This is a genomic window from Sinorhizobium chiapasense (genome assembly GCF_045277575.1).
GTDB lineage: Bacteria > Pseudomonadota > Alphaproteobacteria > Rhizobiales > Rhizobiaceae > Ensifer > Ensifer chiapasense_A.
The window spans coordinates 2,659,344-2,715,857 of sequence record NZ_CP144205.1 but is presented as its reverse complement, the minus strand read 5'-3'; the positions used below and the strand labels follow the sequence as shown (position 1 = coordinate 2,715,857).

The following is a 56,514-nucleotide window of genomic DNA, read 5'->3' as shown; positions in this document are numbered from 1 at the left end:
AGACCAGGGGGTAGCGACTGTTTATCAAAAACACAGGGCTCTGCGAAGTCGCAAGACGACGTATAGGGTCTGACGCCTGCCCGGTGCTGGAAGGTTAAGAGGAGGGGTGCAAGCTCTGAATCGAAGCCCCAGTAAACGGCGGCCGTAACTATAACGGTCCTAAGGTAGCGAAATTCCTTGTCGGGTAAGTTCCGACCTGCACGAATGGCGTAACGACTTCCCCGCTGTCTCCAGCATAGACTCAGTGAAATTGAATTCCCCGTGAAGATGCGGGGTTCCTGCGGTCAGACGGAAAGACCCCGTGCACCTTTACTATAGCTTTACACTGGCATTCGTGTCGGCATGTGTAGGATAGGTGGTAGGCTTTGAAGCAGGGACGCCAGTTCTTGTGGAGCCATCCTTGAAATACCACCCTTATCGTCATGGATGTCTAACCGCGGTCCGTCATCCGGATCCGGGACAGTGTATGGTGGGTAGTTTGACTGGGGCGGTCGCCTCCGAAAGAGTAACGGAGGCGCGCGATGGTGGGCTCAGAGCGGTCGGAAATCGCTCGTCGAGTGCAATGGCATAAGCCCGCCTGACTGCGAGACTGACAAGTCGAGCAGAGACGAAAGTCGGTCATAGTGATCCGGTGGTCCCGCGTGGAAGGGCCATCGCTCAACGGATAAAAGGTACGCCGGGGATAACAGGCTGATGACCCCCAAGAGTCCATATCGACGGGGTTGTTTGGCACCTCGATGTCGGCTCATCGCATCCTGGGGCTGGAGCAGGTCCCAAGGGTTTGGCTGTTCGCCAATTAAAGCGGTACGTGAGCTGGGTTCAGAACGTCGTGAGACAGTTCGGTCCCTATCTGCCGTGGGTGTAGGAATATTGACAGGATCTGTCCCTAGTACGAGAGGACCGGGATGGACATATCTCTGGTGGACCTGTTGTCCTGCCAAGGGCATAGCAGGGTAGCTATATATGGAATGGATAACCGCTGAAGGCATCTAAGCGGGAAACCAACCTGAAAACGAGTATTCCCTTGAGAACCGTGGAAGACGACCACGTTGATAGGCTGGGTGTGGAAGTGCGGCAACGCATGAAGCTTACCAGTACTAATCGTTCGATCGGCTTGATCGTTCCCATTGCTCATGCTCATCAAACGAAGTTTGATGATGCTATATACGTCCTCACGCGCCAAAGGCGCTGCGGACGGCGCGCCGGACTTCCGGCGGCTCGGCTCTGCCGGCTGCTGGAATTATCCGGATAAGACGCAAGACGTGTTCAAATCAAAGAGATGGCCTCCCATCTCACCAGCTTCTCATTCGGTTTGCGCCCTTCGGGCGCAAATCTTGCGCTTTGCCGACCTGGTGGTTCTGGCGGGGTGGCTGCACCCGTTCCCATTCCGAACACGGCCGTGAAACGCCCCAGCGCCGATGGTACTTCGTCTTAAGACGCGGGAGAGTAGGTCGCTGCCAGGTCTGCAAAACGCAAGAAATACCGGAAATCTTCTCGACACAAACCACTTCGGCCCTGCCGAACACGGGCCGCCCTCAAGCGGCCCTTTTGTTTTGCTAGACTGAAAATAACAAGTGCGTCCCTTACACGAGACAAATCGCTTCGCAATTTGCTCGGCAGAGACCATAAATCCCTTCGGGATTTACGTTACCGCGATAAATCCCATAGGGATTTACGCTGACCGGATAAACCGCTAAGCGGTTTACCTAGAGGACGCGGGGTGGAGCAGCCCGGTAGCTCGTCAGGCTCATAACCTGAAGGCCGCAGGTTCAAATCCTGCCCCCGCAACCAAACCACAACAAAAGCCCGCAGGACAGAAATGTCCGCGGGCTTTTTGCGTTTGGGCGCCGATCTGACAACATCAGCACGGCGCCGCGATGGGCGAGAGGACAACCCCGTTTAAATGTAGACGTCGGCGGCCCCCGCCGTTTGGCGACCCTACGCCGAAAGCCAGGTGCTGGTCTCCTCGAGGATTTCGTTCGACAGATCCGGATCGTCGGTCACTCGGGCCAGGATCAGGGCGCCAACCATGGCAGACCAGGTACCGATCGCGGCGCGGCGTCTATGCTCTTCATCCGGTCCGGGCGCGACTTTGCTGAGGCGCTCGAATTGCCGCCTGAGACCCGCTGTCATTTCGGCGCGCGCTTCCGCTGGTTGACGGATGACTTCCGATGCCAGAGCGGCGACCGGACAGCCATGGCCGAAATCGTCTCGATGTTCCGGCGAAAGATAACGGCTCGCGACAGTCGCCAGGTCCACGGACAGAGGTTCGCTTCCACCCTGCAGTTCGGCCAGCGTCTGGGCAATCAGATCGTCCTTGGATTTGAAATAGCCGTAGAAGCCGCCATGGGTGAGACCGGCCGACTTCATCACATCCGTCACTGTGACGGAATCGAAACCACGCTCCCGGAATAGCCGGCCGGCGGCCTCCAGAATGGTTCGCTTATTCTCTTCAACCTGCTGTCGGCTCACGCGCATCACCGTCTCCCAAATTTCCATTGACTTTATACATGATACCTATCATATATCAAAATACATGATGGTGATCATGTATAAATCAAAGGAGCACACCCGATGAGCAAGAAGCCTGCAGTCCTCGTAACCGGTGCTTCCACTGGCATCGGCGCCGTCTATGCGGAGCGATTTGCGCGCCGCGGTCACGATCTCATTCTCGTCGCCCGCAATGCCGTGCGCATGGCAGCGCTTGCCGAGCGCCTGCGGAGCGAAACCGGTGTCAATGTGGACGTCGTCCCCGCCGACCTGACGGACGAGCAGGATCTCGCCAAGGTCGAGCAGCGCCTCCACGAGGATGAGCGTATCGGTGTTCTGGTCAACAATGCCGGCACATCGATCCCGCGCGGCTTCCTTCAGCAAAAGAGTGAAGACATTTCGAAGCTGATCGCGCTCAACGTCACGGCCGTCACCAGGCTCGCGCATGCTGTGGCGCCTCGTTTTGCCGAGAAGGGGGACGGGGCGATCATCAACATCGCCTCGGTCGTTGGCCTTGCTCCGGAGATGGGCGCCACAGTCTATGGCGCGACGAAGGCCTTTGTGCTGTTCCTGTCGCAGGGCCTGAACGTCGAGCTGGCAGCCAAGGGCGTCTATGTGCAGGCGGTGCTGCCGGCTGCGACGCGCACCGAGATCTGGGATCATGCGGGCGTCGATGTCGAGACGCTTGCCGGTGTGATGGAGGTCGACGATCTCGTCGATGCCGCCCTGGTCGGTTTCGACCGGCGCGAGTTGGTCACGATCCCGCCGTTGCCGGACGCCGGCCAGTGGAACACGTTTGATGCGGCGCGCCAGGCAATGCTTCCGAATTTCGCACAGTCCGAACCGGCTGAGCGTTATCGCTCTGCTGCGTGATCAGGCGGCGGGGCTGGAAGCCGACGACCCTGGCTCCATCGACGATAGGAGAGCAAAGCACTGGCCAGGCGGCCCAGCGCTTTGCCTGCCTTGCCACCCGCCGCACCACCGTCGACCGTGACCGGGCGTTTGCCAAGCGCCCTCGGGCTGGTAGAGATTGAGGATCAAAGAATCGCTGCCCCAGCCACTTGCGTCTGCGGGCGGAAAATCCTCCTTAGAAACGACATTGACGGTGAGAGCGTAAACCGATGAAAAAATTCAACCTGGGAACATCCGATCTCTCCGTTTCATCCGCAGTTCTCGGCCTGATGCGGATCGCCGATCTCAGCGACGACGCCATTCGCCGTCTCTATGGCAAGGCGCGCGACGTCGGCATCAACGTCTTCGATCATGCCGATATCTATGGCGGTGAGCTGCATGCCTGCGAGCGTCGCTTCGGCGACGCACTCCAGCTGAAGCCGGCCGAGCGCGAACAGATCGTCGTCCAGAGCAAATGCGGAATCCGGCGCGGCTACTTCGATTTCTCCCGCGATCATATCCTCCAGTCGGTCGACCGGTCGCTCGCAGCACTGAAGACCGATTATCTCGATCTTCTGCTGCTGCATCGCCCGGATGCTCTGGTCGAGCCGGAGGAGGTGGCGGACGCCTTCGACAAGCTGCAGGCGGCCGGCAAGGTCAGGCATTTCGGCGTGTCCAACCATACGCCACGGCAGATCGATCTTTTGAAGACGGCCGTGCGCCAGCCGCTCGTTGCCAACCAGATCCAGCTCAGCATCGCGCATGCTCCGTCTGTTGCCTTCGGCATCGCTGCGAACATGGCGGGCCTGGAGCAGTCGATCGATCGCGACGGCGAGGTCGTGGTCTATTCGCGGATCAACCGCATGACGCTGCAGGCCTGGTCGCCGTTCCAGCAAGGCTTTTTCGGCGGGGTCTTCGTCGGCGACGAGACCAATTTCCCGCACCTCAACCGTGTGCTGGACGAACTCTCCGCCAAATACGCCGTTTCTTCTTCGGCCATCGCCTATGCCTGGATTGCCCGGCATCCGGCCAACATCCAGGTGGTCCTGGGAACGACGAGCCCTGAGCGTCTGGCAGACATCGCGCCCGGCGCCGACATCACCCTGTCACGCGAGGACTGGTATCGCCTTTTCACCGCCGCAGGGCACGTGCTCCCCTGACATCGATCTGCTGCCCAGGACATACGAAAAGGCCCGCTCGGATGTGAGCGGGCCTTTGGCTTTTTGGCGCAGCACACTACAGCGCCGCGCGTCTTATGAGACGCGCAAAGGGCGCTGTAGCACTTTGATTTGCTGCATGTCTTTGTCCCTAAATCGAGGTCGATTTAAGGAGACATGCAGTAGTGGATCAGGTGCGCGGCTTCAGGTTCTCGGGATCGTAGAGCGGCTTGTAGCCGATACCGACGACTTCGACCGGATAGGTCTCGGCGAAATACTCGACATTCAGCTTGCGGCCGACCTGGCAATGGGACCAGGGCAGATAGGCAAGCGCAATGTTCTTGCCGATCGTAGGCCCGAAAGCGATGGAGGTGGTGTAGGAACGGCGGCCGAGTTCGTCGATCAGAACCTTGCCGGTTTCCGGATCCATCACCGGCAGGTTGCCGACCGGGTAGCGCTTCACGCCGTTCCTGTCGGTGTTGTCAGTCATGACCAGCGTGCAGAGCATGGCGGGCTGGTGCTCGCGTGCCTTGTACTCCAGATGCTTTGCCTTGCCGCGGAAGTCCACGTCCTTGACCTTCGGACGGGCAAGGTCGGCCTCGATGAGGTTGTACTGGGTGAGAAGATCGGCGTTCTGCAGACGTAGGCTCTTTTCCATGCGGCGCGAGTTCGCATAGGTTTCGACGCCGAAGGCCATGACGCCGGTTGTGCGCAGCGCGTCCCAGACGGCGAGACCATCTTCGTACTTCATGTGCAGTTCCCAGCCCTGCTCGCCGACATAGGAAATGCGGAAGGCGGTGACCTTTTTGCCGGCGATCTCGATCGGCTTGATCGCGGCGAAGGGGAAGTTCTCGATGTCGAGGCCGGCCGGATCGGCAACCACCTTCTTCAGCGTTTCGCGGGCGTTGGGGCCCCAGATGCCGATGGTGATGAACTTCTCCGAAACGTCGGTAATCGTGACGTCGAGGCCGCGATCTTCGGCGACGCGGCGCATGTAATGGAAGTCGCGCGGCCCGGCGTCGGCGCCGTTCACGAGGCGGCAGCGGTCGGCCATGCGGAAGACGGTGAAGTCAGCCCGCACCATGCCCTCGTCATCGAGGAAGTGGGTGTAGATGCCCTTGCCGATATTGCCTTCGCCGCCGATCTTGGCGGCGCAAAGCCACTCGAGCAGTTCGACATGATCTGGGCCTTCGATATCGACCATATGGAAGTGCGAGAGGTTGACGATGCCGCAATCCTCGCTCATCGCCAGATGTTCGGCGTTGGAAACGCGCCAGAAGTGGCGGCTGTCCCACTCGTTCTCGCGCACCGGAACGCGGTCACCGTATTTTTCGAGCAGGTGCTCGTTGGCGGCGTAGCCGTGGGCGCGTTCCCAGCCGCCGAGCTCCATGAAGTAGCCGCCGAGCTCCTTCTCGCGCTCGTAGAAGGGCGAGCGCTTGACGTTGCGGCCGGTGGCATAGGGCTCGCGCGTGTGCACGGCCGGGAAGTAGATCTTCTGCGCCGCCTCGAAGCAGCGGCCCTCGATGAACTTCTCCTCGAGCTGGTGCGGATAGAAGCGGGAATAGTCGATCGAGGCATGATCGATCTCGGTGCGGCCGTCGGTCATCCAGTCAGCGATCAGCTTGCCGTAGCCGGGACCGTCCTTCACCCAGATGGCGACGCAGTACCAGAGGCCGCGCACCTTCTGGCTTTCGCCGCAGGAGGGGCCGCCGGCGGCCGATACCTGCAGCAGGCCGTTGAAGGAGTGGCTTTCGTTATAGCCGAGTTCGCCGAGGATCGGCGTCAGTTCCATGGCGCGCTCGAGCGGCTCGATGATCTGCTCCATCTCGAGGTCGCGCTGCGAGGGCGACAGGCGTGCCTCGTGCTTTTCGAGGATTTCGCGCGGATGGCAGAGGCGGGGATTGGTGGTCTCGTAATAGCCCCACTCGATCTGGCCGCCTTCGGTGGTCTTCGGGTCGCCGGTGTCGCGCATATAGGCCGAGTTGCCCTGGTCGCGCAGCAGCGGGAAGCCGATTTCCTTGCCGGTGCCTTCGAATTCGTTGTACGGGCCGAAGAAGGTGAGCGGATGGTCGACCGGCATGACCGGAAGGTCTTCGCCGACCATTTCGGCAATGAGGCGGCCCCAGATGCCGGCGCAGACGACGACGTGGTCGGCCATGATCGTGCCGCGATGGGTGACGACACCCTTGATGCGGCCGTTCTCGACGATGAGCGACTTTGCAGGCGTGTTGCCGAAGACCTGCAGTTTGCCGGACTTTTCTGCCGCATCGACCAGCTTGCCTGCAACCGTCTGCGAGCGCGGGATGACGAGGCCGGCATCCGGGTCGAACATGCCGCCCATGACCTGATCTTCCTCGATCAGCGGGAACATCTTCTTGATCTCGGCCGGCGAGACATAGTGCGCGCGGGTGCCGAAGGCCTTGGCGGAGGAAAGCTTGCGCTTGATCTCTTCCATCCAGACGTCGTCGCCGGTGCGGGCGACTTCCAGGCCGCCGATGCGGGCGTAGTGGCCCATCTTCTCGAAGAAGTCGATCGAATACTGCGTCGTCCAGACCGAGAGATAATCGTGGCTGGTCGTGTAGCAGAAGTCGGAGGCGTGTGCCGTCGAACCGATATCGGTGGGCACGCCGGATTTGTCGATACCGACGATATCATCCCAGCCGCGCTCGATCAGGTGATGCGCGATCGAGGCACCCACGATGCCACCCAGCCCGATGATTACGACCTTCGCCTTTTGCGGAAACTCTGCCATTGATTGCGACCCTAGTTGGATTGGATGCCGGATTTTAGGGCTTGATCCGCCATGACTAGAGCCTGTCTACGACATTATCATCAAACTGCACGACCAGAGCCGGGCAATCTGTGGATGGCGAAACGAGAGCTGTTGAGACGGTCATGCCACTGATTTCATGAGAAAAAGCGCCCGATAGCATCGAAGCGATTTTCCTTAGCATACCGAAGAAGCGGCCGCACTCGAATGCGTCATTGCGCAGGGCAGGAAATGTCGCCTTTACGGTTTCGCTATCCAGGCGATCCGCGAAAGTAGGTGCGCGGCATTCAAGGCGCTGCGCCGAAGAAGGCGAGGCGGGTGAAGAGCACGTAGTGCGATTCCGAAACCATGAGCGCCACGAGCACGAGCACCAGCAGGGGCGGCAGCAGGATCGCATAGATCAGCGCCAGCCGCTCCCAGGCCATGTGCATGAAGATCGCGACAATGAGCCCGGCCTTCAGCACCATGAAGATCAGGATCAGGGACCATCTGAGATAGCCCTGCAGCCCGAGATAGTCGACGAGATAGGAGAAGGTGCTGAGCACGAAGAGCAGCAGCCAGACGACCAGGTAGAGCCCGATCGGGTGTTGCTGGTGTTCATGCGCTGGCGCCTGCACCTGCGTCTGCGCTTGCGGTACCGTGCCGGTGTGTGCCGTCGTTTCTGCCATGGCCATGCCTCACCACAGATAGAAGAACGCGAAGATGAAGACCCAGACGAGGTCGACGAAGTGCCAGTAGAGGCCGGTGATCTCGACGATCTCGTATTGTCCCTTGCGGCTCGTGAAGAAGCCGCGCCTGCCGGTGTCGAAGTCGCCGCGCCAGACCTTGCGGGCGATGATCAGCAGGAAGATGACGCCGATGGTGACGTGCGTGCCGTGGAACCCGGTGATCATGAAGAAGGTCGAGCCGAACTGGGCCGCACCCCAGGGGTTGCCCCAGGGCCGCACACCCTCGGTGATCAGCTTTGTCCATTCGAAGGCCTGCATGCCGACGAAGGTGGCGCCGAAGAGGGCGGTCAGCAGCATGAGAAGCGCGGTCTTCCTGCGGTCCCGGCGATAGCCGAAGTTGACGGCCATCGCCATGGTTCCGCTGGAGGAGATCAGGACGAAGGTCATGATGGCGATGAGGATCAGCGGCACGTCGGTACCGCCGATGTGCAGCGCGAACACCTCGCTCGGATTGGGCCAGGGAACGGCGGTCGACATGCGCGCCGACATGTAGGCGATGAGGAAGCAGCCGAAGATGAAGGTGTCGCTGAGGAGAAAGATCCACATCATGGCCTTGCCCCAGGAGACGTTCTTGAACGCCCGCTGATCGGAGGCCCAGTCCGCGGCGAAGCCGGCAAGGCCCGTCGGGCGATGGAGTGGTTGTCTCACAGGCGAATGTGTCTCGGCGGACATGCCACGGCTCCTCAGGTCAAGAGTTGCCGGCAGAGCTCGACGAAATCATTGGCCCAGCCGGAAAAGAGCGCGAAAAGCACCAGCCAAACGGCCAGCATGAAATGCCAGTAGGTGGCGCAAAGCGTGATCGACAGCACGGCCTTTTCGCCCATCGGGCCGGTACGTGCCCTAACGATCACCCGGGTAAGCGCGAACAGGCCACCGAGGATGTGGAGGCCATGCATGCCAGATATCATGTAGAAAAAGCTGTTGGCCGGATTGTCGGCGAGCAGATAGCCGGCATCGCTGAGTTCGCGCCACGCGAAGACCTGGCCGGCGAGGAAGGCCAGCCCCGCGGCAAGGGCGGCGATCAGTGCCGTACGGCTCGTGTCGTCCTGGTGACGCTCGGCCGTCACCCGTGCCGCGTGGAGCAGCAGGCTGCCGAGCCCGAGGATGGCGGTGTTGAGCCAGAGGATTCGGGGCATCGGGGTCGACCACCAGTCGGTGGACGCCATGCGCATGAAATAGGCGCTCATGAAGAGGGAGAAGAGGGCTGCGACGACCGCGAGGAAGACGCCAAGGCCGATCTTCGCGGGCGGGATCGAAGGCCGATCGTGCGGGCGGGGGTCGTGGGCGTGGCCGACCTCCAGCCACGGTTTGGAGAAGAGCCGCTGCCGGCTGAGCCACCAGCCGGCGATCGTGAGGATCACCGCCAGGAAGATGAAGGCAATGTTCATGAGGCCCCCTCCGGCGCAAGGCCGATCGAGCCTGGCTGGTTCTGCGGAATGAAGTCTTCAGGCGCCCCGGGCACGCTGTAATCATAGGCCCAGCGATAGACGACCGGCAGTTCCTTGCCCCAATTGCCGTGACGCGGCGGCGTTTCCGGCGTCTGCCATTCGAGCGTCGTTGCCCGCCAGGGATTGCCGCCGGCCTCGCGGCCATGGCGGATGCTCCAGACGAGATTGAACAGGAAGACGATCTGCGCGGCGCCGACCACCAATGCCATGATGGTGATGAATTCGTTGAGCGTATGGGCCGAGGCCGGGACGAAGGCGGTGTCGCCCATTTCATAGTAGCGGCGGGGCACGCCGATCAGGCCGAGATAGTGCATCGGAAAGAAGATCAGATAGGCGCCGATGAAGGTGATCCAGAAATGCAGGTGCCCCATTGGGCCGTTGAGCATGCGGCCGGTGATTTTCGGGTACCAGTGATAGATCGCGCCGAAGATGACGAGGATCGGCGCCACGCCCATGACCATGTGGAAATGGGCGACGACAAACATCGTGTCGGAGAGCGGGACGTCGACGACGACATTGCCAAGGAACAGACCCGTCAATCCGCCATTGACGAAGGTGACGATGAAGGCGAGTGCAAAGAGCATCGGCAGCGTCAGGTGGATGTCACCGCGCCAAAGCGTCAGCACCCAGTTGTAGACCTTGATCGCCGTCGGCACGGCGATGATCAGGGTGGTCGTCGCGAAGAAGAAGCCGAAATAGGGGTTCATGCCGCTGACATACATGTGGTGCGCCCAGACGATGAAGGAGAGCGCGCCGATGATGACGATCGCCCAGACCATCATCCGGTAACCGAAGATGTTCTTGCGGGCATGTGTGCTGATGAGATCGGAGACGATGCCGAAGGCGGGGAGCGCGACGATGTAGACCTCCGGATGGCCGAAGAACCAGAAGAGGTGCTGGAACAGGATTGGGCTGCCGCCCCCGTGTTGCAGTTGCTCGCCCATCTCGACGATCGCCGGCATGAAGAAGCTGGTGCCGAGCACGCGGTCGAAGAGCATCATCACGCAGGCGACGAAGAGCGCGGGGAAGGCAAGCAGGGCCATGACCGTCGCGGTAAAGATGCCCCAGACGGTGAGCGGCATCCGCATCAACGTCATGCCGCGCGCGCGGCCCTGGAGCACGGTCACGACATAGTTGAGGCCACCCATGGTGAAGCCGATGATGAAGAGAATGAGGGACGAGAGCATCAGGATGATGCCCCAGTCCTTGCCGCCGGGCGTGCCCGCAAGTACCGCCTGTGGCGGATAGAGCGTCCAGCCGGCGCCGGTCGGTCCGCCGGGCGCGAAGAAGCTCGCGACGAGCACGAGCACGGCGAGCAGATAGAGCCAGTAGCTCAGCATGTTGGCATAGGGAAAGACCATGTCGCGCGCGCCGAGCATCAGCGGGATCAGATAGTTACCGAAGCCGCCGAGGAACAGCGCGGTCAGAAGGTAGATCACCATGATCATGCCGTGCATGGTGATGAACTGATAGTAGCGATCCGCGTCGATGAAGGCGAAGGCGCCGGGAAAGCCGAGCTGCAGCCGCATCAGCCACGACAGGACCAGCGCGACCATGCCGATGGCGATCGCGGTCGAGGCATATTGCACGGCGATGATCTTGGCATCCTGGCTGAAGACGTAGCGCGTCCACCAGCTATGGGGATGGTAGAGCTCGACATCCTCCACTTCCGCTGGGCCTATCGGCTCGCCCGTACCTGACCGGATGTCGACCATCTGCGAAACCTCCTGACACCGGATCATTTCGGTGAATGATCCAACGCTTTGAAACTACGCAATTCCGAAACGCCGAACGTCGGAATCGCTTTCGCTCACGTGCGGGATGCGGGCGGAAAACCGCAAACACTTTTCCTCATCCCGCTTTGGCCGCCAGTGCGCCTCCTATTGCGCCGGGGCGGCATTTGCTGCCTGTACCGTCTGTTTCGGCTCCGTTGCTGCCATCAATTGCGAAAAGGTCTGTTGCTGCGAAAGCCACGCCTGGTAGTCGGCGGCGGTATCGACGACGACGGTGCCGCGCATCTGTGGGTGTCCGACGCCGCAGAGCTCGGCGCAGAGAACCTCGAAGCTGCCGGTGCGCGTCGGCGTCAGCCAGAAATAGGTGACCATGCCCGGCACCATGTCCATCTTGGCGCGGAACTCCGGCACGTAGAAATCGTGGACCACATCGACCGAGCGCAGGAGGATCTTCACCGGCTTTCCGACTTCCAGATGCAGTTCGCCGCCTTCGATGACGACGTCATCAAGTGCGGCCGCATCGTTGCGGTTGAGGCCGAGCGAATTCTCGGGGGTGACGTCGCGCGTTTCCGAGGTTCCGAGCTTGCCGTCGGCGCCTGGCAGGCGGAAGCTCCATAGCCATTGCTGGCCAACGACCTCGACCTCTGCAGCACCGTTTGGTACGGTGACGAACTGATGCCAGACGAAAAGGCCGGGTGTCAGCATGGCGGCGACGCCAAGCGTCGTGCCGCCGGCGAGCCATCCTTCGAGCCTTCGGTTTTCCGGTTCATAGGCCGCCCGGTTCCCCGGGCGATGACGAAAACGGAGAATGCAATAGGCCATGAAAAGCACCACGGCGACGAAAACGACGCCGGTGATCCAGAAGGTGATGATCAGCGTATTGTCGATGTAATTCCAGTTGGACGCGATCGGCGTCCACCACCACGGGCTCAACAGATGGAACAACACCGATCCGACAGCCAGCAATACCAGAATAACTACCACGGCCATTTCTTGTCCCTCCCCGCCGCGAGCGGCTGTGGGCATGAATACGCAATCCGTAGAGCTCCAACTGCAATTATTGCACGAACGTCAAATAGTCGCAATTCGCCGTCTCGTCTTTGACGGCGCCTACTTCTAATCTTTCTCGGCTACTGCGAATACTGCTTGAGGTAGGCGAGGAGGTTGGAGATGTCCGTGTCGTCTTTCAAGCCGGGAAAGGCCATCTTCGTGCCCTTCACCTTGGCCTTGGGATTGTGCAGATAGTCGCGCAGCGTCGTCTCGTCCCAGACCAGGCCACCCTTGCCGGCATCGACCATTGCCGAGGAGTAGCTGAAATTGGGATGGGTGCCGGCAGTTCGCCCCAACACGTGGTTGAGCGAGGGGCCAACCTTGTTGGTATCGCTCTCGGCGACATGACAAGTGGCGCATTTCTTGAAGACCGTGGCGCCGGCGGCGGCATCGCCCTCTTGCGCTAAGGCTGCGAATGGACAGAGCAGGGTTGTCGAAAAGGCAAGGGCAACAACAAAATTTCGCATGACACTTCCTCATAATCGCCGGGCGCAGGCAAGGAAGGCTATCGTCAGTTCGTCGTCTTGGCGGTGCTTGCTTCTCTTAATTGGCGCCACGGGCGTTGATACTTGCGACATTGAAACGGTACGCCTCGCCTTGTGGAAGTCAACCGGCGCGGCCGACCGTTCGCCGGCTGCGCCTAAATTTTCACCAGAGGGACCGGCAATCAGACGCGATTGCCGGCGGCGTTGAAGAAATGCAATCGTTCGACCGGCAGCCGTACGGGAAGCGAACCCGAGGCGTTCAGGAACCGGCGATCGTTGGTGAACGCCTTGAAGCCGGAGCGGCCGAAGGAGAGATGCAGGATGATGCCGAAGCCGGTCGGCTCGACCAGGTCGACGGTGGCCTTGAGCGCATCCGGTCCTTCTGCGCCGATTTCCACATGCTCCGGGCGGATGCCGAGGGTCGCCTGGGCGCCGTCGGTCAAGGCGGGATGCGGCTGTGCCGGGATGACAATGCCGCCTTCCGTTTCGAAGCGCGGGGCGGTGCCGTTTCGGTAGATACCCTCGAAGAAATTCATTCCGGGCGAACCGATGAAGCCGGCGACGAAGAGGTTGGCCGGCCGGTCATAAAGATCGAGCGGGCTGCCGACCTGCTGCACGAAGCCGCCATTCATGGCAACGATCCGGTCGGCAAGCGTCATCGCCTCGATCTGGTCATGGGTGACGTAGATCGAGGTCGCGCCGAGATCCTTGTGCAGCTTCTTGATCTCGGCGCGCATCTGCTCGCGCAGGCGGGCATCGAGATTCGAGAGCGGTTCGTCGAACAGGAACGCCTTCGGCTCGCGCACGATGGCGCGCCCCATGGCGACGCGTTGGCGCTGGCCGCCGGAAAGCGCGCGGGGCCGGCGTTCGAGCAGCGGATCGAGCCCGAGCTTGGCGGCCGCACTGGAGACGACGCTCGCGATCTTCTCCTTGGCGGTCTTCCGGAGCCTCAGGCTGTAGCTCATGTTCTTGGCGACCGACATGTGCGGATAGAGCGCATAGGACTGGAACACCATGGCGATGTCGCGGTCCTTCGGTGCCAGCTCGTTGACCCGTTTGCCCGCGATGCGGATTTCGCCCGAGGTCACGCTTTCAAGCCCGGCGATCATGCGCAGCAGCGTGGACTTGCCGCAGCCGGACGGGCCGACCAACACGACGAATTCGCCGTCGCCGATCTTCAGGTCGACATCGTGCAAGACCGGGTGGATGCCGTAGGATTTCTGGATGTTGGCGATATCGATGGAAGCCATGGGTAATCCTCAGCCTTTGACCGCGCCGGCCGTGAGGCCCTGGACGAGATAACGTTGAATGAGCAGGAAGAAGAGGCAGGCGGGAATGAGCGCGAGCACGCCGGCGGCCATCATCTGCCCGAAGTCGACGGAGAACTTCGACACGAACGACAATAGTCCGACGGGGAAGGTCGCCTGGTCGTTGCCGGAGATCAGCATCAGCGAGAACAGGAGTTCGCTCCAGGCGGCGGTGAAGACGAAGCCGAGGGTCGCGGCGATGCCGGGCAGCGTCAGCGGCAGGATGATCTGGCGGAAGGCGACGAACTGGGTCGCGCCGTCGATCATCGCCGCCTCTTCCAGATCCTTCGGGATGCCGTCGAAGAAGGACTGCATCAGGAAGGTGGCGAAAGGCACGTTGAAGGCGGTGTAGACGATGACGAGGCCGGTCAGACTGTTGGTAAGGCCGAGCGGCGACAGGATCTTGAAGATCGGCGCCACCAGCATCACCAGCGGGAACATCTGCGTCAAAAGCATCAGCGCCACCAGCCAGTATTTGCCGCGGAAGTTGAAGCGCGACAGGGCATAGCCGGAGAGCGAGGCGAGGATGGTGACGATCACGGCCGTCGAGCCGGAGACGATCAGGCTGTTCCTGAAGAACACCGGAAAGGCGCTGTGGCGCAGCACGAAATCGAAATGCTCGAGGCTGGCGTGCGACGGCCACAGCCTGATGCCTTCGGAATAGAGCAGGTCGTTCGGCGTGACTGCGACCTTCAGCAGCCAATAGAGCGGGAAGAGCGCGAAGGCGATATAGGCGAGGATGGCCAGCCGGTGCGCGATCGTGAGGAACAGAGGTTTGGCGCGCATCGGTCTCAATCCTTGCTCAAGAGCCATTGCCGGAGGATGACGATCAGCATCGAATAGGCGAGCAGCAGCGCCAGAAGCACCAGCGCGATCGCCGAGGCGTAACCGAAATCCAGCCGCTTGAAGGCCTGGGTGAAGATGTAGCTGGCGACGATCTGTGTGCGATCAGCCGGGCCGCCATTGGTCATGACGATGATCAAGTCGGCGAAATTGGAGATCCACACCGTGCGCAGCAGAATGGTGATGGCGATCGTCGGCGCAAGGAAGGGAAGCGTGATCGACAGGAAGCGCTGCACCGGGCCGGCGCCGTCGATGCTCGCGGCCTCATAGAGATCGCGCGGGATCGCCTGGAGGGCGGCAAGAAGCGTGATCGCGAAGAAGGGAATGCCCCACCAGACATTGGCGACGATCGGGCCCCACATGGCAAGCTGCGGATCGGAGAGGATGTTGCTCGGCTCGCTCATGATGCCGAGGTTGAAGAGCCAGTGCGGCAGTGGACCGACAACCGGATTGAACAGCCAGGCCCAGTTGAGGCCGGCGAGGAAGCTCGGAACCGCCCAGGGCAGGAAGACGAGGGCCTGTGCCAGGCCGCGGCCATAGAAGGGCTTGTCGAGCAGCAGCGCCAGAATCAGGCCGAAGACGAACTGGAGGAGAACCGAGGCGCCAGTCCACCAGAGCGTGTTGCGCAGTGCCCGGTAGAAAGCCTGGTCCTCGGAGAGGGCCCGGAAATGATCGAGGCCGACATAGGCACCGGAGAACGGGTTTAGAAGCTGGATGTCGCGAAAGGCGTAGGAGACGCCGAGCACCAGCGGCACCAGCATGACCGTGATGATCAGGATCAGCGCCGGTGCGCTATAGAGATAGGGCGCGGCGCCATCGGCGATGCGCTTCATCAACGGCGTCCTGCTTTTAGGCAGGCCGCTTTGGCGGGCGACATGGTCCATCGATCGAATATTCCCCTGTGCGGCCGCCGGTTGTTCGGGCGTGCCTATTTTCACGAATGAAAGGCCGGCGGCGGCAGGCCGCCGCCGGCAGAAGGCTTACTTCTTGCTGGCCAGGAACTTCTGCTGTGCCTTGGTCAGGTAGTCCGCCCACTGGTTGGCAAGTTCCTCCGGCGTGATGTCGCCGAGCAGGGCTTCCTGAGTGGTCTTGATGGCGAGCGAATCCTTGAAGAAGGCGAATTCTTCGAGGTAGGTCGGCATGACCGTCAGCACGACGTCCTTGTCGGCGAGTTCGTCGAACCAGCCCTTGAACTGCGGGCTTGCATAGAAAGGATCCTTCTCGGCCGACTTGTGCACCGGCAGCGCGCCGGTGCGCTTGTTCCACTCGATGTTGCCTTCAGGTCCTTCGAGCGTCTCGATCAGCTTCCAGGAAAGGTCCTTGTTCTGGCTGGCGGAGAGCATCGACCAGCCGGCGAAGCCGATGGTGGTGAAAGCCTTGCCGCTCGGGCCCTTCGGCATGGTGGTGACGCCGAAATCGTCGGACTTCATGCGTTCGGCAATGGCGATCAACGCATCCGGATCCTGGTCGAGGAAGGCGCAGGTGCCGCTGTAGAAGCCAGCGACGATTTCGTTGAAGCCCCAGTTGACGCTGTCTTTCGGCGCCAGCCCCTTCTTGTAGAGGTCGATCACCCAGGTCAGGCCCTTGACCCAGCCTTCGCTGTTCATGGTCGAGGTGCCGTCCTCGTTGAAGAACTTGTTGCTGCCGGCCATGGTGGCGCCGAACATCACCCAGCCGTTGAGGCCGCCCGGGCCGCCGCGCAGGCAGTAGCCGGATTTGCCCGGAAGCTTGGAGACGGCTTCGGATGCTTTGACGAAATCGTCCATGGTCTTCGGCGGCTCGCTGACGCCAGCTTCCGAGAGCAGCTTCTTGTTGTAGAACATCGCCCGCAGATAGAAGCCGTAGGGCAGCATATAGGCGGTGTCGTTGACGTCGCGGCCGAGTTCCAGCGCGCGTTCGGTGAGGCCGCCGGTGTGTTCCCACTTGGCGAGGTAGGGCTCCAGGCTTTCGAGCATGCCATTGTTGGCATAGAGCGACAGCCATGTGTCGGGCATTTCCATCACGTCGGGCAGTTCGCCGGCCGAAACCATGGTGGCGAACTTCTGGAAGGCTTCGCCCCAGGGCAGCGAGATGATCTCGACCGTAGTGCCGGGGTTCGCCGCCTCGAACTTGGCGACGATCGACTTCAGCGTCTCGGTGCGCTCCGGGCTAGTGATGACCTCGACGAGCTTCAGCTTCGTGTCGGCGAGTGCGCTTCCGGCCATCAAGCTGGCGAGAAGCGTGGCAGTGATCAGTTTCTTCATTTCTGTTCCCTCTTTTCTTCGTTGGTTTGGTTCAAAGTGGGGAGAGCGGGATCTGCATCCCGCTCCTGTCAGCCAGTCGAAGCGGCGGCGAGCGCCGCCTCGAGATCGCTCCAGAGGGCCTCCGTTCCCTCCAGGCCGACATGGAGCCGCACCGACCGCGGCGAGATGCCGAAGGCGGCCGCGGAATTGGGCTGGGCTTTCTGCGACAGCACGACTTCGCCCGGCACGATGAGGCTTTCATGTCCGCCCCAGGAAACGCCGAGCTTGAAGAGTTCGAGATGATCCGCGAAGCGCCTGACGTCGACGCCCTCGCGGAAGATGAAGGAGAACAGGCCCGAGGTGCCGGAAAGGCCCGGCGGCAGCGTGTTGCCGAGGCCGGGATGGCAGACCGTTTCGACCAGCGGATGGGCCTGCAGCCGCCGCGCGACTTCAAGCGCCGAGCGCTCGTGCGACTTCATGCGGATCGGCAGCGTGCGCAGGCCGCGGATCAAGAGCCAGGCATCGAAGGGCGAGAGCTTGCCGCCGAGATAGGGATAGGCTTCGGAGCGGATGCGGCCGATCAGTTCCTTCGATCCGGTGACGACACCGGCGACGACGTCCGAGTGGCCACTGAGATATTTGGACGCCGAATGGATGACGAGATCGACGCCGAGCGAGATCGGCTGCTGGAAGATCGGGCTTGCCCAGCTATTGTCGATCGCGGTGATGATGCCCTGATCCTTGGCGAGGCGGGCGAGAGATGCGACGTCGTGGGTATCCATCACCCAACTCGTCGGGCTCTCCATGTAGAAGAGCTTGGCGCCCGGCAGGGCCTTCGCGACCGCTTCCTCGTCGCGGCCGTCGACATAGGTCACCTCGATCTTCATGCGCTTCAGATGCGTGCCGAACAGGCGGAAGGCATCGGGATAGACATGATTGACCGCGACGATGCGGTCGCCCGGCTCGACGAAGGAGAGCACGGTCGACGAGATTGCCGACATGCCGCTGGCAAAGCCGATCGCGTCCTCGCCGCCTTCGAGCTTCGCCAGCATCTCCTCGAACATGCGCACCGTCGGGTTGAGGCCGCGGGTATAGATCGGCCGCACGCGCTCGCCCCGGTAGGAGGCGACCATGTCGTCGTAGTCCTTGAAGGTGAACAGCGAGGTCTGCACGATCGGCGGCACGACGGCATCGAAGGCGTTGCCTTCGTCATGCGCGACGATCAGCGAGGCGTGGTCGAACGGATCGAGGCCGTTGGTCATTTGGACATTTCCTTGATGTCTTCCTCGACGATTGCGAGGATTTTCAGCGTTTCTTCGCGCGCGGTGTCGGGATCCTGAGCCGCGATCGCGTTGAAGAGGGTGCGGTGGAACGGGAAGGAGCGGCGCGCAAAGTCCGACCGGTCGAACGGCTCTTCCCAGAAGCGCTCGAAGGCCTCGCGCATCTGTTCGAGAAGCTGGCGGAAGAGCGGATTGTGCGTGGCGTCGTAAATCGCCAGGTGAAAGGCGAGGTCTTCCGGACCCGAGGTGCCTTTGGCGATATGCACCCGCTCCATCTCGTCGAGCTTCGTTTCGATGATCTTCAGGTCTTCGTCGGTGCGTCGGCGTGCGGCGACCATGTTCGCCTCGACCTCGATGCCGCGGCGCACCTCAAGCGTCATCAAGAGCACGTCGCGCAGATGCGCGGCGTCGAGCGTGAGCGGCATATGAACGGTGGCGCCGGAGATCGTGCGCAGGAGATAGGTGCCGCTGCCCTTGCGCGCCTCGACGACGCCGAGCGCCTGGAAGTGGCGGATGACTTCGCGGATGGTGGAGCGGCCGACGGCGAGCGCCGTCATCAGCTCTCGTTCTGCCGGCAGGCGTTCGCCGGGTTTCAGGCCCGATTGTTCGATGTAGTCAGCCAACGCAGCAATAACCTGCTGGGCCCGGTCGGCCGGGGGCAGGGGCATCAGTGCCACTCTTGCCGGTTCACTCATTCGGCTTCCTCCCCACAGGCCAAATTGGTCTGACATCTGAGCACTATGACCAAGGCGACGGAGGTCGTCAAGCAGGAACTGATAGACACGCAGGTGTTGACCGCGCCCGCTCCCGGCGTAGACAAGGAGGTAAGGAGTTTGGTGATGATGAAATCGGAATTTCTGTTCGTGATTGCAGCCGTGTTCGGCGCGTTCTTCATCGTGGTGACGGTCGCGGGCGAGGCCGAAGCGCAGATGCGCACTAGAAAGGGCGAGTATTACGAGGGAATCCAGCGCAGGCCCTATGGCTATTACTGGATCTGGCCGCCCGTCGAGCAGCGGGAGCCAGTCTATAGTCCTCGCCGCGGCAAGGAGGGCGCCGGGAGCGCGATGCCGAAGCCGCGCAAGCGACCGACCCAGTAGCCAGGTCGGCAAGGGAATGGGGCAAAGAAGAGCGGCGCCCGAAGGCGCCGCGACTTTCGTCAGACCTTGGCGACGTGAACGTCGCGGGAGAGCGAGGAAAGAACCTCCGGCCCGTCTTCGCGCAGGATGACAATATCCTCGAGGCGGATGCCGAAGCGGCCGGGCAGGTAGATGCCGGGCTCGATCGAGAAGACCATGCCCTCTTCCAGCACCGTTTCCGAGGTCGCGGTGATGTAGGGCGGCTCATGGCCGTCGATGCCCATGCCGTGACCGGTGCGGTGGACGAAATATTCGCCGTAGCCGGCATCGCTGATCACCTTGCGGGCGGCAGCATCCACATCCTTGGCGAGCACGCCGGGGCGTGCGGCTTTCATCGCGGCCTGCACGGCCTTTTCGACGATGGTGTGGATCTGGCCGTATCCCTCGGGCGCGCGGCCGACGACCGCCATGCGGGTGATGTCGCTCGGGAAGCCCTGCTTGCGGCCGCCGATATCGATCACGACCGCGTCGCCTTCCTCGATCACCCGCTCGCTTGCCGAGTGATGCGGGAAGGCGCCGTTGCCGCCGGCGCCGACAATCCAGAAGGCCGGTGCCGCGCCTTCGGAGGAGAAATGTCCGCGGATTTCGGCGGCGAGTTCTTTCTCGGTCATGCCGGGGCGGATCTTCGAAAACGCCGCCTGCATGGCGCGGTCGGCAATTCCGGCGTTCATCTTCAGGAGTTCGTATTCGGTTTTGTCCTTGCGCATGCGAAGGCTGCCAAGCGTCGCCGGCGTGAACTCGCGGGCGGTATCTTTCGGCAGGGCATCGATCAGCAGCAGCGCGAAATCGGCGCGCATGGTTTCGTCGAGCACGACGCGGCCGGGCTTTTCGGCGCCGACATCGGCGAGCGCCGCCGTCAGGGCAGCGGCCGGGCCTTCGTCATCGGACCAGTTGTGGAAGGCGATGTCGGTGTGCTCGCGCGTGCCTTCGGCATTGAGCGCCGGCATCAGGAAAGCCTCCTTTTCCGGGCCGATCAAAAGCAGGCAGGGCCGCTCGTCTGGATGCGGATGGTAGCCGAGCAGCCAATCCATGTGCGATCCGGGCGCGAGTGCGATGAGGCCGACATCGCTTTCGGCCATCTTGCGGCGGAGCGCGGCAAAACGGGTCTTGGTGAGTTCCGTCATGGGGTTTCCTGTCTTGTTGGAGGCAATGGGATGCCGAACGTCATTCACGTGGCTGGCCGACGGGCGGATGGAGGACAGCGCCGAACGGTTCGGCGCGAAATATGTCTATGGGGAATGGTCGAGGCCGGTGCAGCTGTTGCCCCGGGTTACGGATCTCTGGCTCTTCAAGCGGTCTCCTCCCCCCTCGAATGCACGCGCACAGGCTCGGAAAGCTGGTCGCTTCCCGGCGCTATGCATTTGTATTTGCAAGACTTTGGTGCCGTGCACCGGCATTGTCAATATAGAATTTTAGTCACACTAAAATTTGTCAGTCTGCGGTGCCGGCGGCAAGTCAGGCGGCCAATCGCAGGAGACGCGCGACCGCCTGCTGGTCGAAGCCGCCGATGCCCTCCCTGATGTCGGCGGCGATCGCATCGGCGACGGCCTCTTCGTCGCGCCGCCGAAGTGCCTCGATCGCCTCACGATGCCGGTCCACCACATAGAGTTCGGTGACGTGCTCCATGGCAATCCCGAGGATGGGGCCGAGCTGCAGCCAGACACTCTCGATCAGCGGCATGGCGACGGGATCGGGATTGGCCGTGTAGATCTTGCGGTGAAACGCCTGGTTGGCGATCAGTGCGGCCACCTTGTTGCCCCTGCGGATTTCCGTCTCGATGCTGTCGTCGATTGCCGTGATAGTTTCGATCTGGCGCTCGGAAAGATGGGCGACGGCCCGGCGGGCCGCATGGCTTTCGAGCGCGATGCGCAGCGAGATCAGCTCCTCGAAACGGGCGGGCGTGATATGCGGCACGACGATGCGGCGGTTTTCCAGGAACTGCAGCGCGCCTATCGAGGTCAGCTGGCGCAGCGCCTCGCGCACGGGCGTCGGGCTGCTTTCGAGCGCTTCGGCAAGGCCGCGGATGGTGACGGAGGTGCCGGGCCGGAAGGCGCCAACCATGATCGCCTGGCGCAACCGGCTGAAGGCGTAGTCATGTGTCGTCATGCCGTCGGGCCGCGCAAGTGGCGGCAAAACAAGCGGTTTCAAGTGCACATGTCCTTCTGTCTGGTCCACGGTGGGAGCGGGATGCGAGCGGAGAGCCGCGTACACTTTCCGACGCCTCGCTCTACGTCACATGCCTGATAGCATCGCTCATGCTTGACTCCAATTCCTGAACTATGTCAACTTTCTGAAAATGTGATCACAAAAAGAGATTTGCGATATGTCGCTCGACGCGGAAGATCCCAGCGCATTCAAAGCATGGCTCGAGCAGAACGGGCCGATCGAAAGTATTCAAGCCGTCGTCTGCGACCTCAACGGCATCATGCGTGGTAAACGCGTTCCCGTGGAGCAGGCGGCGAAGGTCCTGGGCGGTGGCATCCGCATGCCGCTCTCGATCGTTGGCGTCGACGTCTGGGGTGAGGACATCATCAACAGCGAGCAGGTGTTTGCGAGCGGCGACCGCGACGGCATCTGCGGCGTCACCGGCCGCGGTGCGCTGCCGGTCAACTGGACGTCACGGCCGAGCGCGCTGGTGCCGCTCTGGCTGCAGCTCGAGGACGGCAAGCCGTTCCTTGCCGATCCGCGTCAGGCGCTGGCGGCGGTTGTGCGCGAATATCAGGAACTCGGCCTTCGCCCCGTCGTCGCGACCGAGCTGGAGTTCTATCTGATCGATCCGAAGCCGGACAGCGCGGTGCCGCCGATCTCGCCCTATACCGGCAAGCGGCTCGATTCCGACGCGATCCTCTCGATCGACGAACTCGACGATTTCGGCGAATTCTTCTCCGACGTCTACAAGGAATGCGCGCGGCAGAACGTACCGGCGGACGCGGCGATCGCCGAGAACGGCATCGGCCAGTTCGAGATCAACCTGTTGCACACCGACGATCCCCTGAAAGCGGCCGACGACGCCATCTTCTTCAAGCGCATTGTCAAGGGTGTGGCGCGCAAGCACGGACTTGCCGCAACCTTCATGGCGAAACCCTATGGCACGCGTTCGGGCAACGGCATGCACATCCATTTCAGCCTGCTCGACGAGGAGGGCAACAACGTCTTCAACGACGGAAGTGACGAAGGTTCGCCGGTGCTGAAGCACGCCGTTGCCGGCCTTCTGCGCGGCATGGCAGAGACGACGCTGCTCTTTGCGCCGCATTTCAACTCCTACCGGCGGCTCCGGCCGGACACGCACGCGCCGACGGCGGTCTGCTGGGGTTACGAGAACCGCACATCGGCGATCCGCATTCCCGGCGGTAATCCCAATGCGCGCCGTATCGAACATCGCGTCGCCGGCGCGGACGCCAATCCCTATCTCGTCATCGCCGCGATCCTCGGCGCCGCACTCGTTGGCATCCGCAACAAGTGGAAGCCGCCGGCGCCGGTTTCGGGTCGGGCCTATGCAGCGGAGAAACTGCCCAAAATTCCCTCGGAATGGGGGCAGGCGGTCGATAGCTTCGAGGCAGGACCGATTGCCGCCGACATCTTCGACCCCGTGCTGCGCTCGATGCTGATCGCCTGCAAACGCCAGGAGATCGCCGGCTTTGCCGAGCAGGTCACGGATTACGAATTCAGCGCCTATCTGGAAATCGTCTGATGCTTACCAAACAGAAATCCTATGCCGGCGACGGCAGCTACCCGACCAGCTACTACGCCGCCTCCCGCAACATCATCCGCACGCCCGTCCGGCTTCAAGGCCGGGTCGAGACCGACATCTGCGTCGTCGGCGCCGGTTATTCCGGCCTGTCGACGGCGATCCATCTTGCCGAGAAGGGTTACAAGGTGGTCGTCGTCGAGGGCGCGCAGGTCGGCTGGGGGGCATCGGGGCGCAATGGCGGCCAGGTCGTCAACGGCCTCAATGCCAGCCTGTCGACCATCCAGCGCCGCTACGGCGAGGATGCCGCGCGCTTCATCGGCGGGCTGGTGCAGGAGGGCGGCAAGATCATCCGCCGCCTCGTCAGCCAGTACCAGATCGACTGCGACCTGAAGCAGGGCAACATCTACGCCGCCTATACGCCTGCGCATATGAAGGAGCTCGAAGCCAAGCAGGCGCTCTGGCGCAAATACGGCATGGACGACCACCAGCTTCTCGACCGCGAAGCGCTCCGCAAGCTCGTCAGATCGGATGCCTATTGCGGCGGCATGCTCGATACGACCGGCGGCCATATGCATCCGCTCAATTTGGTGCTCGGTGAGGCGCGCGCGTTCGAAAGTATTGGCGGGACCATCTATGAACAATCACCGGTGACGCGGGTCGACCACGAGGCGGCGCGGCCGATCGTCTATACGGAAAGCGGCGAGGTTTCGGCGCGCATCGTCGTGCTTTGCGGCAATGCCTATCTCGGCGACGCGGTGCCAAAACTGGTCTCGCGGGTCATGCCGGTTTCTACGCAGATGATCACCACGGCGCCGCTCGGCGAGGAGCTTGCCCATTCGCTGATCCCCAGCGACATGTGCGTCGAGGACGTGCGCTACATCCTCGACTATTTCCGGCTCTCTGCCGACAAGCGGATGATCTTCGGCGGCGGCACCGTCTATGGCGGCACCGATCCGGCCGATGTGGTTGCGAAGCTCAAACCCAATCTCGAGAAGGTGTTCCCAGAGCTCAAGGGCGTGAAGATCGACTATGCCTGGAGCGGCAACTTCGCGCTCTCCTTCACGCGCGTGCCGCAGATGGGCCGGATCGGCTCCAATACCTATTTCGCCCATGGCTATAGCGGGCACGGCGTCACCGGTTCGCACCTCTTCGGCCGCACGCTCGCCGAGGCGATCGATGGCGACACCACGCGCTACGACGTCTTCGCGAAGCTGCCCTGGTATCCATTCCCGGGCGGGCGCATGTTCCGCGCGCAATATTCGACGATCGGCTCCTGGTGGTACCAGTTCAAGGATGCGGTCGGCTTGTGAGGCAAACGACCGGCGCTCCGCGAAGGGGCGGCTTGCCGGGAAGGCGGGCCGCGCCCCTTGCGCGCGAGTCGGAAAGTCGATTTCCCGCGGAGCGCAATTCCGCCCTGCCGGCCGTTGCGCTAGTATCAAGCCGCTACTGCATGTTTCCTTAAATCGTCGCCGATTTAAGGATAAAAACATGCAGCGATTCAAGGTGCTACAGCGACCTTTGCGCGTCTGAGAAGACGCGCGGCGCTGTAGGGCATCGGCTCGCCCGCTAGAAGGGCCCGTTGCGTCTTTGGCATGTGGCCAGTCCGTGGGGTGGCCGCATGCCAACGGATACCAAGGAAGGCCCGCATTCCCGCGGGCAAGGCAGGCAGGGAGCATTTGACTCCCGGTTGATCCTGGGAGGCTCAGATGTTCGTGCGCTTTGGTTATGAGATCGGCATACGCTGTCCGCAACCGACTCCGATGATGACCTATCTTTCCGTGGTGCCCGAGCGGCGGAGGACCCTTCGCCGCGAACATGGCCCGGTGTCTTCGCCGCTGGTGAAGATGGAGCAGATCACCGATCCGCATGGCAACAACTGTCTGCGGATGACGGTGCCTGAAGGCGACTTCAAGCTGTCCTATGATGCCGTCATCGAGGACGACGGCAGGCTCGACGCCTCAGACCCGCTGGCAGAGGCGGTGCCGGTCGAAAATCTTCCCGCGGCGTGGCTGCCCTATCTCTCCGCCAGCCGTTACTGCGAAACGGACCGGCTGGGAGCGCTTGCCTGGCGCTTGTTCGGCGACGTGCCGGCCGGCTGGGAGCGCGTTCAGGCAATCTCGGACTATGTCCACGAGCGACTGGTCTTCAGCTACGGCTATGCCCAGGCGATGCGTACGGCGCTCGAAGCCCATGAGGATCGCGTCGGCGTCAGTCGCGACTATGCGCATCTGGCGATAACCTTCTGCCGCTGCATGAACATGCCGGCGCGCTATGTGAACGGCTACATGGCCGACATTCCGAAGAGCGACAATCCGGCGCCGATGGACTTCAACGCCTGGTTCGAGGTCTATCTTGGTGATCGCTGGCACGTGTTCGATGCCAAGAACAACCAGCGGCGGGCAGGGCGCATCGCAGTCGCCCGCGGGCGTGACGCCGCCGATATTCCGCTGATTCAGACCTTCGGCAAACACGAGTTGACCGCCTTCACCGTCTGGACCTGTGTCGAAACCGACAGTGCACTGACGCGCTCGCACCGCGCTTCCGACGTTTCGCTGCTGACGCCGTGGTTCAGCGAGACCTGGTCGAAGCACCTGAAGGAGCGCAATCGAAACCGGCATTGATGGCTTCTGCCGTGCCGAACCGATTTTTTACGATCCGCGCGATTTGCGGAAAATGATATCTATAAACTCAATGGAGAATATAGGAGAAGAGGATAGTCGAGGGGCTAATACCCTCGCAGGAACGGAGAAACGCGATGAACGCTGCGAAACCGATGATCCAATCCCGCTACGCTCTTTACGGGACGACACCGCAACGCCGCTCGCATGTTCACCTGGTTCCCCACGCAATCGCCATCGTTGCGGCCTTTTCCTTCGTCAGCGCCGTCGTCGTCGGCGCATTCTGAGGCTGGTCTTCAGCCATGCCGTGACAGGTGCTCGTGCACGGCGAGCCATTCTCCCGACACCGTCCGCTCGAACACGATCGTTTCCCGCTCGTCCGCGGTCGTCGGCTCTCCATTGAATTCCAGTTCGGTCTCGACGCGGTGGGTGAAGACGGCGATATCACCCATCCTCTGAACATTTCGCTCGCTTGACCGGCACGCGTGCACGCGAAAACCGTCCCGTTCCTCCCAAAGCGACCATTCCACCTCGTATTCGGCCCGGCTTTTCAATGGCCGGTCGAGCGTGTGGAAGATGAAAGTGGCATTCGGTGCAAAGGCCGAGAAATAGGCGGCGCGGTCATGCCGGGCAAAAGCGGCGACAAGCTGGTCTGCGGCCGCAAGCACCGCTTGGTCGAGATCTGACATCAGGTTCCCTTGGTTTGTTCGTGGGGCTTAGATTCGTGACGGTCAGCGTGCGGCGATCAGCGTCGCCAGCGGCCGGTTCTGGCGGGAAACGCGCGCCTTCAGGTCGTCGAGCGACATCGTCTCGCGCTTGGCGAACTCAGTGAACATCATGTTGAGATTGTTGAAGAACATCTCGCCGACCGCTTCGACATCGACATCCATGGCGACGACTCCCTTGGCCTTCAGCTTGAGGATCAGGGTCGAGATCTGATCGCAGAGCCGGCGATCGAGTTCGGTGTAGCGCTTGCTGAACGGGCTTTCCGGCTGCTGGATGGCGATCGCCATGGCAGTGCGCCACATCTCCTTGCTGAGATAATAGAGCGAGTGGTCGTAATATTCGCCGATCAGCGCATCGAGCGCGCCCATGACGGAGGCGGGCGGATTGTCGACGATCGAGCGTCCGGCGGCGAGCACTTCCTCGACTTCCATCGACACGGTGGCAAGCAGGATGTCGCCCTTGTTTTCATAGTAGTTGTAGAAGGTTCCGACCGAGATCTCGGCACGCTCGGCAATGTCCTCGATGCGTGCGCTGTCATAGCCGACTTCGCGAAAAAGCGCGGCGGCGGCGTCGAGAATACGCCGGTTCCGATCGGCCTTTTGCCGTGCGCGCAGTCCCGTCATCTGATGTTTCCCCGAATTATGAATTGGTTCAAAATTGAGATTGACTTAAAAAATGAATTCATTCAATCTTTTTTTGAAGACGCCGGAACGAGCGTCAAAACAAGAGGGCAACAGCATGATGCAGTCAGTTCGTGACGGTGCGCGCCTGCGCCGTTTTTTCTCCTCCACGGCCGCAATCGCGATCGCCGCTCTTTCGACGGTCGCAGCACCCGCACCGGTTCTTGCCCAGGAAGAGCTCAATGCGCTCGTCTGGTGCGACCACACCGATCCGGCACTGCTGGAACCGTTCGAGAAGGCCAACGACGTCAAGGTGAACGTCAAGGTCTATGAGGGCACCGGGGCAGGGCTCTCTATCCTCGATCAGTCGCAGCCGGGCGACTGGGATGTGCTCGTTATCGACGGCGTCGATGTTCATCGTGCCATCGATCTCGATCTTCTGGCCGAGATGCCGGCCAACGCCTTGCCCACCGCCGACATCTTCCCGGAAGTGCGCATGGAGGCGAACAACACCAAGGACGGCAAGATCTACGCCGTCACCGAGAAGTTCGGCTACAACACGATTTCCTACGACAAGACCAAGGTCGATCCGAAGGACATGCAGGACCTGTCGGTCATCTGGTCGGACAAGTACAAGGGCCGCATCGCGCTCTATGACTATTACCTGCCGATGATCGGTCTCGTCGGGCTTGGCCTCGGCAAGAAGACCGCTGAGCTCAGCGAAGCGGACATGCCGGCGATCAAGGAAAAGCTCGCGGCGATGCGCGCCGTGTCGAAGCAGGTGAGCGACGTCGTCTCCTCGCAGACGGCGCTTGCGACCGGCGAGGTCGACATTCTCGTCGGCGGCGGCGAATGGATCACCGCCGTTCTCTCCGCCGACAAGCCGAGCCTCGACTGGACCATTCCCGAACAGGGCGCGGTGCGCTGGGCACAGTCGATCGGCGTCATGAAGGATTCGACCAAGCAGGATCTGGCGCTGAAATTCGTGCAGTACATCCTGAGCCCCGAGGGCCAGGCACGGCTGGCGACGTCTTCCTGCTACTGGGCGATGCCGGCCAATGCCAAGGCGGGCGAGCATCTGACCGAGCAGCAGAAGGCGGCGCTGCGCTTCGACCAGCAGGCCGAGTACCTGAAGAAGACGCAGCTCTACCCGATCCCGTCGGCCGAACTCGACCAGCAGTTCCAGGACGCCTGGACGGAAATGCTGCAGCAGTAATGACAAAGGGGGGCGCGATTAGCGCCGCGCCCGCCTAATCTTCGTTGTGGGCCGCTGCGGCGGCGCGGGGGCAAATCATGCCCGCAACCCTTGAGCCCGGGATAGCCATGGCAGACGCCGGAACATTGACATCAGCGACAGCGCTCGAAGACGCGGACCGGCGCAAGGCCTGGGGTTTCGTCGCGCCGGCGCTTTTGTGGACCGTGGCTTTCTTCGTCGTGCCCTTCGCCTTCATGGCGGCGATGAGCCTCTGGAAACGGGAAGGGCGGGATCTCGTCCACGTCTGGAACTTCGACAACTATACGCGCTTCTTCTCCGAAAACGCGTTGTTCCAGGGACTCGTCAACTCGCTCGAGATCACCGTCATCGTCACCGTGATTTCGGTGCTGCTCGCCTATCCGCTGGCCTGGATCATCGCCGAGCGCGTGCCGAAGCGGCTGCAGCGCATGGCACTGATCCTGGCGATCCTGCCATTCTGGACCTCCTACGTGGTGCGCTCCTATTCCTGGCTGCTGGTCCTGTCGAAAAACGGCGTCATCAACCAGATGTTCATGAGCATCGGGCTGGTCTCCGAGCCGCTGGAGCTTGCCAGCACCCGCACGGCGACGATCATCGGTTTCGTGCACTTCTTCGTCATGCTGTTGACGCTGACGATCTACTCCAACCTGATCCAGCTTTCGCCGAACTATCGCCGCGCGGCCGCCGACCTCGGCGCCAATGCCTTCCAGACCTTCTGGCACGTGGTGCTGCCGCTGACGCTCCCCGGCATCATGACCGGCGCCTTCCTCACCTTCGTGCTCTGCATCGGCGACTATGTCACGCCGCAGATCCTCGGCGGCAACAACGAGCTGGTGCTGCCGCAGATCATCATGCTGCAGCTCGGCCGCCGCGCGGACTTCCCGATGGCCGCGGCGTTGTCGATCGTGCTGATGCTCGCCGTCACCGTCGCCTACGTGGCCTGCGCCCGCTGGCTGAAGATCGAGAGGGCCTGACGATGCTGCGCCAGATCTCTTCGAGTGTCCTCTCCTGGACCTATCTCGTCCTCGTCTATGCCTTCATCTTCCTGCCGGTCGCCGTGCTGGTGCTCTTTTCCTTCCAGGACGGCCGCCTGCCGGTGCCGCCGTTCAACGGCTTTTCGCTGCAGTGGTACGGGGCGGTTTTCGCCGACCGCAAGCTGATGGCGGCGCTCGGCAATTCGCTTGCCGTGGCGCTCGTCTCCTCCGGGATCTCGGTGCTGCTCGGCTTCCTCGCCGCCTATGCATTGGCGCGCTACAAGCTGCCGGGCTCGGCGCTGCAGCGGGGGCTACTGATCGCGCCGATGACGGTCAGCTACCTGATCATCGCGCTCGGTCTCTTGTCGCTGATGAATGCGCTGCATATTCCGCTGTCGCTGATGACGGTCGGCATCGGCCACGTGGTGATCAACCTGCCGCTCTGCTTTGCCATCATCTACGCCTCGATGGGCGATCATCACATCAATATCGAGCGGGCGGCACGCGACCTCGGTGCCAGCGATTTCAAGGTGATGGCACTGGTGACGGCGCCGATGCTGATGCCGTCGATCCTTGCCGCCTTCTTCCTCTCCGTCACCTTCAGCTGGGACGAATTCATCATCGCCTTCCTGCTGTCGCGCTTCGACGTGACGCTGCCGGTCGAGATCTGGAGCATGCTGCGCTCCGGCCTCAACCCCAAGACCAATGCCATCGGCTCGCTGGTTTTTCTCGCCTCGGTGGCCGTGCTGCTCATCCTTGAGCTTTCCCTGTTCGGAAGGACGAAAAAGCCATGACCGCTCCCGTCTCGATCGACAACGTCAGCAAGATCTTCGGGGCCTTCACGGCCCTTGACGCGGTCTCGCTGGATATCCGCGCCGGTGAGTTCATCGTGCTGCTCGGGCCTTCCGGCTGCGGCAAGACCACGCTGCTCTCGATCCTGGGAGGCTTCCTGTCGCCGACTTCCGGTCGCGTGACGATCGGCGGACAGGATATGACCTATGTGGCGCCGTCGAAGCGCCCGACGACGACGATGTTCCAGGACTATGCGTTGTTTCCACATATGCGCCTCGTCGACAATGTCGGCTTCGGGCTCAGGATGCGCGGCCTTGCCAGGGCCGAGCGTGACGAGAAGGCGCTCGGTTTCCTAGATCTTGTCGGACTGAAGGCGTCCGCCGGCAAGCGGCCGCATGAACTCTCAGGCGGCCAGCGCCAGCGTGTGGCGCTTGCCCGCGCGCTTGCGGTTGATCCGGACGTGCTTTTGCTCGACGAGCCGCTCGGTGCGCTCGACCTGAAACTCCGCCGCCAGATGCAGGATGAGCTGAAGGCGATCCAGAAGCGGGTGGGCACGACCTTCGTTCATGTCACCCACGACCAGGAGGAGGCGATGGCGATCGCCGACCGCATCGTGGTGATGAACCAGGGGCGGATCGAGGATTTCGGCTCGCCGTCGCAGATCTACATGCGGCCACGCTCGCTGTTTTCGGCGGGCTTCATGGGCGAGGTCAATTTCGTTTCGGGACGCGTCGCGGCGGCGGATGCGAGCTCCGCCAAGGTCGAAACCGCGCTCGGCAGCCTGGCGCTTCCGGCTGATAATTTCACCGCATCCGCGCCGAAGGCCGGCGACCGCATCACGCTCACAATCCGGCCGGAGCATTTCCGCGCAGACGATCGGGCGGAAGGGCCGACCGTGATGCTCGGCGAAGCGCGTGTTGCCGGCAGCGCCTTTTTCGGCACGCATTATCGCTGCCATCTGCAGCCGTGCGCCACGGATACCAGAGCCCTTGTCGCTCATCTGCCGCAATCGGCAAGCGTGCGCGAGGGCGAGATTGTGCCGCTTGCGGTGCGCGCCGCCGACGTCGTAGCCTTGCCTGCCACAGGACATGCGTAGCGCGATGCGGAGAATTGCCCCAAAGGACTGGTACCGGGTGAGACGGCTCGACGACGACGTCACCGCCATCGACGAGCCCTACATCCAGGAATTCTATCGCTGCAACATCTGGCATGTGCGCGGCCGCGACCGGGACATGCTCGTCGACAGCGGCATGGGCGTCGTGTCACTCAGAGAATGGGTGCCGCTCGTCACCGAGCGTGCTCTGACCGCCGTCGCCAGTCACACCCATTTCGACCATATCGGCTGCCATCACGAATTCGACTGCCGTTGCGTGCACGCTGCCGAGGCGGAGCTTCTCGCCCATCCGACTCGCACGAACACGCTCGCCGATCCCTACGTGGCCGATGAGATCTTCGACGCGCTGCCGCCTGAGCCCTATGCATCCACCACCTATGCGGTGAAGGCGGCGCCGGCGACGCGGCTTTTGGCAGACGGCGACCATATCGATCTCGGCGACCGGGTCTTCGAGGTGATCCACACGCCCGGCCATTCACCCGGCGGTATCGCGCTTTTCGAGGCGAAAACCGGTATCCTGTTCTCCGGCGATATCCTCTACGACGGCCCGCTGATCGAGGACACTTATCATTCCAATGCCGGCGACTACCTGGCGTCGATGGAACGCCTGCTTACGATCCCCGCACGTATCGTTCACGGCGGACATTTTCCGAGCTTTTCCGGCGAGCGCTACAGAGCGCTGATCCGCGACTGGCTTGCTGAAAAACAAAAGACAAACTGACGGGAAGGAGGAGCGAATGCTCGACAAACGCAAGTTCTACATCAACGGTGCCTGGGTGGATCCGGTCGTTGCCAACGACCTGGAGGTCTTGAACCCGGCGACCGAAAAGCCCGTTGCGGTGATCTCGATGGGCACGGCCGAGGATATCGACCGCGCCGTTGCCGCCGCCAAGAAGGCCTTTGCAACCTATAGCCAAGCAAGCGTCGAGGAGCGGCTGGCGCTGCTCGAAAAACTGCTCGCCGTCTACAAGCGCCGCTACGACGAGATGGTCGACACGATCACCATGGAACTTGGTGCGCCGAAGACGATGACGCGCGAACAGCAGGCCGATGTCGGCGTCGGCCATCTCCAGGGCTTCATCGACGCGCTGAAGCGTCTCAAGACCCGCGACCGGCTGCCGAACGGCGACGTGATCCTGCGCGAGCCGATCGGTGTCTGCGGCCTGATCACGCCCTGGAACTGGCCGATCAACCAGATCGCGCTGAAGGTGGTGCCGGCGCTGGCGACCGGTTCGACCTGCGTTTTGAAGCCGAGCGAGTTCACGCCGCTGAACGCGATGCTCTATGCCGAGATGGTGCATGAAGCAGGCTTCCCGGCCGGCGTCTTCAACCTCGTCAATGGCGACGGCATCCATGCCGGCGCCGCCCTGTCGAAGCACCGCGACATCGACATGATGTCGTTCACCGGCTCGACCCGCGCCGGCATCGCCGTCAGCAAAGATGCGGCCGAGACCGTCAAGCGCGTGACGCTCGAGCTTGGCGGCAAGTCGCCGAACATCGTCTTTGCCGATGCCGATCTCGAAGATCGCGTCACCGGCAGCGTGCTGGAATGCTTCAACAATTCCGGCCAGTCCTGCGATGCCCCGACCCGCATGCTGGTGGAGCGCAGCGTCTACGACCAGGTGGTCGAGATCGCCAAGCGCGTCGGCAAAGAGGCGAAGGTGGGTGATCCGACCAAGGAAGGCAGCCATATCGGCCCGCTCGTCAGCCATATCCAGTTCGGCCGGGTGCAGGCGCTGATCGAGGCGGGTATCGCCGAAGGTGCGCGCCTGCTCGTCGGCGGTGCCGGCAAGCCCGAAGGCTTCGAGACCGGCTACTTCGTCAAGCCGACGATCTTTGCCGACGTCAACAACGACATGCGCATCGCCCGCGAAGAGGTCTTCGGTCCGGTGCTTGCGATCATTCCCTTCGACACCGAGGAGGAAGCGATCGCGATCGCCAACGACACGAACTACGGTCTTGCTGCCTATGTGCAGACGGGCGACCCGAAGCGCGCGGAGCGCGTCGCCGCGCGCCTGCGCGCCGGCATGGTGCATATCAATGGCGGGCCGCACCGCTACGGCAGCCCGTTCGGCGGCTACAAGCAGTCGGGCAATGGCCGCGAAGGTGGCATCTTCGGGCTCGAGGACTTCCTCGAAGTGAAGACCGTCCACGTTCCCGATGCCGCCTGAGCAAGGCATAACGCCCCTTGAAAGACGGCCGTCGCAATCCGCGGCGGCCGCTTTTCTTTCAGGCTTCGGCGCACAAGGACTGTCACCGCAAGCCGGCATCTGATAGCTCGTTGGCTACCCACCTCCGACGACCGCTCCTTTCCGGATGCCTCCCGTGACCCACGCACATCATTCCTCGGCCCACAATCGCGTCGCCATGGCGGCCCTTCTCATCGGCGGCGCTGCGATCGGTGGCTCGCCGATCTTCGTGCGGCTGTCGGAGCTGGGGCCGATGGCGACCGCCTTCTGGCGCGTGGCGCTGGCCTTGATCCCGCTTCTCGCCTGGACCTGGTTCCGTCCTGAGGGAGCCGGAGGGCGGCGTCCGGAAAAGCCCTCGGAATATGCGCTGCTCATTTTGCCCGGTGTGTTCCTGGCGATCGATTTGGGGGCCTGGCATTACGCGCTCACCAAGACGTCGGTTGCCAACGCCACGCTGCTTGCCAACCTCGCGCCGGTCTTCGTGACGCTCGCGAGCTGGCTGCTGTTTCGTTCGCGTGTCAGCGCCGTCTTTGCCATCGGCCTGATGACTGCAGTCGCGGGCGTGGTGATCCTCAAGGGCGGGCCGATGGCGCTTGGCGAGGGTAATCTGCTGGGCGACGGCATCGCCGTCGTCGCGGCGATGTTCTATGCCGGCTATATCCTGGCGATCGGGCGGCTGCGCAGCCTCTTCAGCACCGTGCGCATCATGATCTGGAGCACGGCCTCGGCCGCGATCTGCATGCTGCCGATGGCAGTGCTCTTCGAGCCGTCGCTCTTGCCGCCGACGGCTTTCGGCTGGGCGATGCTGTTCGGTCTCGCCTTCGTCAGCCATGCCGGCGGGCAGGTGGCGATCACCTATGCGCTCGCCTATTTGCCGCCTGCCTTTTCTTCGCTGACCCTGCTGTTGCAGCCGGTCGTGGCGGCGATCCTGGCCTGGATCCTGCTTGCCGAGCCGGTCGGGCTGATGCAGGCGATCGGCGGGGCGATCGTCCTTCTCGGCATTCTGATCGCGCGGCGAGGATAACGCCGCGCGCTTTCTTCAGAGCAATTCCAGGAAATGTGTGAAACGGTTTTCCGTCCGGAATTGCGTTACTTCAAAGTCTTAAAGGCCCGGCGGCGTGAAGTTCGCCAGCCGCTCTTCGAGCTTACGGATCGTTTCGGCATCCGCATTGGCGAAGGCGAAGCGCAGGTAGTTCTCCTGGCCTTCGCCGAAATAGTCGCCCGGCAGGCAGACGACGCCGGCGAGCTTTGCGAGCTTCTCGGCGATGAACTGGGAATCGATGTCCGGGAAGGGGTGGCGGACATAGGCGAAATAGGCGCCAATCGCCTGCAGCTTCCACTTCGGCAGGCGGCTCATCACGTCCCTCAGCGCATCGGCGCGGGCGGCGATCTCGGCGCGGTTGGCCTGGCGCCAGTCGGCAAGCGCCGGAAGCGCCTTGGCAACGGCAGCCTGGGCGGAGCGCGGCGCGCAGATCTGCAGGTTGTCCATGATCTTCGCCACCTGTTCGATCACGGCCGGACCGGCGGTGATCGCGCCCAGGCGGTGGCCCGGGATGCAGAAGGACTTGGAGAAGCTGTAGAGGCCGATGAAGCTCTGCTGCCAGCCTTCGCCCGCAAGCAGGCCATGCGGCGCGGCAGAGGCGTCAGGCAGGAAGTCACGATAGGTCTCGTCGAGGATCAGCCAGACGCCCTTGGCGCGGCAGGCCGCGTGGATACGGTTAAGCAGTTCCGGCGGATAGACGGCGCCGGTCGGGTTGTTGGGCGAAACCAGTGCGAGCGCGCGGATGCCGGGGCGAAGTGCTGCGGCAATCGCGTCGACCTCGGGCAGGAAGCCGGCGCCGGCGTCGCAGGGCACGAGTTCGACGTTGATGCCGAGCATCGAAAGCGTCGTTTCCTGGTTGAAGTAATAGGGGTTGGTCATCAGGACCGTATCGCCCGCGCCGGCGATCGCCATCGCCGCGCAGATGAAGGCCTGGTTGCAGCCCGAGGTGATGTGGATGTTGTCGGCCGTGACCGCCGCGCCGTAGAGCCCTGCCACATGGGCGGCATAGGCGTCACGCAGTACCGCTTCGCCCTCGATCGCGCCGTAGCCGGTATAGGCGGTGGAGGCGGCGGCCTCGCCGAGCCAGGCCAGCATGTCCGGATGGGCAGGGTAGCCGGGCACCGCCTGCGACAGGTCGATCAACGGGCCACGGGAGCCGTCGTAGGATTTCGCCCAGGCCAGCACCGAGGGCACGGGCGGCGGCGAGAGCTTTTCGACGAGCGGGTTGAAATGCGGCATGGCGGATGTTCCTGCGTTAGATAGTTTCAAGCGGGTTGCGGGCGGAAAGCCGTATACACTTTTCCTCATCCCGCTTTAGGCCTTGGCCTTACGTTTCTGTGGGCGATCAGGGCGGCGGGCACGGCTCGGCGCCGAGACCGGCCGAAAGCCGTCGGTCCCCGATTTACGATCTGTCGGCTCGGATTTCGAGGTACGGCTGCGAATAATCGTGCGTGCCGAGGTCTGGAGTTCGGGCATCGGGTCGTTTTCGAGCGCCGCGAACATCCAGTCGATGAAGATACGTACGATCGGTGCTGCCAGCACTTCGTTGCGGCAGGCGACGAAAAAGGCGTCATTGGCCGGCACCGTGAGGTCGAAGGGCGCGATCAGTTCGCCGCGCGCGATTAGGCTGCCGGCGGTGATCGTATCGCCGAGCGCCACGCCCTGGTTGTGCAGCGCCGCTTCGGTCGAGAGCCGCGCGTCGCTCATGAAATGCTGCTGGCCGCGTTGCAGGTCGCTGGCGTCGGCCGCGGCGAGCCAGGTGTTCCACTCGCGCCCGTCGTCGCCATGCAGCATCACGTGATCGCGCAGATCCCGCACCGAACGCAGTGGCCGCATGTTGAGGAGCGTCGGGCTTACGACCGGGAATAATTCCAGCCGGCTCCAGAGCTTGGCCCAGGCGCCCGACCAATTGCCGTCGCCATAGATCACGCAGACGTCGACATCGGGAGAATGCAGATAGGCTTCGTCGTTGGAGGCGATCAGGGTCAGGCGTACGTCCGGATATTGCTCGGTGAAGAGGTGCAGCCGCGGGATCAGCCAGAAGGAAAGGAGTGCGGGGACGCAGGTTATCCGGAGTTCACCGCTGGTCGTCGGCCGCGTCATTGCCGCGGTCGCCGCGGCGATCTCGGCGAAGGCGTGGGTCACGGCCGGCAGCAGCAATGCGCCCTGTGGCGTGAGCTTCAGCCGCTTGCCGCCGCGCTCGAAGAGGGCCGCCTTGACCGAGAGTTCCAGCGCGCGGATCTGATGGCTGATCGCGCCGTGGGTGACGTTCAGTTCGCGCGCGGCCGCCGACACGGACCCTCGACGCGCCGTCGCTTCGAAGGCGCGCAAGGGGTTGAGCGGTGGCAGGCGGCTGGACAAAGCGGCGGGTTCCGGCGAGGTTTCGTTATGTGAATTTTTCTCACACGAAACGCTATAACAATGTCAATTGATTTTCCAGAGGAATGCCGCCTAATATTCGTCAACAAAGGCGAAAAAGCCTGGGGAACATGATCGCGCCGGACGAACCGGCTTCATCCGCAGTGAGATATCTGTGGCGCTTTTCAGCGCATGCCCGGGCTATGGATGACGGAGGACTGCACCAATGGCCTGGGACGACACCAAGCTTGCCGAACTGAAGGCGAAATACGGCGAAAGCCATGGCGGCGAACTGTTCGACCCGACCTTCCGCAAGGTTGCCGACAAGATCTTCAACAAGAGCGGCACGCGCCTTGCGCCCTATTCCGGCATCCCGACCTTCCTGACCGCGCCGCACATGCCGGTCGATGCGGAAAACCCGGATTTCGGCAATCTGCAGGTGGCGATCGTCGGCATCCCCATGGATCTCGGCGTCACCAACCGTCCGGGCTCGCGTTTCGGACCGCGGGCGCTGCGTGCAATCGAGCGTATCGGCCCCTACAACCACGTGCTCGGCTGCACGCCGGTGCAGGAACTCCGTGTTGCCGATATCGGCGACGTGCCGTTCCAGAGCCGCTACCGGCTGGAGCTCAGCCATGAGGATATCGAAAAGCGCATCAACCAGATCGTCGATGCCGGCGTCATTCCGCTCTCGGTCGGCGGCGACCATTCGATCACGCATCCGATCCTGAAGGCGGTCGGCAAGAAACGTCCGGTCGGCATGATCCACATCGACGCCCATTGCGACACCGGCGGCGCCTACGACCTCACCAAGTTCCACCATGGCGGCCCGTTCCGCAACGCGGTGCTCGACGGCGTGCTCGACCCGACCCGCGTGGTCCAGATCGGCATCCGCGGCTCGGCCGAATATCTCTGGGAATTCTCCTACGAGTCCGGCATGACCGTCATCCATGCCGAAGAAGTGACCGGCCTCGGCATTCCTGCGATCATCGAAAAGGCAAAGAAGATCGTCGGCGATGGCCCGACCTATCTCTCCTTCGATATCGACAGCCTCGATCCGTCCTTTGCGCCGGGCACCGGCACGCCGGAAGTGGGCGGCCTTACGACCCGCGAAGTGCTGGAGCTAATCCGTGGCCTCAAGGGCATCAATCTCGTTGGCGGCGACGTCGTCGAAGTGGCGCCGCAATACGACTCGACCACCAACACCGCCCATGCGGGCGCCCAGGTGCTCTTCGAAATCCTCAGCCTCATGGTCTTCAGCCCGGCGATCACGGGCAAGTCCGCCTGACGCTGGCAAATATTTGTCGGCTGCCGGACCGGAACCGGCGGTCGACCACCAGACATCACAATCACAAAGCTTCCGGGTAGGGGAATAACCATGACGATCCAAAGAAAACTGAAGACAGCATTGGCCGCCGCTCTGATGCTGGGTGCCGCTGCCGGCATCGCCAAGGCCGATGCGCTCGCCGACATCAAGTCCGCCGGCCAGATCAATGTCGGCATCTTCTCCGACTTCCCGCCCTTCTCCTCGGCGAGCGCCGACATGAGCATCAAGGGCTACGACGTCGACGTGGCCCAGCGGATCGCCGATGATCTCGGCGTCAAGCTGAACCTGGTCAGCGTCACCGGCCAGAACCGCATCCCCTATCTCAACGACAAGCGCGTCGACATCCTGATGAGCGTCGGCTTCTCCAAGGAGCGCGCCGAGGTGATCGACTTCGCCGCCGCTTACGCGCCTTACTACATCGCCGTCATCGGCCCGGCGGAGCTGAAGGTCGCCGGCAAGGAAGATCTTGCGGAGAAGACGATTGCCGTCAACCGCGGCACGCTGGAGGATACCTCGCTCACCGAGGCGGCGCCCGCCAATGCCGACATCCAGCGGTTCGACAACTACAATGCGGTGATCCAGGCCTTCATCTCCGGCCAGACCCAGTTGATGGTCGTCGGCAACGATGTCGGCGCCCAGGTGCTGGCCCGCCAGGAGGCGCTGAAGCCGGAGCAGAAGTTCCAGCTGTTGACCTCGCCGTCGCATATCGGCCTCAACAAGAATGAAGAGGGCCTGAAGAAGGTGGTCAACGACACGGTCGCGAAGATGCTCGCCGACGGCAAGCTGAATGCGAGCTCCGAGGCCTGGCTGAAGACGCCGCTCAACCCCGAGAACCTCAAGGACTAAGAGAGCTTGATGGAGGCGGGGAGCGACGCTCTCCGCTTCTCTCTTGAGGAAGGTTGCGACGATGGGTTACGGCCTCAGCTTCGGTTGGCTCAAGGACGCCGCGGGCGCGATCGCCCACGGCGCGGCCATGACCGTGTTCCTGATTGCCTGCACCACGGTGCTCGGCATCCTGATCAGCATTCTCTTTGCCGCCGCCCGCCGCAGCCGCTACGGCGTCTTGCGCAAAGCGGTGGCCGTCTATGTCGAAGTTGTCAGGAACACGCCGTTCCTGGTGCAATTGTTCTTCATCTTTTTCGGCCTGCCGAGCCTCGGCATCCGGCTCGATCCGATCGTCGCGGCGATCCTGGCGATGACGCTCAACATGGCCGCCTACACGACGGAGATCGTCGGCGCCGGGCTCGACGCGGTGCCGAAGGGGCAAAGCGAGGCGGCCTTCGCGCTCGGGCTCAAACCCCGCCAGGTCTTCGTCAAGATCATCCTGCCGCAGGCGCTGAAGGTGATCTTTCCGGCGCTCACCAGCCAGGTCATCATCATGATGCTGGAATCGGCCGTCGTCTCGCAGATCGCGGTGCGGGAGCTTGCGCATGAGGCGGATCTTCTGCAGGCGCGCACCTTCCGGTCCTTCGAGACCTATTTCGTCGTCACGCTGATCTATCTTGGCCTGTCGATGGCGATGCGACGGCTCTTCGTTGCCGGTGGTCGGCGGGTGCTCGGAGCCGGCGTGTCATGATCGAATTCACCTTCTGGGACATCCTGCGCAACCTGATCTTCGCCACACGCTGGACGGTGTTTTTGTCGATCGTCGCCTTCGCCGGCGGGGCCGCGGTGGGACTCGCCATCCTGGCGGCCCGCATCGCCGAACGCCCGTGGCTGCGCCGTTTCGGTTCCGGCTACATCGCGCTCTTCCAGGGCACGCCGCTTTTGATGCAGCTCTTCCTGATGTTCTTCGGCCTGCCGATGCTCGGCTTCCGCATCGAACCCTGGACGGCGGCGGCACTCGGGCTCACCTTCTATGCCAGTGCCTATCTCGCCGAGATCTGGCGCGGCGGCGTGGAGGCACTGCCGCGCGGCCAATGGGATGCCGGCGCGAGCCTCGGTCTGCACCGGTTTCAGGAACTGCGCCTCGTCATCCTGCCGCAGGCCTTCGCCATCACCCGGCCAGCGGCGGTCGGCTTCCTCGTGCAGCTGATCAAGAGCACGGCGCTCACCTCGATCATCGGCTTCGAGGAGCTTCTCAGAACCGCCAATGCGATCAATAATGCGACCTTCGAACCTTTCACGGTCTATGGGCTGGTCGCGGTCATTTTCTTCGTGCTGTGTTATCCGCTGACGCAATATGCACGGATGCTGGAGCGCAAAACACCCGCGCACTGAGACTGAAAATATGTAAGAAATCAACAGAACAGGGAACAAGGCGGGTCACCGCCGAAACAAAGGAGACTGATGATGATCACCACTTCCATCAAGCGGCGGACGCTACTCGGCGCCGGTCTTGCCGGCGCCTCCATGCTGGCGATGCCGTCGATCCTCAGGGCGCAGGATAAGTCGCTGAAGGTCGGCGTCTATGGCGGCTACTTCAAGGATTCCTTCGACAAGAATATCTTCCCGGAATTCACCAAGGCGACCGGTATCGCGATCGAATCAATCGCCGAGCCGACCGGCGAAGCCTGGCTCGTCCAGCTCGAACAGGCCGCTCGCGCCGGTCAGGCACCGGCCGACGTCTCGATGATGTCGCAGGTGGCGATGCTCAAGGGCCAGGCGACGGACCTCTGGACGCCGATCGACACGGCGAAGATCAAGAACGCCTCGAACCTGCTCGACCGTTTCGTCAACAAGTATCCCGATGGACGCATCGCCGGCATCGGAGCGGTCTCCTGGTACATCACGCTGGTGACCAACACCAACGTCTACAAGGAAGCGCCGACCTCCTGGTCAGCCTTCTGGGATCCGGCAAACGCCGACAAGCTCGGCCTGCTGGCCCTCGTTTCCAACTCGTTCCTGCTCGAAGTGACGGCCAAGACCTTCATGGGCGGCACCAACGCACTCGACACCGAAGAGGGCCTGTTGAAGGCGTTCGACAAGCTTGCCGAAGTCAAGCCGAACGTCCGCTTGTGGTACCGCGACGAGGCGCAATTCGAGCAGGCGCTGAAGTCGGGCGAAATCCCGATGGGCCAGTATTATCACGACGTGACCGGCCTCGCCGCCGCCGACGGCCATCCTGTTCGTTCGACCTTCCCGAAGGAAGGCGGCATCCAGGATTCCGGTTGCTGGGCGCTGTCGCGCGCCTCGCAGAAGTCGGAAGAGGCCCATATCTTCATCGACTACATGTGCCAGCCCTCGATCCAGGCGACGCTGTCGCGTAAGGTCGGAACGTCGCCGACCGTCAAGCGCGAGGTTACGGATCTGACTGACAAGGAATTCGCAGCCGTTTCGTCCGACATCGAGCCGATCATTCCGCGCTACGATCTCTACCAGACGAAGTCGGATTGGCTGAACCAGAAGTGGACCGAGCTGATCGTCGGCTGAGCTTGACCGACGCCCTTCCTTGATCTTCAGGGAAGGACTGAACCCAACGACGGGGAGGGGCTGCCGGCCGCTTCCCGCCTGAACCCCTCCCATGAGCAGGAGGGGACCATCCTCGCGGAGAAACAATGTCCGGACTTGCCCTTCAAAACGTCGTCAAGGAATTCGGAGCCTTCAGGGCCGTCAACAATGTCGACCTGACCGTACCGCACGGCACCTTCGTCTGCATGCTCGGACCTTCCGGCTGCGGCAAGACCACGCTGCTCCGGATGATCGCCGGCCTCGACCTGCCGACGGACGGTGCGATCCGGCTCGACGGCGAGGACATCACCCGCGTCCCGACGCACAAGCGCAATCTCGGCATGGTCTTCCAGTCGCTGGCGCTGTTTCCGCATCTGACCGTCGGCGAGAACATCGCCTATCCCTTGCGCATCCGCGGGAAAGCCAAGGACGAACAGAAAAAGCGCGTCGACGAGCTTCTGTCGATGATTCACCTCTCCGGCTACGCCGACCGTCCCGTCGCCAAGCTCTCCGGTGGCCAGCGTCAGCGCGTGGCGATCGCGCGGGCGCTTTCGATCTCGCCGAAACTCTTCCTACTCGACGAGCCGCTTTCGGCGCTCGATGCGAAGCTGCGTGAGGCGATGCAGGTGGAACTGCGCCAGCTTCAGCAGAAGCTCGGCATCACCACCATCGTCGTCACCCATGACCAGCGCGAAGCGATGACCATGGCCGACACCGTCGTCGTCATGAACGGCGGCGAGATCCGCCAGGCGGCGTCGCCGATCGAGATCTATCGCCGACCGGCCGACAGTTTCGTCGCTGACTTCATCGGCCAGACGAATCTGCTCGACGTCCAGGCCGACAGCGCTGGCCGCGCCGAGGTGCTCGGCCACATCGTGCCCGGCCTCGCCCTGCCGGCAGGGGCCAGCAAGGGCACGCTTTCGGTGCGCCCGGAAGACGTGCATCTGACCGCGCCCGGCGCCGGTGCGCTCACCGGCAAAGTCACCTTCGTGCGCGATCTCGGCGGCACGATCGAGACCTTCGTCGACATTGCCGGCCGCCAGATCGTCGCCGTCTCCACGCCGCGCGAGCGGCCGGAGGTCACCGTCGGCCAGGAAGTCGGCATTGCGCTCACCCCTGACGTCTGCGTGGTACTGAAGAAATGAGACGCGAACCGCCCCAGACCCTTGGCGATCACGCGCCGCTTCTCTTTCCGGCGGCGATGCTCACCATCTTCTTTGTCGTGCCCTTCGGCACGATGATCGCCGTCAGCTTCTTCCAGCGCCAGCAGGGCGGCTTCTATACGCCGGCCTTCGTTTTCGACAACTACGCCCGCTTCCTCTCGGCCTTCTTCGGCGGGGTGCTCGGCTTCTCGCTGATGCTCGCGATCACGGTTGCGATCTGTTGCGTCGTGCTCGCCTTGCCCTTCACCTATATGCTGACGCGCATGGCGCGGAAGGTGCAGGTGGCCTGGCTGGTGGCGCTGCTCTCGATCCTGTCGCTCTCGGAAGTCATCATCGGTTTTGCCTGGTCGACGCTGTTTTCGCGCACCGCCGGCATCACCAACATCCTCGTCGCACTCGGCATCATGGCCGAAGCCAAGGCCCTGACGCCGAGTTTTGGGGCCGTTTTGACCGGCATGGTCTATCAGGCCTTCCCCTATACGGTGCTGGTGCTCTTCCCGGCGCTTGTCCGTCTTGATCCGACGTTGACGGAAGCGGCCCGCACGCTCGGCGCCTCGCCGCTGAAGGCGTTTTTCACCGTGGTCGTGCCGGCGCTTCGCAACACCATCACCGCCACCTTGATCATGGTCTTCATCTTCGCGCTCGGCTCCTATCTGTTGCCGCAGCTTCTCGGCCGGCCGCAGCATTGGACACTGTCGGTGTTGATTACCGACCAGGCGATCTACCAGTCGAACATGCCGTTCGCTGCCGCCATGGCCGTGTTCCTTGTGCTCGTGACCTTGGGCCTCGTGGCGCTCACCGTGATTGCCGGACGCAAGGGAGAAGCGGCATGACCTCGATCTTCCGCAAGGCCTATTTCTTCGTCATTGGCCTGTTCCTGTCATTGCCGCTGATCGTCGTTGCCGGCGTCTCGGTCAACCAGAAGCAGACGCTCGCCTTTCCGCCGCAGGGCTTTTCGCTCTCCTGGTATGGCGAGATCTTCCTCAATCCGGAATGGCGCAACGCGCTCTTTGCGTCGGTGACGCTTGCGGTGCTTTCGGCAGCGCTTGCGGTGGCGATCGCGCTGCCGCTCTCCTGGTTCCTGTGGCGGCGTATCGCGCCCTGGGCGAACATCTTCCAGCTTCTCGGCGTCGCACCGTTCACGCTGCCGCCGGTCATCACCGCGCTCGGCATGCTCACCTTCTGGGCGACGGTCGGCTTCTACGGCCAGCCCTGGACGGCGGTGGTCAGCCACGCGATCTTTTTCGTGACGCTGCCGCTGGTGACGCTCTCGCTTGGCTTCACCTCGATCGACCGTTCCCTGGTTGAGGCAGCCTCGACCATGGGGGCCGATGAGCGCACCATCTTCCGCACCGTCGTGCTGCCGCTGATCCTGCCTTACATCGTTTCCGGTTATGCCTTCGCCTTCGTGCTGTCGCTCAACGAGTATATCGTTGCCTACATGACCGTCGGTTTCACCGTGGAAACGCTGCCGATCAAGATCTTCAATGCGCTTCGCTACGGCTACACGCCGACCATGGCGTCCGTGACGGTTCTCTTCGTCACGACAGCGGCCGTGATCTTCGGCCTCGTCGCCCGCTTCGGCGACCTGCCGAAGCTGCTTGGCGCCATGTCAACGGACGGAAAATGATGAAGCTCGCCGCCCTTCAGATGCAATCGGCGCCGGGAGACGTCGCCGCCAACCTCGACAGGATCGCGCGCGCCGCGGCGGAAGCCGCGACACGAGAGGCGACGCTGTTGCTGACGCCCGAACTCGGCATCACCGGCTACGGCGCCGGTGACGCGCTGGCGATGATCGCCGAAGCGCCGGATGGCGCGATCGTCGAACGCCTCAAGGCGATCTCGTCTGAGAGCGGCATCGCCCTGATCGCCGGCTTTGCCGAACGCGACGGGAGCGATGTCTATAACAGCGCCGTCTATGTCGATGGCGATGCGGCGCCGGTCGTCTACCGCAAGTCTCACCTCTATGGCGATTACGAGCGCTCGATCTTCAAGGCGCCCGCACCCGAGACCAGGCTGTTCGTGCATCGCGGCGTCACCTGCGGCATACTGATCTGCTACGACGTCGAGTTTCCGGAGAACGTCCGGCGGCTGGCGCTGGCCGGTGCCGAGGCTGTGCTGGTGCCGACGGCACTACCGGCGGGCTGGTCCGGTTCCTTCATCGCCGAGCACATGATCCAGACGCGGGCCTTCGAGAACCAGGTTTTCGTCGCCTATATCAACCATCACGGCTCGGATCCGCTGTTCTCCTTCGCCGGGCTGTCGCGCATCGCCGCTCCCGACGGCCAGCTTCTCGCCAAGGCCGATGCCGGTCACGAGGCCTTGCTGATCGTAGATATCGATCCCCAAGCCTATGCGATCTCCCGCCTCGAAAACACCTATCTCGGCGATCTGAACCGGCGCTGAATCTGCGCCGGTTGCCCGTGCGACGCTGGCCGCGGCCGCTTTGAGATCGATGCAGGTTCAGGAACAAGGTCGCCTGGCGATTGTTCACTTGGCGGGAACGTTCCGTTCTTTATTGATCCACTGTCGGAAACGATATGGTATCCCATATTGTGCTCAACAGTAATGCCACGCATTGGAGGCAATCATGAGCTTGCAACTGACCGGGATCCATCACCTGACGGCGATCACCGCCAACGCCCCGGAGAACCTGCGTTTCTACACCGAGACGCTCGGCCTGCGGCTGGTCAAGAAGACCGTCAACCAGGACGACACCACCGCCTACCATCTCTTCTACGCCGACGGGCGGGCAACGCCCGGAACGGACCTGACCTTCTTCGACTGGCCGGTTGGACCCGAGGGGCGCGGCACGCACAGCATCTCGCGCACGGGCCTGAGGGTCGGCAGTGCCAAGAGCGTGCGCTGGTGGAAGCAGCGTTTCGACGACCTCAAGGTCACGGCCGGCGAGATCACGGAGATCGATGGACGTGTCTCGCTCGACTTCGAAGACGGCGAAGGCCAGCGCTTCCGATTGATCGACGACGGTGGGCTTGAGCCCTCGCATCCGTGGGAGAAAAGCCCGGTTCCGGCCGAGCACCAGATCAAGGGCCTCGGACCGATCACCATCAGCGTGCCCGACATCACGAACACCCAGTTGGTCCTGACCCATGTGATGAACATGAGCGAGGCCCGCAGCTATCCGTCGCCGGATGGTCAAGGCCAGGTCCATGTCTTCACGATGGGCGAGGGCGGTCCCGCGGCCGAACTGCACGTTGCGGTCCAGCCGGGCCTGCCGATTGCCCGGCAGGGCGCCGGTGCCGTGCACCATGTCGCCTTCCGGGCGCCCGACAACGCGGCATTGACGGAATGGACGGAGCGGCTCAACGGGTTCCGCCTGCCGTCGAGCGGCGAAGTCGAACGCTACTACTTCCGCTCGCTCTATTTCCGCGAGCCGAATGGCGTTCTCTTCGAGATCGCGACGGACGGGCCAGGTTTCGCGGTTGACGAACCGATGGAAACGCTGGGTGAAAGCCTGTCGCTGCCGCCGTTCCTGGAGCCGAAGCGGGCCCAGATCGAAGCGCGGTTGAAGCCGCTGGTCTAACAACTGGGCTCGAGCGACAAGCCGGGGATTCTTCCCCGGCTTGCTTGCGTCTATCCCTCTGGTCCTGTTGGACATCGTCTTCAAGCGGACCCATCATGGCGGCTGTTGCGTTATGCGTCTGAGCGCGAGGAGGGAAAGTGCTGCGGGTTTCCGCCCGCATTCCCGCCTCACGTATCGAGGCGCACCCGCAAGGACCCTGCAGAGTAGGAAGGATCAGACCTCATGACGAAAATCCTCGGCATATCCGGGAGCCTGCGCAAGGCGTCGTTCAACACTGGGCTGATGCGGGCGGCGGCGGAGAACGTGCCGGATGGCGTCGACTTCGACACCGCGACCCTGCATGGGATTCCGCTCTATGACGGCGATATCGAGAAGGAAAGCGGCATTCCCGAAGCTGTGACGGCGCTCAAGCAGGAGGTAATGGCCGCCGACGGCGTTATCCTGTTCACGCCGGAATACAACAACTCCATCCCCGGCGTGTTCAAGAACGCGATCGACTGGCTGAGCCGGCCCTCTGCCGATATCGCCAAGGTGTTTCGCGGCCGCCCCTTTGCGCTCGCCGGCGCGTCGCCCGGCAATTTCGGCACCATCCTCAGCCAGAACGCCTGGCTGCCGGTCATGCGGACGCTCGGTGCCGAGCTCTGGTCCGGAAAGCGGCTGATGTTGCCCAAGGCGGAGACGCTTTTCGATGCGAACGGGACGCTGACGGATGAAGGCGCGCGCGATCGGCTCACCGCCTTCGTCAAGGCCTTCGCTGACTTTGCGGGTGCGGGGAAAGGAGCCTGAGGCGAAGCCCCTCAGAGCCCCTTGTCCTTCAGCCATTGTTGAATGGCCGCAATATCCGGAGCGCCGATTTCATGCCCCATGTCGAGTTCGGCCGCGGTGAGGTCCGCACCCGTGCGTGACAGCTCCGCCTTCAGCCGGGGCGCGAATTCTCCATAACTATCGTGCTTGCCCGTGAGCAACAGCACCTTCGTCCCGGTCAAATCCGGAGGCGGCACGTCGTCGATGACGAGCATCGAGCGCATCAGCACGACGTTGCGGATGAGGCCCGGATGTAACAGCATTAGTGCCACCAGCAGGTTGGCACCGTTGGAATAGCCGATGAAGACGGTCTTCTCGAGATCGATCCGGTAGCCGTCCGCAGCCCCTTCGACGAAGGCGGCGAAAGCGTCGGCCTCCGCGCGCACATCCTTCTGGTCGAAGGTCGTCGGCGAATAGCGCCGGAACCAGCGCGGCAAACCTTCTTCGTTCGCCCGGCCGCGAATGCCGACAAGCGTCGCTTGCCTGTCGACCTGGTGGGCAAGGTGGAGAAGCTGTGTCTCGTTGGCGCCGCTGCCGTGAAGCAGCATGAAGGTGCGGTCATCCAGCACGTCAGGATGATAGAAGCGGTGCACGAAGGGCAGGTCGCGCTCCGTCAGCCGCGGTTCTCCCGGCAGCGCGAATTGCGGCATGGCGAGCAGCATCTCTTCCCTCGCGGCGCTGAAATGCGCGGGGACGAAAAGCTCGGTGCCGAGCGTTTCCTTGGGCTCGTCGACGGTGAAGCCGGGCACGTCGCTTGCCAGTTCGTAGAGCGAGCCGCCCGGCTCGCGCACATAGAGCGAATAGAAGTATTTGCGATCATGCGCATTGATGGCGCCGGCGCCATCGCGTTGCAGGTTGTCGCGCACCCGTTCTACCGCTGCCCGGTCGGGAGCGCGGAAGGCGATGTGATCGATCGTTCCGGTTCCGGGCGCCGACGTCCAGAAGCCGGTTGCGTCGCGCACGTCGATGACGTCGCCGGAGGCGGAGGTGAGACGACGGATCGTGTCGCTGGAGGCGGTCTCGCTATAACCGAAATGCGTTTTCAGGAAGCGAACGGACTCTTCCGGCTTCTCGGTGAGGATCGTGGCGCCGCGCAGGCGTCGGATCGCATCTTCCTCCGGGATGTCGCGCGTGCTCCAGGGCGCAGAGGTCGAAACTGCCTCGGTGCCGACGAGCTTGACGATGACACCGTCCGGATCCTTCAGCCGCAGCACCGGTTCGCCGAACTCCTGCGACGGCCCCGAGGTGGCGATGTTGAATTGCAGCGCCCGGGTCAGCCAGAAGCCGATGCTCTCCGGCCGGATCGCGAAGGCGATTTCGCTTGGCTGGCTGTGACCGACCCGGCCGCGGCCGCCATCCTCCCACATCAGGAAAGTGACGAGCGATCCGGGTGAGCCCTCGGCATCGCCATAGAAGAGGTGCAACTGATTGGCATCCTCGTAGCCGCCCGTCCGCTTGACGAGCCGCAAGCCCAGGAAGCCGACATAGAAATCGACGTTTGCCTGAACCTTCCGGGCAATCAGGGTGATGTGGTGGATGCCGCTCGTCATTGTCAGTCCCTTATTGGTATGTGCTCACAAAACACGAGACGGAACGCCGGCGCCAGAAGCGCTGCGGAGAACGCTGTGTTTACGCGCGAGGATCAGTCGCGGCCTTTTTCCAGGAATGCCTTGAAGGCATCCGCATGGTCCGGATGCCAGCGCGACAGCGGCGGCCGGTTCTCGACGATATCGCCGGCGGCCCACAGAATACGGCGCTCGTCGGTGGGGCGGGGTACGTCGTTGTCGGGGCAGAGGATATAGAAATCGCCGCGCGTCAGGCTTTCCATCATGAAGTCGACGGTCTGCTCCGGCGTCCAGGCGCCGACCGGCTTTTCGCTGCGGCCCTGGGCCGTCAGCCCGGTATAGACGAAGCCGGGGATCAGGAGATGAGCGCGCACCTGGCTTCCGGCGGTGTTGCGCAACTCATGCTCGAGCGCCTCGGTGAAGACTTTCACTCCTGCCTTCGAGACATTGTAGGCCGGGTCGCCCGGCGGCGTGGTGATGCCTTGCTTCGAACCGGTGTTGATGATGACGGCCGGTTTGCCGTGCGCGATCATGCGTGTCGCGAAAACGCGAGAACCGTTGATGACGCCCCAGAGGTTGACGCCGAGCGTCGCTTCCCAGGCGGCCAATGGACCGAGGATCGCGCTGCCGGGCTGGATGCCGGCATTGTTCATCAGCACATGCACCTCGCCGAACCGCTGATGCACGCCGCGTTCGAGCGCTTCCAGGTCTTCGAGCCGCGACACGTCGGTCGGTATTGCCACGATGTGTTGCGCTCGACCGGGTGAGGCGGCGGCGACTTCGGCCGCCGCCTTGTCTAGCTTCTCGCCGGCAAGATCGGCGAGCACGACGCGCATGCCGAGCGAGGCGAAGTGGCGAGCGGCGGCCAGACCGATGCCGGAGGCGGCGCCGGTGATGACGGCAAGATTGTTGGGGGCGAAGGCAGGATGCGACATGACGGAACTCCTGTGGCGGGATCGCGTGCAAGACATAGGGCGCCGCAGACGAGCTGTCCATTGGCGTTCCCGGAACCTGCTCTTGAAAACCATGTGTTTTCAAGGCTGTCCCTTGCGCAAGCTCGACTATTTCCGCGCCTTCACAAAGGAGGAACTTGCGTCCGTATCGCACTTCAAGACCGGTGAACTCGCAGTCGATGGTGGCGAAACCATCGTCGTCGACGGCGCGCACGGCGCCCACCTGCCGAGGACGCCGCGTACATTTCCTTCCGATGCGGCGCCGTCGCCGCATCGATGCCGGGCGCCGATAGGATCAGGCTGCAACGATAGCCCGCAGCATCCATAGCGCTTTTTCGTGGAAATCGAGGCGCTCGGTCAGCATGTCGGTGGTGACGAGGTCACCGTTCTCGTCGGCCTTGGTGCCGGCCTCCCGCATCCGGCGCGCAGCCGCCTCGTGATCGGCAATCAGGTCCGCCACCATTTCGGCCGCGGTCGTATGACTGACCGAGGCCGCGCTGGGCGCGAAAGTCTTCGCTTCGGCAAGTTTTGCCGGGGCGAGATGGCCAAGGGCACGGATGCGTTCGGCGATGATGTCGGTTGCCTTGAACAACGCATTGTAATGTTCTTCGGTCAACTCGTGCAGCGGCTTGAACAGGGGACCAACCACATTCCAATGGTAGATGTGGCTTTTGATCACCAGCTTGTAAGTTTCGGCCAGGATGTCGGAAAGCGCTGCGGCCATGTGTTGGCGATAGGCCTTGGTCAGACCGATGTCGAATTCCTCGTCCCTGACCTTGGGCTTCAGCACGGCGGCTGTCTGTTTCATTCTCCTGCTCCAGTTCTGTCTTTGAAAGCGTCGAGCGGATGCGGCAGTGGCCGGCCGCCTGTGTTGAACGCCGCGGCGCGGCGGTTGTTCCGGCCGCATCGGTAGCCGTCACATGCCTTTTAAATGCCAGGGCAGGGCAGGGAGACGAGACGGCGTGACCGCCCAGCGCGCGCAGAAAACAGGTCCCGACCACGTCGCGGTTCCAGTGGAGAGGATCGGGGCAGCGTTACCTCAAAGTGAGTATGGAATGGCCGCGGGAGGGCGGCGCGCAGACACAGGCTCCGTCGAAGAAAGGAGCGATCAGGGCTTGCCGCGCGAGACGAACCAGGGGTTGGCGAAGTCGCTGTCGTCCTTCTGGTTGCGCTTGCCGTAGGTGAGCGGCACGCCGTCCATCGTCAGTGTTTCGCCGCCGGCCGCCCGAAGGATGGCGTCGCCCGCGGCCGTGTCCCATTCCATCGTGCGGCTGAAGCGTGGATAGACGTCGGCGAGCCCCTCGGCGAGAAGGCAGAACTTCAGGGACGAACCGACCGCCCTGTAGTCGACGATGCCGTGCTCGGCGAGGTAGGCGGTCGTTTCGGCGCTGTTGTGCGAACGGCTGGCAAGTCCAACCATGCGATCGCCGCAACTGCGGCAGCCAATGACGGTTTCATTGTCCAGGTGGAAGGTCTCGTCGATGACCGCCTTTACTGCCTTGCCGTGGTGGGCGGCGTAGAGGATGCCGAGAGCCGGCGCATAGACGACGCCGGCCACCGGCGCGCCGTTCTCGATCAACGCGATGTTGACGGTAAAATCGTCATGCCGACCGATGAATTCCTTCGTGCCATCGAGGGGATCGACCAGGAAGAAGGATCTGCCGGATATATCAGGCACGAAACCGGCGGCGACCGCTTCCTCGGCGACAACCGGAATCTCCGGAAAGGCGCGGGCGAGATTTGTAAGGATGATACGCTCGGCGCAGGCGTCGGCGTCGGTGACCGGCGAACAGTCCGGCTTGTAGCTGACCTCCGGGCCAGCGTTATAGATGTCGAGAATGGCCCGACCCGCTGCTATCGCCGATTGTTGCAGTATCTCCAGCATTCGCCCTTACTTTCCGTCCGTCATCAGCCTCATAACATATCGGGAACAGGAAGGTAGTCATGCTTTGGCGGTAGGCGCACTCCATTCGCAGCAATCATCGATTCGTTCCGTCGGGCAGCCAGCCGCATGATGAGCCGGCGAAGGGTTTTTTGCGCCTGCGAGACGGTTGTGTCTTTGCTTCCGCCGCGCGGCTGTGCAAATGTGCCGATGCAACTGAACTGGATGCCTTCATGCGTTATTCCGCTTTCTCGCTTGTCAGGAACGCCCTTTCCGGAAACCTGAATTGGAAGCCGCAATGGCGCCAGCCGCAGCCGAAACCGCACTATGACGTGATCATCGTCGGCGGCGGCGGACATGGGCTTTCGACGGCCTATTACCTTGCCAAGGAATTCGGCGTGAAGAACGTCGCCGTTCTGGAGAAGGGCTATCTCGGTTCGGGCAATGTTGGCCGCAACACGACGATCGTGCGCTCCAACTACATGCTGCCCGGCAACGAACCTTTCTACGAGTTCTCGATGAAGCTCTGGGAAGGGCTGGAGCAGGATCTCAACTACAATGTGATGCTGTCGCAGCGCGGCGTTATCATGCTTTACCACAGCGACGGCCAGCGCGACGTCTATGTCCGGCGCGGCAATGCGATGTGGATGGAGGGGGTGGCGGCCGAACTCATCGAGCGTGAGCAGTTGAAGAAGATGATCCCCTTCCTCAATTACGATCACGCGCGCTATCCGATCCTTGGCGGCCTGTTGCAGCGGCGCGCCGGCACCGCGAGACACGATGCGGTCGCCTGGGGCTATGCCCGTGGCGCCGACCGGCACGGCGTCGACATCATCGAACATTGCGAAGTGACCGGCATCCGCCGTGAAAACGGCGTCGTCACCGGCGTCGAAACGAGCAAGGGCTTCATCGGCTGCGGCAAGCTGGCGCTGGCGGCGGCCGGAAATTCGTCGCGGGTCGGCGAGATGGCGGGTCTCAAGCTGCCGCTCGAAAGCCATGTGCTGCAGGCCTTCGTCACCGAGGGGCTGAAGCCCTGCATCGACCATGTGATCGTCTATGGCGGCGGCCACTTCTACATCTCGCAATCGGACAAGGGCGGCCTCGTCTTCGGCGCAGAGATCGACGGCTATTCCTCCTACGCCCAGCGCGGCAACCTCGCGACCGCCGAGCACGTGATGGAGGAGGGGGTGGCGATGATCCCAGGCCTGTCGCGGGTGCGGGTGCTGCGCGCCTGGGGCGGCGTCATGGACATGAGCATGGACGGATCGCCGATCATCGACCGCACCTCGATCGACAATCTCTACCTGAACTGCGGCTGGTGCTATGGCGGCTTCAAGGCGACACCGGCTTCCGGCTATTGCTTCGCCCATCTGATCGCCAGGAACGACACCCATCCGGTGGCGCGCGCCCTCAGGCTCGACCGTTTCGCCCGCGGCTATGCCGTCGACGAGGCCGGCGCCGGCCCGCAACCCAATCTTCACTGACAGCACATGGCCGATCTGTCGGCCCGCATGGAATGAACAGGAAGCCGGAGCACGGCTTCAGGACACGGAAGACGATGGCAAGCCTGATTACCTGCCCGCATTGCGGGGTCCGACCGAAGGAAGAGTTTGCGATCCGCGGCGACGCGTCGCGCGGCCGCCCGGAACCTATGGATTCCGACGAAGCCTGGCACGATTATGTCTATGTGCGCGCCAATCCGCGTGGCCGCACCTTCGAGCATTGGCATCACATCGCCGGCTGTCGACGCTTCCTTGTCGTCGAGCGCGATACGGCCACCCATGAGGTCTATTCCGTCGTCGATGCCGTGGCGTTTCTGCGGAGGCCCGAGCGATGACCGGCCATCGTCTTTCCTCCGGCGGCCTCGTCGATCGCAGCCAGTCGCTGAGCTTCACCTTCGACGGTCGACCGCTGCGCGGCTTTGCCGGCGATACGCTCGCCTCGGCGCTGCTTGCCAATGACCAGCTGCTCGTCGGTCGCAGCTTCAAGTACCATCGGCCGCGCGGCATCGTCAGTGCCGGGCCTTCCGAGCCGAACGCGCTCGTCACCATCGGTTCCGGTGCGCGCACCGATGCAAACACCAAGGCGACAGTCGCCGAACTCTATGGCGGGCTGACGGCCAAGAGCCAGAACCGCTGGCCGTCGCTCGGCTTCGATGTCGGTGCCGTCAATGGCCTGCTGTCGCCGTTCCTCGGCGCCGGCTTCTACTACAAGACCTTCATGTGGCCGAAGCAGTTCTGGGAGCGCGTCTACGAGCCTTTCATCCGCCGCGCCGCCGGCCTCGGGAGAGCTGTGCTTGAGCGCGACCCCGAGAGCTACGAGAAGTCCTGGGCCTTCTGCGATCTGCTCGTCGTCGGTGCCGGTCCGTCCGGCCTGATGGCGGCGCTGACGGCTGGCCGCGCCGGGCTGCGCGTCATCGTCGCGGACGAGGATTTCCGGCTCGGCGGCTCCCTGCTTTCGACCACGGAGACCATTGACGGTGGCGCGGCATCGGTCTTCGCCGATCGTGCAGTTGCAGAGTTGCAGTCGCTGCCGAACGTCACGCTGCTTTCGCGTACCACCGTTTTCGGCTGGTATGACGACAATGTCTTCGGCGCGGTCGAACGCGTGCAGAAACACGTCGCCGAACCGTCGTCGAAGCTTGTGAGCGAGCGCGTCTGGCGCATCGTTGCCAAGCGCGCGCTGCTCGCGACCGGCGCCGAGGAACGGCCGCTGGTCTTTGGCGGCAACGATCGCCCCGGCGTGATGATGGCCGGTGCCATGACGACCTATGCCGAACGCTACGGTGTCGCAGCCGGCAAGTCTGTCGCGATCTTCACCAGTGGCAGCGCTGGCTATCGCACGGCGCGCGCGCTTGCCGCCAAAGGCGTCGCCATCGCGGCGATCGTCGATGCCCGGGCGGAATCCGGCGATCGGGCGCCTGATGGCATCAGGGTCATCCGCTCGGCCTCGATCGTCGATACCAAGGGCAGGCAACGCCTCAAGGGCATCGTCGTCGAACGCTCCGGTTTCGAGGAACTGATCGCCTGCGATGCGCTCGGCATGTCCGGCGGCTGGAGCCCGGTCGTGCATCTTGCGTGCCAGCGCGGTGCCAAGCCCATCTGGTCGGAGGAATTGCAGGCGTTTACTGCTCCCGATGTCGGTGCTGGCCTTCGTCCCGTCGGTGCTGCCAATGGCGTCTATACACTCGCCGGCTGCCTATCTGATGGCGTGGCAAAGGCCGCAGCAATGGCAGTGGAACTCGGTTTCAACGTCGCGCCGGCCGCGCCACCTGTCGTCGATGGCGAGGAAGCCTTTTCCTTTGCGGCATTCTGGTACGTGCCGGGCGCCAAGTCGAAGGCCTTCGTCGACTTCCAGAACGACGTGCATGCGAAAGACCTTGGCCTCGCTCTTCGCGAAGGCTTCGGCCATGTGGAGCATGCCAAGCGCTACACGACCAACGGCATGGCGACCGACCAGGGCAAGCTTTCCAACATCAACGCCGTCGGTATTCTCGCGGGCATGCGCGGCGTCAGCCCGGCCGAGGTTGGCACAACGACCTTCCGGCCCTTCTACACGCCGGTCTCCTTCGGCGCACTTGCGGGCGCGGCGCGCGACGAACATGCGGTGCCGGCACGGAAATCGCCGCTGCACGGCTGGGCGACGAAAAACGGTGCGACCTTCGTCGAGGTGGGGCTCTGGTACCGCTCCGCCTGGTTCCCGCGTGCCGGCGAGAAGACCTGGCGCGAAAGCGTCGATCGCGAAGTGCTGAACGTGCGCGCCAATGTCGGCCTCTGCGACGTCTCGACGCTCGGTAAGATCGAGGTTTTCGGTCCGGACGCCGCGGAGTTCCTCAACCGGCTCTATTGCAACCCGGTCCTCAAACTGCCCGTCGGCAAGGCGCGCTACGGCCTGATGCTGCGCGAAGACGGCTTCGTCTTCGACGACGGCACGGTGAGCCGGTTCGACGAGGAGCATTTCCTCGTGACCACGACAACGGCGATGGCCGGGCCGGTGATGGCCCACATGGAATATTGTGCCCAGGCGCTCTGGCCGGAGCCTGAGGTCCGGTTCACCTCGTCTACGGACCAATGGGCGCAGATGGCGGTCGCCGGTCCGAAGGCGCGCGCGGTGTTGCAGCAGATCGTCGATGGCGACATTTCCGACGACGCATTTCCGTTCCTTTCCGCCCGGAAGATCGTTCTGAAGAACGGCGTTTCCGCGCGGCTCTTCCGCATCTCCTTCTCCGGGGAACTCGCCTTCGAGTTGGCAGTGCCGGCGGGTTACGGCGAAACGGTCGCGGACCAGATCATGGAGGCCGGCCGTCCGCACGATATCTGCGCCTATGGCGTCGAAGCGCTCAATGTGCTGCGGCTGGAAAAGGGGTTGCTGACGCATGCCGAATTCGATGGCCGCGTCACGCCCGACGATGCCGGCCTCGGTCGCATGCTGTCGATGCAGAAGGCCGACTTCATCGGCAAGCGCCTGTCGACGCGCTACGGGTTGACGGCGGCCGACCGCATGCAACTCGTCGGCTTGAAGCCGGTCGATGCCGACAAGGATATGCGTGCCGGTGCCCATCTCCTGAAGGAGGGAACGAAGCCCTCGACGCTGAACGATCAGGGCTGGGTGAGCTCGGCCGGCTTCTCGCCAGTCCTGGGGCACGCCATCGCGCTTGCCTTCCTGAAATCCGGGCGCGAGCGCTATGGCGAGAAGGTCATCGTTTTTGACAAGCTGCGCGATCAGGAGATCGTCGCCGAGGTCTGCGATCCGGTCTTCGTCGATCCGCAAAACATGAAGCTGAAGGCCTGAGGAGGCGGTGATGGTTCGCGACTATAACAACCGCCACGCATTGGAGCAGAAGTTGCGCTCTGCGCCGACGCCTCCGGCCGCCGATCACCTGATGGTCGGCCATTGGCGCACGATCGCGACGGTTCTCGCCCGCACCGGGCAGGAAGAGGCGGTGCGGCAGGCGATCGCTTCGGTACCCGAGCTGTCGCTCCGTTTCT

General features: G+C 62.8%; 53 protein-coding genes, 1 tRNA gene and 2 rRNA genes (2 of these 56 running past the window's edge). 32 read left to right on the top strand and 24 right to left on the bottom strand.

The window, feature by feature from the left end; translation table 11 throughout:
• The 3 genes from QM996_RS13170 to QM996_RS13160 form a co-directional block, all read left to right on the top strand.
• Nucleotides 1-1,122: ribosomal RNA gene (locus QM996_RS13170) — 23S ribosomal RNA — on the top strand (it extends 1,675 nt beyond the left edge of the window).
• A 226-nt stretch (nt 1,123-1,348) separates the two neighbouring features.
• Nucleotides 1,349-1,463: ribosomal RNA gene (gene rrf, locus QM996_RS13165) — 5S ribosomal RNA — on the top strand.
• 251 nt (nt 1,464-1,714) lie between these two features.
• Nucleotides 1,715-1,791, top strand: a tRNA-Met gene (locus QM996_RS13160).
• A 147-nt stretch (nt 1,792-1,938) separates the two neighbouring features.
• Here the strand turns inward: QM996_RS13160 and QM996_RS13155 are convergent.
• Entirely contained in the window at nt 1,939-2,478 is a 540-nt protein-coding gene (locus tag QM996_RS13155) for a TetR/AcrR family transcriptional regulator (RefSeq protein ID WP_500267868.1), read from the bottom strand.
• 96 nt (nt 2,479-2,574) lie between these two features.
• Here QM996_RS13155 and QM996_RS13150 point away from each other — a divergent pair, with 96 nt between their 5' ends.
• Both QM996_RS13150 and QM996_RS13145 read left to right on the top strand, forming a co-directional pair.
• Nucleotides 2,575-3,363 (top strand): SDR family NAD(P)-dependent oxidoreductase, encoded by a 789-nt coding sequence (locus QM996_RS13150; RefSeq protein ID WP_500267867.1) that lies wholly within the window; start codon nt 2,575-2,577, stop codon nt 3,361-3,363.
• Nucleotides 3,364-3,611: 248 nt separating this feature from the next.
• The gene (locus tag QM996_RS13145; RefSeq protein WP_500267866.1) at nt 3,612-4,541 is read left to right on the top strand and encodes an aldo/keto reductase; all 930 of its coding nucleotides are present in this window, start codon (nt 3,612-3,614) and stop codon (nt 4,539-4,541) included.
• Nucleotides 4,542-4,728: 187 nt separating this feature from the next.
• Here QM996_RS13145 and QM996_RS13140 read toward each other — a convergent pair whose 3' ends face one another.
• From QM996_RS13140 to QM996_RS13080, 13 genes are all read right to left on the bottom strand, one after another.
• On the bottom strand, nt 4,729-7,290 hold the full coding sequence (locus tag QM996_RS13140; RefSeq protein ID WP_500267865.1) for a GcvT family protein: 2,562 nt from the start codon (nt 7,288-7,290) through the stop codon (nt 4,729-4,731).
• Nucleotides 7,291-7,595: 305 nt separating this feature from the next.
• Nucleotides 7,596-7,976 (bottom strand): cytochrome C oxidase subunit IV family protein, encoded by a 381-nt coding sequence (locus tag QM996_RS13135; protein WP_429820435.1) that lies wholly within the window; start codon nt 7,974-7,976, stop codon nt 7,596-7,598.
• A 9-nt stretch (nt 7,977-7,985) separates the two neighbouring features.
• The gene (locus QM996_RS13130; protein WP_500267864.1) at nt 7,986-8,708 is read right to left on the bottom strand and encodes a heme-copper oxidase subunit III family protein; all 723 of its coding nucleotides are present in this window, start codon (nt 8,706-8,708) and stop codon (nt 7,986-7,988) included.
• Between the two features lie 11 nt (nt 8,709-8,719).
• Entirely contained in the window at nt 8,720-9,424 is a 705-nt protein-coding gene (locus QM996_RS13125; protein WP_500267863.1) for a cytochrome c oxidase subunit 3 family protein, read from the bottom strand.
• Complete coding sequence (gene ctaD, locus QM996_RS13120) at nt 9,421-11,199, bottom strand: heme-copper oxidase family protein (RefSeq protein WP_500267862.1); 1,779 nt, start codon at nt 11,197-11,199, stop codon at nt 9,421-9,423. Before ctaD ends, QM996_RS13125 begins: the two co-directional genes overlap by 4 nt.
• A 165-nt stretch (nt 11,200-11,364) precedes the next feature.
• The gene (locus tag QM996_RS13115) at nt 11,365-12,207 is read right to left on the bottom strand and encodes a cytochrome c oxidase subunit II (protein ID WP_500267861.1); all 843 of its coding nucleotides are present in this window, start codon (nt 12,205-12,207) and stop codon (nt 11,365-11,367) included.
• A 140-nt stretch (nt 12,208-12,347) separates the two neighbouring features.
• Nucleotides 12,348-12,734 carry a c-type cytochrome gene (locus QM996_RS13110; protein WP_500267860.1) on the bottom strand — a complete coding sequence of 129 codons (387 nt, stop codon included), beginning with the start codon at nt 12,732-12,734 and terminating at the stop codon, nt 12,348-12,350.
• 200 nt (nt 12,735-12,934) lie between these two features.
• Nucleotides 12,935-14,002 (bottom strand): ABC transporter ATP-binding protein, encoded by a 1,068-nt coding sequence (locus tag QM996_RS13105; RefSeq protein ID WP_500267859.1) that lies wholly within the window; start codon nt 14,000-14,002, stop codon nt 12,935-12,937.
• Nucleotides 14,003-14,011: 9 nt separating this feature from the next.
• Nucleotides 14,012-14,845 (bottom strand): carbohydrate ABC transporter permease, encoded by an 834-nt coding sequence (locus tag QM996_RS13100; RefSeq protein ID WP_173517651.1) that lies wholly within the window; start codon nt 14,843-14,845, stop codon nt 14,012-14,014.
• Between the two features lie 5 nt (nt 14,846-14,850).
• Nucleotides 14,851-15,786: a carbohydrate ABC transporter permease gene (locus tag QM996_RS13095; RefSeq protein ID WP_500267858.1), complete on the bottom strand. Its 936-nt coding sequence runs from the start codon at nt 15,784-15,786 to the stop codon at nt 14,851-14,853.
• Between the two features lie 96 nt (nt 15,787-15,882).
• The gene (locus QM996_RS13090; protein ID WP_500267857.1) at nt 15,883-17,145 is read right to left on the bottom strand and encodes an ABC transporter substrate-binding protein; all 1,263 of its coding nucleotides are present in this window, start codon (nt 17,143-17,145) and stop codon (nt 15,883-15,885) included.
• A gap of 68 nt (nt 17,146-17,213) precedes the next feature.
• Nucleotides 17,214-18,386: a PLP-dependent transferase gene (locus tag QM996_RS13085; RefSeq protein ID WP_500267856.1), complete on the bottom strand. Its 1,173-nt coding sequence runs from the start codon at nt 18,384-18,386 to the stop codon at nt 17,214-17,216.
• Nucleotides 18,383-19,099 (bottom strand): FadR/GntR family transcriptional regulator, encoded by a 717-nt coding sequence (locus QM996_RS13080; protein ID WP_500267855.1) that lies wholly within the window; start codon nt 19,097-19,099, stop codon nt 18,383-18,385. Before QM996_RS13080 ends, QM996_RS13085 begins: the two co-directional genes overlap by 4 nt.
• 45 nt (nt 19,100-19,144) lie before the next feature.
• Here QM996_RS13080 and QM996_RS13075 point away from each other — a divergent pair, with 45 nt between their 5' ends.
• A complete protein-coding gene (locus tag QM996_RS13075; RefSeq protein ID WP_500267854.1) occupies nt 19,145-19,501 on the top strand; it encodes a hypothetical protein in 357 nt (118 codons plus the stop codon).
• Between the two features lie 59 nt (nt 19,502-19,560).
• Here QM996_RS13075 and QM996_RS13070 read toward each other — a convergent pair whose 3' ends face one another.
• Together QM996_RS13070 and QM996_RS13065 are read right to left on the bottom strand one after the other, a co-directional pair.
• Nucleotides 19,561-20,664 (bottom strand): M24 family metallopeptidase, encoded by a 1,104-nt coding sequence (locus QM996_RS13070; protein ID WP_500267853.1) that lies wholly within the window; start codon nt 20,662-20,664, stop codon nt 19,561-19,563.
• A 331-nt stretch (nt 20,665-20,995) separates the two neighbouring features.
• The gene (locus tag QM996_RS13065; RefSeq protein ID WP_500267852.1) at nt 20,996-21,688 is read right to left on the bottom strand and encodes a GntR family transcriptional regulator; all 693 of its coding nucleotides are present in this window, start codon (nt 21,686-21,688) and stop codon (nt 20,996-20,998) included.
• Between the two features lie 175 nt (nt 21,689-21,863).
• On the opposite strand from QM996_RS13065, the gene QM996_RS13060 reads away from it, so the two are divergent.
• From QM996_RS13060 to QM996_RS13045, 4 genes are all read left to right on the top strand, one after another.
• Nucleotides 21,864-23,231 carry a glutamine synthetase family protein gene (locus tag QM996_RS13060; protein WP_500267851.1) on the top strand — a complete coding sequence of 456 codons (1,368 nt, stop codon included), beginning with the start codon at nt 21,864-21,866 and terminating at the stop codon, nt 23,229-23,231.
• Entirely contained in the window at nt 23,228-24,541 is a 1,314-nt protein-coding gene (locus QM996_RS13055; RefSeq protein WP_500270309.1) for an NAD(P)/FAD-dependent oxidoreductase, read from the top strand. Before QM996_RS13060 ends, QM996_RS13055 begins: the two co-directional genes overlap by 4 nt.
• A 396-nt stretch (nt 24,542-24,937) precedes the next feature.
• Nucleotides 24,938-25,852: a transglutaminase-like domain-containing protein gene (locus QM996_RS13050; protein ID WP_500267850.1), complete on the top strand. Its 915-nt coding sequence runs from the start codon at nt 24,938-24,940 to the stop codon at nt 25,850-25,852.
• A gap of 134 nt (nt 25,853-25,986) precedes the next feature.
• Nucleotides 25,987-26,136 carry a hypothetical protein gene (locus tag QM996_RS13045; RefSeq protein WP_034798890.1) on the top strand — a complete coding sequence of 50 codons (150 nt, stop codon included), beginning with the start codon at nt 25,987-25,989 and terminating at the stop codon, nt 26,134-26,136.
• Between the two features lie 9 nt (nt 26,137-26,145).
• Here the strand turns inward: QM996_RS13045 and QM996_RS13040 are convergent, their stop codons facing one another.
• Both QM996_RS13040 and QM996_RS13035 read right to left on the bottom strand, forming a co-directional pair.
• On the bottom strand, nt 26,146-26,538 hold the full coding sequence (locus QM996_RS13040) for a YybH family protein (RefSeq protein WP_500267849.1): 393 nt from the start codon (nt 26,536-26,538) through the stop codon (nt 26,146-26,148).
• Between the two features lie 42 nt (nt 26,539-26,580).
• Entirely contained in the window at nt 26,581-27,198 is a 618-nt protein-coding gene (locus tag QM996_RS13035) for a TetR/AcrR family transcriptional regulator (RefSeq protein WP_500267848.1), read from the bottom strand.
• Between the two features lie 118 nt (nt 27,199-27,316).
• Here QM996_RS13035 and QM996_RS13030 point away from each other — a divergent pair, with 118 nt between their 5' ends.
• The 7 genes from QM996_RS13030 to QM996_RS13000 all read left to right on the top strand — a co-directional run bounded on the left by QM996_RS13030 (nt 27,317) and on the right by QM996_RS13000 (nt 34,522).
• Nucleotides 27,317-28,411: an ABC transporter substrate-binding protein gene (locus tag QM996_RS13030; RefSeq protein WP_500270308.1), complete on the top strand. Its 1,095-nt coding sequence runs from the start codon at nt 27,317-27,319 to the stop codon at nt 28,409-28,411.
• A 77-nt stretch (nt 28,412-28,488) separates the two neighbouring features.
• Nucleotides 28,489-29,403 (top strand): ABC transporter permease, encoded by a 915-nt coding sequence (locus QM996_RS13025; protein WP_500267847.1) that lies wholly within the window; start codon nt 28,489-28,491, stop codon nt 29,401-29,403.
• Between the two features lie 2 nt (nt 29,404-29,405).
• Complete coding sequence (locus tag QM996_RS13020; protein ID WP_500267846.1) at nt 29,406-30,197, top strand: ABC transporter permease; 792 nt, start codon at nt 29,406-29,408, stop codon at nt 30,195-30,197.
• A complete protein-coding gene (locus QM996_RS13015; protein ID WP_500267845.1) occupies nt 30,194-31,291 on the top strand; it encodes an ABC transporter ATP-binding protein in 1,098 nt (365 codons plus the stop codon). The genes QM996_RS13020 and QM996_RS13015 overlap by 4 nt, the downstream gene beginning before the upstream one ends.
• A gap of 4 nt (nt 31,292-31,295) precedes the next feature.
• Nucleotides 31,296-32,030, top strand: coding sequence for an MBL fold metallo-hydrolase (locus QM996_RS13010; RefSeq protein ID WP_500267844.1), 735 nt, complete (start codon nt 31,296-31,298; stop codon nt 32,028-32,030).
• A 16-nt stretch (nt 32,031-32,046) separates the two neighbouring features.
• On the top strand, nt 32,047-33,480 hold the full coding sequence (locus QM996_RS13005; protein WP_500267843.1) for an aldehyde dehydrogenase family protein: 1,434 nt from the start codon (nt 32,047-32,049) through the stop codon (nt 33,478-33,480).
• A gap of 196 nt (nt 33,481-33,676) precedes the next feature.
• Nucleotides 33,677-34,522, top strand: coding sequence for a DMT family transporter (locus tag QM996_RS13000; protein WP_500270307.1), 846 nt, complete (start codon nt 33,677-33,679; stop codon nt 34,520-34,522).
• 78 nt (nt 34,523-34,600) lie between these two features.
• Here the strand turns inward: QM996_RS13000 and QM996_RS12995 are convergent, their stop codons facing one another.
• Both QM996_RS12995 and QM996_RS12990 read right to left on the bottom strand, forming a co-directional pair.
• Nucleotides 34,601-35,779 (bottom strand): pyridoxal phosphate-dependent aminotransferase, encoded by a 1,179-nt coding sequence (locus QM996_RS12995; protein WP_500267842.1) that lies wholly within the window; start codon nt 35,777-35,779, stop codon nt 34,601-34,603.
• 75 nt (nt 35,780-35,854) lie between these two features.
• On the bottom strand, nt 35,855-36,901 hold the full coding sequence (locus QM996_RS12990) for a LysR family transcriptional regulator (protein WP_500267841.1): 1,047 nt from the start codon (nt 36,899-36,901) through the stop codon (nt 35,855-35,857).
• Nucleotides 36,902-37,124: 223 nt separating this feature from the next.
• Here QM996_RS12990 and speB point away from each other — a divergent pair, with 223 nt between their 5' ends.
• The 11 genes from speB (at nt 37,125) to QM996_RS12935 (ending at nt 47,108) form a co-directional block, all read left to right on the top strand.
• Nucleotides 37,125-38,186 (top strand): agmatinase, encoded by a 1,062-nt coding sequence (gene speB, locus QM996_RS12985; RefSeq protein ID WP_500267840.1) that lies wholly within the window; start codon nt 37,125-37,127, stop codon nt 38,184-38,186.
• Nucleotides 38,187-38,276: 90 nt separating this feature from the next.
• Nucleotides 38,277-39,071 (top strand): type 2 periplasmic-binding domain-containing protein, encoded by a 795-nt coding sequence (locus QM996_RS12980; protein ID WP_500267839.1) that lies wholly within the window; start codon nt 38,277-38,279, stop codon nt 39,069-39,071.
• A gap of 61 nt (nt 39,072-39,132) precedes the next feature.
• Nucleotides 39,133-39,801: an amino acid ABC transporter permease gene (locus tag QM996_RS12975; protein ID WP_500267838.1), complete on the top strand. Its 669-nt coding sequence runs from the start codon at nt 39,133-39,135 to the stop codon at nt 39,799-39,801.
• The gene (locus QM996_RS12970; protein ID WP_500267837.1) at nt 39,798-40,445 is read left to right on the top strand and encodes an amino acid ABC transporter permease; all 648 of its coding nucleotides are present in this window, start codon (nt 39,798-39,800) and stop codon (nt 40,443-40,445) included. The genes QM996_RS12975 and QM996_RS12970 overlap by 4 nt, the downstream gene beginning before the upstream one ends.
• Before the next feature lie 72 nt (nt 40,446-40,517).
• Complete coding sequence (locus QM996_RS12965; RefSeq protein WP_500270306.1) at nt 40,518-41,597, top strand: ABC transporter substrate-binding protein; 1,080 nt, start codon at nt 40,518-40,520, stop codon at nt 41,595-41,597.
• A gap of 125 nt (nt 41,598-41,722) precedes the next feature.
• Nucleotides 41,723-42,760, top strand: a complete 1,038-nt coding sequence (locus QM996_RS12960) for an ABC transporter ATP-binding protein (RefSeq protein ID WP_500267836.1) — start codon at nt 41,723-41,725, stop codon at nt 42,758-42,760.
• The gene (locus tag QM996_RS12955; RefSeq protein ID WP_500267835.1) at nt 42,757-43,611 is read left to right on the top strand and encodes an ABC transporter permease; all 855 of its coding nucleotides are present in this window, start codon (nt 42,757-42,759) and stop codon (nt 43,609-43,611) included. Before QM996_RS12960 ends, QM996_RS12955 begins: the two co-directional genes overlap by 4 nt.
• Nucleotides 43,608-44,408: an ABC transporter permease gene (locus QM996_RS12950; protein ID WP_500267834.1), complete on the top strand. Its 801-nt coding sequence runs from the start codon at nt 43,608-43,610 to the stop codon at nt 44,406-44,408. The genes QM996_RS12955 and QM996_RS12950 overlap by 4 nt, the downstream gene beginning before the upstream one ends.
• On the top strand, nt 44,405-45,184 hold the full coding sequence (locus tag QM996_RS12945; RefSeq protein WP_500267833.1) for a carbon-nitrogen hydrolase family protein: 780 nt from the start codon (nt 44,405-44,407) through the stop codon (nt 45,182-45,184). Before QM996_RS12950 ends, QM996_RS12945 begins: the two co-directional genes overlap by 4 nt.
• Nucleotides 45,185-45,368: 184 nt before the next feature.
• Nucleotides 45,369-46,322, top strand: a complete 954-nt coding sequence (locus QM996_RS12940; protein WP_500267832.1) for a ring-cleaving dioxygenase — start codon at nt 45,369-45,371, stop codon at nt 46,320-46,322.
• Between the two features lie 222 nt (nt 46,323-46,544).
• Nucleotides 46,545-47,108: an NADPH-dependent FMN reductase gene (locus tag QM996_RS12935; RefSeq protein ID WP_500267831.1), complete on the top strand. Its 564-nt coding sequence runs from the start codon at nt 46,545-46,547 to the stop codon at nt 47,106-47,108.
• An 11-nt stretch (nt 47,109-47,119) separates the two neighbouring features.
• On the opposite strand, the gene QM996_RS12930 is transcribed toward QM996_RS12935, so the two are convergent.
• From QM996_RS12930 to cysQ, 4 genes are all read right to left on the bottom strand, one after another.
• The gene (locus QM996_RS12930) at nt 47,120-48,676 is read right to left on the bottom strand and encodes a VOC family protein (RefSeq protein ID WP_500267830.1); all 1,557 of its coding nucleotides are present in this window, start codon (nt 48,674-48,676) and stop codon (nt 47,120-47,122) included.
• A gap of 92 nt (nt 48,677-48,768) precedes the next feature.
• On the bottom strand, nt 48,769-49,626 hold the full coding sequence (locus QM996_RS12925) for an SDR family oxidoreductase (protein ID WP_500267829.1): 858 nt from the start codon (nt 49,624-49,626) through the stop codon (nt 48,769-48,771).
• A gap of 313 nt (nt 49,627-49,939) precedes the next feature.
• Complete coding sequence (locus QM996_RS12920; protein ID WP_500267828.1) at nt 49,940-50,452, bottom strand: Dps family protein; 513 nt, start codon at nt 50,450-50,452, stop codon at nt 49,940-49,942.
• A gap of 300 nt (nt 50,453-50,752) precedes the next feature.
• On the bottom strand, nt 50,753-51,529 hold the full coding sequence (cysQ, locus tag QM996_RS12915; protein WP_500267827.1) for a 3'(2'),5'-bisphosphate nucleotidase CysQ family protein: 777 nt from the start codon (nt 51,527-51,529) through the stop codon (nt 50,753-50,755).
• A gap of 230 nt (nt 51,530-51,759) precedes the next feature.
• Here cysQ and QM996_RS12910 point away from each other — a divergent pair, with 230 nt between their 5' ends.
• The 4 genes from QM996_RS12910 to QM996_RS12895 all read left to right on the top strand — a co-directional run.
• Nucleotides 51,760-53,010 (top strand): sarcosine oxidase subunit beta family protein, encoded by a 1,251-nt coding sequence (locus QM996_RS12910; RefSeq protein WP_500267826.1) that lies wholly within the window; start codon nt 51,760-51,762, stop codon nt 53,008-53,010.
• A gap of 74 nt (nt 53,011-53,084) precedes the next feature.
• Nucleotides 53,085-53,363, top strand: a complete 279-nt coding sequence (locus tag QM996_RS12905; RefSeq protein WP_500267825.1) for a sarcosine oxidase subunit delta — start codon at nt 53,085-53,087, stop codon at nt 53,361-53,363.
• Nucleotides 53,360-56,317 carry an aminomethyltransferase family protein gene (locus tag QM996_RS12900; protein WP_500267824.1) on the top strand — a complete coding sequence of 986 codons (2,958 nt, stop codon included), beginning with the start codon at nt 53,360-53,362 and terminating at the stop codon, nt 56,315-56,317. The genes QM996_RS12905 and QM996_RS12900 overlap by 4 nt, the downstream gene beginning before the upstream one ends.
• Before the next feature lie 10 nt (nt 56,318-56,327).
• Nucleotides 56,328-56,514 carry the start of a sarcosine oxidase subunit gamma gene (locus QM996_RS12895; RefSeq protein ID WP_500267823.1) on the top strand. 368 nt of this gene lie beyond the right edge of the window, so only the first 187 of its 555 coding nucleotides appear in the window; it begins with the start codon at nt 56,328-56,330; its stop codon lies off the right edge, out of view.

Coding starts and splice junctions, on each gene's coding strand:
- QM996_RS13155 (WP_500267868.1), bottom strand. CDS start 2,478: ATGCGCGTGAGCCGACAGCAGGTTGAAGAGAATAAGCGAACCATTCTG.
- QM996_RS13150 (WP_500267867.1), top strand. CDS start 2,575: ATGAGCAAGAAGCCTGCAGTCCTCGTAACCGGTGCTTCCACTGGCATC.
- QM996_RS13145 (WP_500267866.1), top strand. CDS start 3,612: ATGAAAAAATTCAACCTGGGAACATCCGATCTCTCCGTTTCATCCGCA.
- QM996_RS13140 (WP_500267865.1), bottom strand. CDS start 7,290: ATGGCAGAGTTTCCGCAAAAGGCGAAGGTCGTAATCATCGGGCTGGGT.
- QM996_RS13135 (WP_429820435.1), bottom strand. CDS start 7,976: ATGGCAGAAACGACGGCACACACCGGCACGGTACCGCAAGCGCAGACG.
- QM996_RS13130 (WP_500267864.1), bottom strand. CDS start 8,708: ATGTCCGCCGAGACACATTCGCCTGTGAGACAACCACTCCATCGCCCG.
- QM996_RS13125 (WP_500267863.1), bottom strand. CDS start 9,424: ATGAACATTGCCTTCATCTTCCTGGCGGTGATCCTCACGATCGCCGGC.
- ctaD (WP_500267862.1), bottom strand. CDS start 11,199: ATGGTCGACATCCGGTCAGGTACGGGCGAGCCGATAGGCCCAGCGGAA.
- QM996_RS13115 (WP_500267861.1), bottom strand. CDS start 12,207: ATGGCCGTGGTAGTTATTCTGGTATTGCTGGCTGTCGGATCGGTGTTG.
- QM996_RS13110 (WP_500267860.1), bottom strand. CDS start 12,734: ATGCGAAATTTTGTTGTTGCCCTTGCCTTTTCGACAACCCTGCTCTGT.
- QM996_RS13105 (WP_500267859.1), bottom strand. CDS start 14,002: ATGGCTTCCATCGATATCGCCAACATCCAGAAATCCTACGGCATCCAC.
- QM996_RS13100 (WP_173517651.1), bottom strand. CDS start 14,845: ATGCGCGCCAAACCTCTGTTCCTCACGATCGCGCACCGGCTGGCCATC.
- QM996_RS13095 (WP_500267858.1), bottom strand. CDS start 15,786: ATGGACCATGTCGCCCGCCAAAGCGGCCTGCCTAAAAGCAGGACGCCG.
- QM996_RS13090 (WP_500267857.1), bottom strand. CDS start 17,145: ATGAAGAAACTGATCACTGCCACGCTTCTCGCCAGCTTGATGGCCGGA.
- QM996_RS13085 (WP_500267856.1), bottom strand. CDS start 18,386: ATGACCAACGGCCTCGATCCGTTCGACCACGCCTCGCTGATCGTCGCG.
- QM996_RS13080 (WP_500267855.1), bottom strand. CDS start 19,099: ATGAGTGAACCGGCAAGAGTGGCACTGATGCCCCTGCCCCCGGCCGAC.
- QM996_RS13075 (WP_500267854.1), top strand. CDS start 19,145: ATGACCAAGGCGACGGAGGTCGTCAAGCAGGAACTGATAGACACGCAG.
- QM996_RS13070 (WP_500267853.1), bottom strand. CDS start 20,664: ATGACGGAACTCACCAAGACCCGTTTTGCCGCGCTCCGCCGCAAGATG.
- QM996_RS13060 (WP_500267851.1), top strand. CDS start 21,864: ATGTCGCTCGACGCGGAAGATCCCAGCGCATTCAAAGCATGGCTCGAG.
- QM996_RS13050 (WP_500267850.1), top strand. CDS start 24,938: ATGTTCGTGCGCTTTGGTTATGAGATCGGCATACGCTGTCCGCAACCG.
- QM996_RS13045 (WP_034798890.1), top strand. CDS start 25,987: ATGAACGCTGCGAAACCGATGATCCAATCCCGCTACGCTCTTTACGGG.
- QM996_RS13040 (WP_500267849.1), bottom strand. CDS start 26,538: ATGTCAGATCTCGACCAAGCGGTGCTTGCGGCCGCAGACCAGCTTGTC.
- QM996_RS13035 (WP_500267848.1), bottom strand. CDS start 27,198: ATGACGGGACTGCGCGCACGGCAAAAGGCCGATCGGAACCGGCGTATT.
- QM996_RS13030 (WP_500270308.1), top strand. CDS start 27,317: ATGCAGTCAGTTCGTGACGGTGCGCGCCTGCGCCGTTTTTTCTCCTCC.
- QM996_RS13025 (WP_500267847.1), top strand. CDS start 28,489: ATGCCCGCAACCCTTGAGCCCGGGATAGCCATGGCAGACGCCGGAACA.
- QM996_RS13020 (WP_500267846.1), top strand. CDS start 29,406: ATGCTGCGCCAGATCTCTTCGAGTGTCCTCTCCTGGACCTATCTCGTC.
- QM996_RS13015 (WP_500267845.1), top strand. CDS start 30,194: ATGACCGCTCCCGTCTCGATCGACAACGTCAGCAAGATCTTCGGGGCC.
- QM996_RS13010 (WP_500267844.1), top strand. CDS start 31,296: ATGCGGAGAATTGCCCCAAAGGACTGGTACCGGGTGAGACGGCTCGAC.
- QM996_RS13005 (WP_500267843.1), top strand. CDS start 32,047: ATGCTCGACAAACGCAAGTTCTACATCAACGGTGCCTGGGTGGATCCG.
- QM996_RS13000 (WP_500270307.1), top strand. CDS start 33,677: ATGGCGGCCCTTCTCATCGGCGGCGCTGCGATCGGTGGCTCGCCGATC.
- QM996_RS12995 (WP_500267842.1), bottom strand. CDS start 35,779: ATGCCGCATTTCAACCCGCTCGTCGAAAAGCTCTCGCCGCCGCCCGTG.
- speB (WP_500267840.1), top strand. CDS start 37,125: ATGGCCTGGGACGACACCAAGCTTGCCGAACTGAAGGCGAAATACGGC.
- QM996_RS12980 (WP_500267839.1), top strand. CDS start 38,277: ATGACGATCCAAAGAAAACTGAAGACAGCATTGGCCGCCGCTCTGATG.
- QM996_RS12975 (WP_500267838.1), top strand. CDS start 39,133: ATGGGTTACGGCCTCAGCTTCGGTTGGCTCAAGGACGCCGCGGGCGCG.
- QM996_RS12970 (WP_500267837.1), top strand. CDS start 39,798: ATGATCGAATTCACCTTCTGGGACATCCTGCGCAACCTGATCTTCGCC.
- QM996_RS12965 (WP_500270306.1), top strand. CDS start 40,518: ATGATCACCACTTCCATCAAGCGGCGGACGCTACTCGGCGCCGGTCTT.
- QM996_RS12960 (WP_500267836.1), top strand. CDS start 41,723: ATGTCCGGACTTGCCCTTCAAAACGTCGTCAAGGAATTCGGAGCCTTC.
- QM996_RS12955 (WP_500267835.1), top strand. CDS start 42,757: ATGAGACGCGAACCGCCCCAGACCCTTGGCGATCACGCGCCGCTTCTC.
- QM996_RS12950 (WP_500267834.1), top strand. CDS start 43,608: ATGACCTCGATCTTCCGCAAGGCCTATTTCTTCGTCATTGGCCTGTTC.
- QM996_RS12945 (WP_500267833.1), top strand. CDS start 44,405: ATGATGAAGCTCGCCGCCCTTCAGATGCAATCGGCGCCGGGAGACGTC.
- QM996_RS12940 (WP_500267832.1), top strand. CDS start 45,369: ATGAGCTTGCAACTGACCGGGATCCATCACCTGACGGCGATCACCGCC.
- QM996_RS12935 (WP_500267831.1), top strand. CDS start 46,545: ATGACGAAAATCCTCGGCATATCCGGGAGCCTGCGCAAGGCGTCGTTC.
- QM996_RS12930 (WP_500267830.1), bottom strand. CDS start 48,676: ATGACGAGCGGCATCCACCACATCACCCTGATTGCCCGGAAGGTTCAG.
- QM996_RS12925 (WP_500267829.1), bottom strand. CDS start 49,626: ATGTCGCATCCTGCCTTCGCCCCCAACAATCTTGCCGTCATCACCGGC.
- QM996_RS12920 (WP_500267828.1), bottom strand. CDS start 50,452: ATGAAACAGACAGCCGCCGTGCTGAAGCCCAAGGTCAGGGACGAGGAA.
- cysQ (WP_500267827.1), bottom strand. CDS start 51,529: ATGCTGGAGATACTGCAACAATCGGCGATAGCAGCGGGTCGGGCCATT.
- QM996_RS12910 (WP_500267826.1), top strand. CDS start 51,760: ATGCGTTATTCCGCTTTCTCGCTTGTCAGGAACGCCCTTTCCGGAAAC.
- QM996_RS12905 (WP_500267825.1), top strand. CDS start 53,085: ATGGCAAGCCTGATTACCTGCCCGCATTGCGGGGTCCGACCGAAGGAA.
- QM996_RS12900 (WP_500267824.1), top strand. CDS start 53,360: ATGACCGGCCATCGTCTTTCCTCCGGCGGCCTCGTCGATCGCAGCCAG.